42 protein-coding genes, 4 pseudogenes and 1 riboswitch (1 of these 47 cut by a window edge) are annotated in these 42084 nt (G+C 37.8%); of the genes and pseudogenes, 18 read left to right on the forward strand and 28 right to left on the reverse strand.

The features are described 5' to 3' along the window. Nucleotides 1-436: the 5' portion of a Cys-tRNA(Pro) deacylase gene (gene ybaK, locus F908_RS08160; protein WP_005160285.1), read on the reverse strand. Its footprint begins 32 nt before the window's first position; the window shows 436 of its 468 coding nt (coding positions 1-436); it begins with the start codon at nucleotides 434-436; its stop codon lies beyond the left edge, outside the window. 164 nt (nucleotides 437-600) lie between these two features. Here ybaK and F908_RS08165 point away from each other — a divergent pair, with 164 nt between their 5' ends. The 4 genes from F908_RS08165 to F908_RS08180 all read left to right on the forward strand — a co-directional run bounded on the left by F908_RS08165 (nucleotide 601) and on the right by F908_RS08180 (nucleotide 5206). Then, nucleotides 601-906, forward strand: coding sequence for a hypothetical protein (locus tag F908_RS08165; protein WP_005160288.1), 306 nt, complete (start codon nucleotides 601-603; stop codon nucleotides 904-906). 193 nt (nucleotides 907-1099) lie between these two features. Further along, nucleotides 1100-2473, forward strand: a complete 1374-nt coding sequence (locus tag F908_RS08170) for an ABC1 kinase family protein (protein ID WP_005160290.1) — start codon at nucleotides 1100-1102, stop codon at nucleotides 2471-2473. A 237-nt stretch (nucleotides 2474-2710) separates the two neighbouring features. Continuing rightward, a complete protein-coding gene (locus F908_RS08175; RefSeq protein WP_171063577.1) occupies nucleotides 2711-3997 on the forward strand; it encodes an acyl-CoA dehydrogenase family protein in 1287 nt (428 codons plus the stop codon). Between the two features lie 15 nt (nucleotides 3998-4012). After that, a complete protein-coding gene (locus F908_RS08180) occupies nucleotides 4013-5206 on the forward strand; it encodes an acyl-CoA dehydrogenase family protein (RefSeq protein ID WP_005160292.1) in 1194 nt (397 codons plus the stop codon). A 66-nt stretch (nucleotides 5207-5272) separates the two neighbouring features. On the opposite strand, the gene gorA is transcribed toward F908_RS08180, so the two are convergent. Together gorA and F908_RS08190 are read right to left on the reverse strand one after the other, a co-directional pair. Next, nucleotides 5273-6625: a glutathione-disulfide reductase gene (gene gorA / locus F908_RS08185; RefSeq protein WP_005160293.1), complete on the reverse strand. Its 1353-nt coding sequence runs from the start codon at nucleotides 6623-6625 to the stop codon at nucleotides 5273-5275. A 155-nt stretch (nucleotides 6626-6780) separates the two neighbouring features. Then, nucleotides 6781-8025 (reverse strand): alkane 1-monooxygenase, encoded by a 1245-nt coding sequence (locus tag F908_RS08190; protein WP_005160294.1) that lies wholly within the window; start codon nucleotides 8023-8025, stop codon nucleotides 6781-6783. A gap of 188 nt (nucleotides 8026-8213) precedes the next feature. On the opposite strand from F908_RS08190, the gene F908_RS08195 reads away from it, so the two are divergent. Then, nucleotides 8214-9149 (forward strand): AraC family transcriptional regulator, encoded by a 936-nt coding sequence (locus F908_RS08195; RefSeq protein WP_005160295.1) that lies wholly within the window; start codon nucleotides 8214-8216, stop codon nucleotides 9147-9149. A gap of 21 nt (nucleotides 9150-9170) precedes the next feature. Here F908_RS08195 and F908_RS08200 read toward each other — a convergent pair. Then, nucleotides 9171-9907, reverse strand: a pseudogene (locus F908_RS08200) (IS4-like element ISAba33 family transposase); the annotation flags it as partial. Between the two features lie 36 nt (nucleotides 9908-9943). On the opposite strand from F908_RS08200, the gene F908_RS08210 reads away from it, so the two are divergent. Both F908_RS08210 and F908_RS16095 read left to right on the forward strand, forming a co-directional pair. Next, on the forward strand, nucleotides 9944-10291 hold the full coding sequence (locus F908_RS08210; RefSeq protein ID WP_005156618.1) for an IS630 transposase-related protein: 348 nt from the start codon (nucleotides 9944-9946) through the stop codon (nucleotides 10289-10291). A gap of 17 nt (nucleotides 10292-10308) precedes the next feature. Further along, nucleotides 10309-10782 (forward strand): annotated as a pseudogene (locus F908_RS16095) (IS630 family transposase); the annotation flags it as partial. A 7-nt stretch (nucleotides 10783-10789) separates the two neighbouring features. Here F908_RS16095 and F908_RS15565 read toward each other — a convergent pair. The 13 genes and pseudogenes from F908_RS15565 to rimO all read right to left on the reverse strand — a co-directional run. After that, a pseudogene (locus F908_RS15565) lies at nucleotides 10790-11149 on the reverse strand (IS4 family transposase); the annotation flags it as partial. Nucleotides 11150-11271: 122 nt separating this feature from the next. Next, complete coding sequence (lpxA, locus tag F908_RS08220) at nucleotides 11272-12060, reverse strand: acyl-ACP--UDP-N-acetylglucosamine O-acyltransferase (RefSeq protein WP_005160296.1); 789 nt, start codon at nucleotides 12058-12060, stop codon at nucleotides 11272-11274. After that, nucleotides 12057-12542: a 3-hydroxyacyl-ACP dehydratase FabZ gene (fabZ, locus tag F908_RS08225; RefSeq protein ID WP_005160297.1), complete on the reverse strand. Its 486-nt coding sequence runs from the start codon at nucleotides 12540-12542 to the stop codon at nucleotides 12057-12059. Before fabZ ends, lpxA begins: the two co-directional genes overlap by 4 nt. 6 nt (nucleotides 12543-12548) lie before the next feature. Next, entirely contained in the window at nucleotides 12549-13619 is a 1071-nt protein-coding gene (lpxD, locus tag F908_RS08230) for a UDP-3-O-(3-hydroxymyristoyl)glucosamine N-acyltransferase (protein WP_005160298.1), read from the reverse strand. Between the two features lie 3 nt (nucleotides 13620-13622). Continuing rightward, a complete protein-coding gene (locus F908_RS08235; RefSeq protein WP_005160299.1) occupies nucleotides 13623-14123 on the reverse strand; it encodes an OmpH family outer membrane protein in 501 nt (166 codons plus the stop codon). Between the two features lie 40 nt (nucleotides 14124-14163). Then, on the reverse strand, nucleotides 14164-16677 hold the full coding sequence (gene bamA, locus F908_RS08240; protein WP_005160300.1) for an outer membrane protein assembly factor BamA: 2514 nt from the start codon (nucleotides 16675-16677) through the stop codon (nucleotides 14164-14166). Between the two features lie 35 nt (nucleotides 16678-16712). After that, entirely contained in the window at nucleotides 16713-18068 is a 1356-nt protein-coding gene (gene rseP, locus F908_RS08245) for an RIP metalloprotease RseP (RefSeq protein ID WP_034602691.1), read from the reverse strand. Nucleotides 18069-18073: 5 nt separating this feature from the next. Then, on the reverse strand, nucleotides 18074-19270 hold the full coding sequence (gene ispC, locus F908_RS08250; RefSeq protein ID WP_005160305.1) for a 1-deoxy-D-xylulose-5-phosphate reductoisomerase: 1197 nt from the start codon (nucleotides 19268-19270) through the stop codon (nucleotides 18074-18076). Continuing rightward, nucleotides 19271-20098 carry a phosphatidate cytidylyltransferase gene (locus F908_RS08255; protein WP_005160307.1) on the reverse strand — a complete coding sequence of 276 codons (828 nt, stop codon included), beginning with the start codon at nucleotides 20096-20098 and terminating at the stop codon, nucleotides 19271-19273. A gap of 2 nt (nucleotides 20099-20100) precedes the next feature. Then, on the reverse strand, nucleotides 20101-20850 hold the full coding sequence (gene uppS / locus F908_RS08260; protein ID WP_004915632.1) for a polyprenyl diphosphate synthase: 750 nt from the start codon (nucleotides 20848-20850) through the stop codon (nucleotides 20101-20103). A gap of 5 nt (nucleotides 20851-20855) precedes the next feature. Further along, complete coding sequence (frr, locus tag F908_RS08265) at nucleotides 20856-21410, reverse strand: ribosome recycling factor (RefSeq protein ID WP_004915629.1); 555 nt, start codon at nucleotides 21408-21410, stop codon at nucleotides 20856-20858. A gap of 77 nt (nucleotides 21411-21487) precedes the next feature. Continuing rightward, nucleotides 21488-22216 (reverse strand): UMP kinase, encoded by a 729-nt coding sequence (gene pyrH, locus F908_RS08270; protein WP_004662027.1) that lies wholly within the window; start codon nucleotides 22214-22216, stop codon nucleotides 21488-21490. Nucleotides 22217-22267: 51 nt separating this feature from the next. Next, entirely contained in the window at nucleotides 22268-23611 is a 1344-nt protein-coding gene (gene rimO, locus F908_RS08275; protein ID WP_005160310.1) for a 30S ribosomal protein S12 methylthiotransferase RimO, read from the reverse strand. A 328-nt stretch (nucleotides 23612-23939) separates the two neighbouring features. On the opposite strand from rimO, the gene glnL reads away from it, so the two are divergent. The 5 genes from glnL to F908_RS08300 all read left to right on the forward strand — a co-directional run bounded on the left by glnL (nucleotide 23940) and on the right by F908_RS08300 (nucleotide 29290). Next, entirely contained in the window at nucleotides 23940-25049 is a 1110-nt protein-coding gene (gene glnL, locus F908_RS08280) for a nitrogen regulation protein NR(II) (protein ID WP_005160313.1), read from the forward strand. Next, nucleotides 25036-26523, forward strand: a complete 1488-nt coding sequence (gene glnG, locus F908_RS08285; protein ID WP_005160315.1) for a nitrogen regulation protein NR(I) — start codon at nucleotides 25036-25038, stop codon at nucleotides 26521-26523. The genes glnL and glnG overlap by 14 nt, the downstream gene beginning before the upstream one ends. Nucleotides 26524-26671: 148 nt before the next feature. Beyond that, nucleotides 26672-27331: a TetR/AcrR family transcriptional regulator gene (locus F908_RS08290; RefSeq protein WP_034602692.1), complete on the forward strand. Its 660-nt coding sequence runs from the start codon at nucleotides 26672-26674 to the stop codon at nucleotides 27329-27331. Between the two features lie 362 nt (nucleotides 27332-27693). Further along, nucleotides 27694-28614, forward strand: a complete 921-nt coding sequence (argF, locus tag F908_RS08295) for an ornithine carbamoyltransferase (RefSeq protein WP_004662017.1) — start codon at nucleotides 27694-27696, stop codon at nucleotides 28612-28614. A gap of 151 nt (nucleotides 28615-28765) precedes the next feature. Further along, nucleotides 28766-29290: a protein tyrosine phosphatase family protein gene (locus F908_RS08300; protein ID WP_005160321.1), complete on the forward strand. Its 525-nt coding sequence runs from the start codon at nucleotides 28766-28768 to the stop codon at nucleotides 29288-29290. On the opposite strand, the gene ispF is transcribed toward F908_RS08300, so the two are convergent. Then, nucleotides 29278-29769 (reverse strand): 2-C-methyl-D-erythritol 2,4-cyclodiphosphate synthase, encoded by a 492-nt coding sequence (ispF, locus tag F908_RS08305; protein WP_005160324.1) that lies wholly within the window; start codon nucleotides 29767-29769, stop codon nucleotides 29278-29280. The genes F908_RS08300 and ispF overlap by 13 nt on opposite strands. A gap of 98 nt (nucleotides 29770-29867) precedes the next feature. On the opposite strand from ispF, the gene F908_RS08310 reads away from it, so the two are divergent. Beyond that, complete coding sequence (locus tag F908_RS08310; protein WP_005160326.1) at nucleotides 29868-30515, forward strand: A1S_1983 family putative colistin resistance protein; 648 nt, start codon at nucleotides 29868-29870, stop codon at nucleotides 30513-30515. 47 nt (nucleotides 30516-30562) lie between these two features. On the opposite strand, the gene F908_RS08315 is transcribed toward F908_RS08310, so the two are convergent. The 4 genes from F908_RS08315 to galE all read right to left on the reverse strand — a co-directional run bounded on the left by F908_RS08315 (nucleotide 30563) and on the right by galE (nucleotide 35376). Further along, a complete protein-coding gene (locus F908_RS08315; protein WP_005160327.1) occupies nucleotides 30563-31807 on the reverse strand; it encodes a D-amino acid dehydrogenase in 1245 nt (414 codons plus the stop codon). Nucleotides 31808-31987: 180 nt separating this feature from the next. Further along, a riboswitch (glycine riboswitch) is annotated at nucleotides 31988-32077 on the reverse strand. Nucleotides 32078-32213: 136 nt separating this feature from the next. Continuing rightward, nucleotides 32214-32705 (reverse strand): hypothetical protein, encoded by a 492-nt coding sequence (locus tag F908_RS08320; RefSeq protein WP_034602831.1) that lies wholly within the window; start codon nucleotides 32703-32705, stop codon nucleotides 32214-32216. A 116-nt stretch (nucleotides 32706-32821) separates the two neighbouring features. After that, the gene (gene fumC, locus F908_RS08325; RefSeq protein ID WP_005160331.1) at nucleotides 32822-34216 is read right to left on the reverse strand and encodes a class II fumarate hydratase; all 1395 of its coding nucleotides are present in this window, start codon (nucleotides 34214-34216) and stop codon (nucleotides 32822-32824) included. A gap of 152 nt (nucleotides 34217-34368) precedes the next feature. Continuing rightward, the gene (gene galE / locus F908_RS08330) at nucleotides 34369-35376 is read right to left on the reverse strand and encodes a UDP-glucose 4-epimerase GalE (protein ID WP_005160333.1); all 1008 of its coding nucleotides are present in this window, start codon (nucleotides 35374-35376) and stop codon (nucleotides 34369-34371) included. 63 nt (nucleotides 35377-35439) lie between these two features. Here galE and tusD point away from each other — a divergent pair, with 63 nt between their 5' ends. From tusD to F908_RS08350, 4 genes are read left to right on the forward strand one after another with little or no spacing between them, the layout of a single operon-like run. Beyond that, on the forward strand, nucleotides 35440-35808 hold the full coding sequence (tusD, locus tag F908_RS08335; protein ID WP_005160335.1) for a sulfurtransferase complex subunit TusD: 369 nt from the start codon (nucleotides 35440-35442) through the stop codon (nucleotides 35806-35808). A 43-nt stretch (nucleotides 35809-35851) separates the two neighbouring features. Then, on the forward strand, nucleotides 35852-36202 hold the full coding sequence (locus F908_RS08340) for a hypothetical protein (RefSeq protein ID WP_005160339.1): 351 nt from the start codon (nucleotides 35852-35854) through the stop codon (nucleotides 36200-36202). An 11-nt stretch (nucleotides 36203-36213) separates the two neighbouring features. Then, complete coding sequence (locus F908_RS08345; protein WP_005160343.1) at nucleotides 36214-36498, forward strand: hypothetical protein; 285 nt, start codon at nucleotides 36214-36216, stop codon at nucleotides 36496-36498. 27 nt (nucleotides 36499-36525) lie between these two features. Beyond that, nucleotides 36526-36837 carry a TusE/DsrC/DsvC family sulfur relay protein gene (locus F908_RS08350; RefSeq protein WP_005160348.1) on the forward strand — a complete coding sequence of 104 codons (312 nt, stop codon included), beginning with the start codon at nucleotides 36526-36528 and terminating at the stop codon, nucleotides 36835-36837. A gap of 18 nt (nucleotides 36838-36855) precedes the next feature. On the opposite strand, the gene F908_RS08355 is transcribed toward F908_RS08350, so the two are convergent. From F908_RS08355 to moaA, 6 genes are all read right to left on the reverse strand, one after another. Further along, nucleotides 36856-37338 carry a winged helix-turn-helix transcriptional regulator gene (locus F908_RS08355; protein WP_005160353.1) on the reverse strand — a complete coding sequence of 161 codons (483 nt, stop codon included), beginning with the start codon at nucleotides 37336-37338 and terminating at the stop codon, nucleotides 36856-36858. A 179-nt stretch (nucleotides 37339-37517) separates the two neighbouring features. Next, on the reverse strand, nucleotides 37518-38744 hold the full coding sequence (locus F908_RS08360) for a molybdopterin molybdotransferase MoeA (RefSeq protein ID WP_005160363.1): 1227 nt from the start codon (nucleotides 38742-38744) through the stop codon (nucleotides 37518-37520). Next, nucleotides 38744-39667, reverse strand: a complete 924-nt coding sequence (gene moaCB, locus F908_RS08365) for a bifunctional molybdenum cofactor biosynthesis protein MoaC/MoaB (RefSeq protein ID WP_005160377.1) — start codon at nucleotides 39665-39667, stop codon at nucleotides 38744-38746. Before moaCB ends, F908_RS08360 begins: the two co-directional genes overlap by 1 nt. Before the next feature lie 17 nt (nucleotides 39668-39684). Further along, nucleotides 39685-40206 (reverse strand): molybdenum cofactor biosynthesis protein MoaE, encoded by a 522-nt coding sequence (locus F908_RS08370; RefSeq protein ID WP_005160380.1) that lies wholly within the window; start codon nucleotides 40204-40206, stop codon nucleotides 39685-39687. A 1-nt stretch (nucleotide 40207) separates the two neighbouring features. Continuing rightward, on the reverse strand, nucleotides 40208-40459 hold the full coding sequence (locus tag F908_RS08375) for a MoaD/ThiS family protein (protein ID WP_004661989.1): 252 nt from the start codon (nucleotides 40457-40459) through the stop codon (nucleotides 40208-40210). A 27-nt stretch (nucleotides 40460-40486) separates the two neighbouring features. Continuing rightward, a complete protein-coding gene (gene moaA / locus F908_RS08380; protein ID WP_005160387.1) occupies nucleotides 40487-41515 on the reverse strand; it encodes a GTP 3',8-cyclase MoaA in 1029 nt (342 codons plus the stop codon). A gap of 264 nt (nucleotides 41516-41779) precedes the next feature. Here moaA and F908_RS16280 point away from each other — a divergent pair. Next, nucleotides 41780-42084 (forward strand): annotated as a pseudogene (locus tag F908_RS16280) (IS4 family transposase); the annotation flags it as partial.

Below are 42084 nucleotides of genomic sequence, written 5' to 3' on the forward strand. Positions count from 1 at the left end.
CCAGTAACCTAGCTAGATCAATTGGGTTAAGACCAATGTCCAACCCCCTTTTTCCACCACTTACATAGATCTTATTTAATGATTTCGCTGTTTCATCTATTACAGTTTTGAGTCGTTTTTTCTGCCCTAGAGGACTAATTCCACCTACTAAATAACCAGTTAAACGTTCAGCATCTTTTGGATTGGCCATTTGTAACTTCTTACACCCTATTGCTGATGCAACTTTTTTTAAATTTAATTGATAATTCACTGGCAAAACTGCGATGAAATAATTTTTTTCATCGGTGACCATTAGCGTTTTGAATACTTCATCTACATTTAGATTGAGTTTTTCTGCGGCTTCTAAGCCAAAACTTTTTGCATTTACATCATGTTCATATTCATGAATTGTGAATGCTATTTTATTTTTTTCTAATAACTTACAAGCTGGAGTCATTTTTTTTCAGTTCTTTGCTTTAGTGATTAAAGTAGTATAAGTGTAGCATTTAAAAATTAAGGATTAAATTTACTTAGGCTATTTTTGAGATAAATCTATTCTTGATAAACACTCAATTAACCACATATATTTGCTAATAGTAAACAGAATGAGCTCAAGCAACGATGAGTTATAAACATAATAATTTGATGGCAATGCGTCAGAATTATTGGGATGATGAGTCATCTACTACTGTGCAAGAAGAGAAAATTTTTCTTCGGAATACTTTGATTGAAGAAGGTATTTTTAAAAATGCGACTTTAGACGACACCAAGTATTTTTTCTTTACATTACCCAGTATCATTATTGTGAAAGCTCATGCTTTAGGCTTTCATCATAGTCATGTAAAGCGTATGTTGATTGCTCATATTCATACTAATCGTGCTGCTTTAATGAGAAAATCTAATCTAAAAATTCAGTTTAGGATTTAGGACATCTGTATACGAAAGCCAAATTTGAAAGTTAAATTTTACTTAGGCTATTCTGATTTATTGACCTAATTCACAAATTTAGACTGACAATTCAAGAGATTGAACTATTTTAATACGTTCAAAAGCTGTAATATCCGCTACAATTTAAGTCTCGGCTTTCAACCCTCCGATTTCAGCATAGGATTTTTCTTTCATGTCAGATCAGAACGATAAGCTTAAGAATCTAAAAACCTCCTCTGTAGATCGTCGCTTATCTATTGCAAAAGCCTCTTTACTCGCTGGAACACGTTGGGCGACTGCTAGCGCTACTTCAATTTTTTCTAGTGAAGAAGAAAAAGAGAAAAAGCGTAAAAAAGCCATGGCTGAACAAGCTCATTATTTAGTTTCTGAAATAGGAAAACTAAAAGGATCAATCGTAAAGATTGGTCAAATGATGGCTTTATACGGCGAACATTTCTTACCTGAAGAAATTACACAAGCATTAAATACACTGAACAATCAAACTGTCGCACTAGCTTGGCCTGCAATCAAAGCGCATTTGCAAGAACAGTTAGGTTCAAAATTAGATGAACTCACGATTGATCATGAACCAATCGGTACAGCCTCACTTGCTCAAGTTCATCGTGCGACACGTAAATCAGATGGTTTGGAGCTAGTCTTAAAGATTCAATATCCAGGTGTCGCTGAAGCAATTGATTCAGACATGAACCTTTTCAGGAACATGTTAAAACTCACGCGTATGGTGCCGCAAACACGTGAATTTGATCAGTGGTTTGATGAAGTTCGTGAAATGATGCATCGAGAAGTCGACTATGACATCGAAGCCGCGACAACTCGCCGCTTTGCTGCACGCCTCAAAGATGATCCTCGTTATATCGTTCCTGAAATTGTCGATGAATTTTGCGCTAAAAAAGTGTTGTGCATGACCTTTGAACGTGGTGTGCCTGTAAATAGCCCTGTCATGCTCTCCCTCCCCCAAGAACGTCGTAACCAATTAGGCGAAGCTTCTTTGGAAATTGCAGTACGTGAGCTGTTTGAATGGGGCGAAATGCAAACCGATCCGAACTTCGGTAATTATCTTGTTCGTTTGGGTAACGGCGATGATGTAAAGGACAAAATCGTTCTCCTCGACTTTGGTGCAATTCGTCAGTTCGATGAGAATTTGCTCACTGTTGCACGTAACCTGATCCATGCTGGTTATAACCATAACAAAGATGAAATGGTTAAAGCGATGACAGGCTACGAGTTCTTTGATGCAATGCCTGAAAGTATCAAACCAGGTATGGCAGATGTGTTCCTTATCGCCACAGAAGCATTTAGCTGTCCAGCTAACAATCCTGACATGCCAGCAGGTGTAATGGATGAGCAAGATCGCTACGATTGGAAGAAAAGCCAATTGCATAGCCGTGTCATGCAACAGGCAGCACAGTCTATGGCATCGCGCTATTTCTCGGTTCCACCAAAAGAATTTATGTTTATTAGCCGTAAGTTTATTGGTGCATATACGTTTATGACCGTGATCGAAGCAAAGACCAATGTACGAAAAATGATTCGTCAGTTTGCATAAGCACTATATCTAAAGTCATTTTGACCAATCTGATTTGTCAGTTTGGTCAATTTTTTTAAAAATTTATTTTTCTGATATTTTTTTTATTCATTTAAAAACAATAAGATAAAATCTATATACGAATCATTTTACCCTTTATCTTTCTTAATTTAGCACGTCAAACAAGACATAGTTTTTTTGACTAGAGCATGTCAGCATAATTTTACAACCATCCTCTAGGATAAAATCATGTCGAATATGATGAATAAAGCTCAAGGCTTTGGGCTATCTTTGATCACTAAAATCGCAGGAAGCGAAGTATTAGATCAACTCAAATTAAGAAAATTTGTAGAGAAATCATTATATCAAGGATCAAAAACAGGTTTTAAAGTACTGAATAAAACACAAAAAGCTTTTAAACCACAAGCAATTGATAAGCAACGCCTCCCGAATCAAGTTAATAAAAATTTGTTTGATCTCAGTCTGACTGAAGAACAGCAAATGACGGTTGATGCAATGTCTCAATTCGCTGAAGAAGTTTTATATGCTTTAGCGCATGACGCTGATCATCAAGCACAATTCCCAGAACAACTTTGGCAACATTTGGTCGACTTAGGTTTGAACTACTATGCGTTACCTGAAGCATCAGGTGGTGTTGCCGCTGAACAAAATATTGTCAGTAATATACTAATCGCTGAAAGTTTGGCAAAAGGTGATTTCAGTTTAACAGCAGGTCTGCTCAGCACATTTAGCGTTATTAATGCAATTACCCGTTGGGGTTCAACACAAGTTCAATCGATGTATTTGCCTGTGTTTGCTGAGGATAATGACGTTACCGCAACATTTGCATTTCAAGAAGCGACTCCTGCATTTAATCCATATCAGTTAAAAACAACTGCAACTGAAGCAAACGGTCAATTCTACATTACAGGTGAAAAAACCTTAGTTATTCTAGGCGGTACTGCCGATGTATTCCTTGTCAGTGCTGAGTTCAACGGTCAACCTGATATTTTTGTTGTGCAGTCAAATGAAACGATTGCAATCAAAGCTAATCCAGCAATGGGATTAAAAGCAACTGAAACAGCAACACTTCAATTCAATCAAACACCAGCTTTACGCTTAGGCGATGCTGATTTTGATTACACTGCATTTGTCGACCTTGGAAACTTAATGTGGTGCGCCATGGCGATTGGTACAGGAGAAGCAATCAAAGCTTACTGTATTAAATATGCAAATGAACGTACTGCTTTTGGCGAACCCATCTCGCATCGTCAAAGTGTTGCTTTCATGATTGCCGATATGGCCATTGAAATTGATGCTATGCGTATGTTGGTTTTAAATGCGGCAAGCTTGGCTGAAGCGGGTAAACCGTTCCATCGTGAAGCCTATCTGGCACGATTACTTTGTGCCGAAAAATCAATGAAAATCGGTACAGATGGTGTTCAAATCTTAGGTGGTCATGGTTTTACTAAGGAACATCCTGTTGAACGTTGGTATCGTGATCTACGCGCAACCGCTATCTTACATTCTGGCTTACATGCGTAATTTTGGAGAATAATAATGAACTTACAAAATCCGAAAAAATTTAAAATGTTGGTTGATCAGGCGCATGAAACTGCAATCAATGTTTTGCGTCCAATCTCACGCAAATATGATAAAGCTGAACATGCCTATCCAAAAGAATTGGACATGCTCGCTGCGCTATTAGATGGTATGAATGAAAGTGGCGAAGGTGTGGGTGCTGCCAATGCGAGTAAACGAGGGACAGCGAACCCATATGCCATTGTGAATGGCGGCAACATGTCTGCGGCACTTGGTATTATTGAAATGTGTTATGGTGATACAGGCTTACTGCTCAGTATGCCACGTCAAGGCTTGGGCAACTCTGCGATTGCAGCAGTTGCCAATGATGAACAACTTGAACGTTTCAAAGGAACTTGGGCTGCTATGGCGATTACTGAACCTGGTTGTGGTTCAGACTCCGCGGCTATTCGTACAACAGCAACCAAAGATGGTGATGATTACATCTTAAATGGAGAAAAAATCTTTGTCACTTCTGGTGAACGTGCTGACTCCGTTGTAGTTTGGGCAACCCTAGATAAAAAGCTCGGTCGTGCTGCGATTAAATCTTTCGTTGTACCTAAAGGTACAGTAGGTATGAAAGTTGAACGTCTGGAACACAAGCTCGGGATTAAAGCCTCAGATACGGCGGTGATTAGCTTTACGGACTGCCGTGTACCTGCTGCAAATTTATTGGGTAATCCAGAAATTGATGTTGCTAAAGGTTTTGCTGGTGTTATGGAAACTTTTGATAACACTCGTCCACTTGTTGCAGCAATGGCAATCGGTTGTGCAAAGGCATCATTAGAACGTATTAAAGAAATTTTTAAAGATCAGCTTGATCCTGACTACAAAACGCCTTATTTGCAAACCTCAAATTTGGCTGCTCAAATCTATCGTATGGAAGCTGAGTGGGAGGCTGCTCGCCTACTTATGATTAAAGCCACATGGATGGCTGACAATAAGAAGCCAAACTCAAAAGAAGCTTCGATTGCTAAAGCAAAAGCTGGGCGTGTTGGTAATGAAATTACTCTCAAATGCGTCGAATTAGCTGCAAGCTATGGTGAAGATGAGTTATTAGAAAAATGGGCACGTGACTCAAAAATCCTTGATATTTTTGAAGGTACACAACAGATTCAACAGCTCATTATTGCTCGTCGTGAATTGGGGAAATCTTCGAGTGAATTGAAATAAATACCCATTTAAACAAAAAATTTAAAAAGGACGTTATTTACGTCCTTTTTATTTGCATATAGCGCGCTATCGCATCGTCACAAACTCTTCCGCAGATGTTGGATGAATCGCAACGGTATTATCAAAATCTTTTTTAGTCGCTCCCATTTTTAAAGCAACCGCAAAACCTTGCAGAATCTCATCCATGCCAAAACCGATACCGTGAATACCGACAATTTTCTCATCGTCACCCACACAAACCAGTTTCATTTTAGTAGGCTGTCTATGTTGTGTCACCGCACTAAACATAGATGTAAATGATGAGTGATAAACTTTTACTGATTGCTGACCATATTGTTCAATGGCTTCTTTTTCGGTAATCCCAACCGTCCCTATAGGTGGATGGCTAAACACCACTGTCGGAATATTGTCATAATCTAAATATTCATCAGGCTTATGATTAAAAAGCCGTTCGGATAATCTTCGACCTGCTGCGACTGCTACAGGTGTCAGCTCCATTTTCCCTGTGATATCTCCCACCGCATAAATGCCTGTTTGGGATGTATTCTGGAATTGATCCACTTGAATATAACCTCGTTCATTAAGCTGAACATTGGCTTGGTCCAGATTTAGGCTTGCTGTATTCGGCTCTCGTCCAGTTGCCCAAATCAAGCAATCGACAGTATGACTTTCGCCACTTTCTAAATGTAATACGACAGAGCCATCGGCATTCTTAGTGATTTTTTTAGGAACAGCTTGTGTATGTATAGTAATTCCATCTGTTTGCATCACTTCAACCAAAGTTTCACTTAAGAAAGAGTCAAAACGTCGAACAGGTAGATCTTTACGGATAAATAATCCAACTTGTGAACCTAAAGAATTAAGTACCCCAGCCAATTCAACTGCAATATAACCCGAACCAATCACTGCAACTGTTTTAGGTAAAGCCGTTAGTTCAAAGAAACCATTCGAATCAATGCCATATTCAACACCATCAATATCAGGCAATGATGGCTGTGTCCCTGTTGCAATCAGGATATGATCTGCTGTGAATTTCTCACCGTTGACTTCGATAGTATTTTTATCAATAAAATGAGCGGCACCACGAATAAGATCAATCTTATTATTACTTAGGCTATTTTGATAAGATAAATGAATTCGTTCTATATAAGCTTGACGATTTTTGACCAGTGTCTGCCAATCGAAAGATTCAACTTTACTGTTAAAGCCATAATCAGGACCATATTTTTCAATTGATTCAGCAATATGTGCTGCATACCACATGACTTTTTTAGGCACACAGCCGACATTAACACAGGTTCCACCAATTTCAGCCTTTTCAATCAAGGCGCATTTCTTCCCATACATCGCAGCACGATTGACCGATGCAATCCCACCACTTCCACCACCAATCGCAATATAATCATAATGTTTTGTCATCATCGCCTCATGCTGTCATTACACAATTATTTTTAAGTACTCTTTATAGATATACAGCAACATGATGCAAAAACTTTTGTTTTTTAAATTTTTAATACAAGAAAAAAGCACTGACCATGAATGATCAATGCTTCTGCTTTGGGAAAGCTTTTGGATTATTCAGTTGTTACAGCTTCAACTGGTGCTTGTTGTAAAGATTGATCCACTACACCAAATTTCTTAAATAGTTTTGCACGACGTTTTGGATAGATATTGGCTTTATTCAAATCACCTTTGTAGTGATCAAATACACGCTTATCCATCATCTTTGACCATAGTGGTGGAATTAATGCTGGTAATAACATTGTTGCATAACCACTAGGTAATTCTGGTGCTTCATCAAAATGGCGCAGTGCTTGGAATGGACGTGTTGGATAAGCATGATGATCTGAATGACGCTGTAATTGATACAAGAATAAGTTGGTCACAATATTGTTATTGTTCCAGCTATGCTCTGGCATCGTACGTTCATATTTACCATTCTTATCTTTTTGACGTTTTAAACCATAATGTTCAATATAATTAATGATTTCAAACAAGCTAATACCGTAAAAAGCTTGAGTCGCTAAGTAAGGAATGACACCTTTACCGAATAATCCGATCATTGAACCATGAAAGGCAGCACTCATTCCCCAGCCTTGCAATAATTCATTTTCAGTTGACCAAAATTTTTTACCTTTACGTTTCAAACGATTAGTTTCAATCTCAACAGCAGATTTAAAAGAACCAATGACTGTACGGGGCCAAAACTCATAGAATGTTTCACCCATTTGTGAAGATGCTGGATCTTCAGGTGTCGCAGCGCGTTTATGGTGTCCATACGGATGTTCTACACGGAAGTGATTATATCCTGTTGGTAAAAGAGCAAGATGAGAAAGAATATGATCTATGCGATCATGTTTATGGCTAAGCTCATGTGCAGTATTGATTGCGATACCATTGATCGCACCCATTGAAATACCCAATAGGATTTTATCGATAAATGAAGTTTCTTTACGGCTAGATAAATAACACGCATAAAAATTAGCTGTATATTGTAATGGAAGAAAGCTTTTCACTAAGCGTGAATAATACGGATCTTTTTCAAGTAGTTTAATATCTTCATCAGTTGGGTTATTTGCATCTTTTCCAATCAATGCGTCAATTGCTGGAATAACGATGTGCAAAACAATTGGCCCGCCTAATGCAAAGATTTTTTTCAGTGGACGAGGTGCAAATTGATAACCTGCTAAAATGCCAATTCCAATTGCAGGTAAAGCTGGGCTAATTGCCCATAAATAACGTTTACGATCCAATTCAGTTTTCGATTTTGAAATGCTTACTGGCGTAAGTTCTTGCTCAACATTTACTGGTGCATTCATCATCTTATCCATGTCTTTGTATATATGTATATTTTGATGAATTATGAATTTCATGACAGTTGCAAGCGTCCAAAAAACCTATGTCAAAGTCTTTGGCATCATCACCCCTGTTTTTGTCCTATAAACACATATTGAGTTATTACAGTAGCTCTCTATAATTTAAAATGAATACATAATTTAAAAATCATATGGATGCTGCTTTAAGTAAAATATTTGCTGATATACATTTAAATCACACCGAATATATCTACTTGAAAACTCAGGGAGAATGGAGTTTTATCTGTCAGGATCAAACCGCCCTGATTGTTTATATTGTTTTAGTTGGTTCAGTTTTCATTCAAATTGATTCACAAAATAGTTTAACTGCTCATGCTGGTGAAATTATCCTAATTCCTTCTGGAACAGCACATACGGGTGCCGATAACTCCATCACAAAGCTTGTGAATGCAGTCGATATTTCAAAATTGTTTGATGGACATAAGAATGATGCTGTTGAATTTGGCACTGAATCAGCAGAAAAAAACCTGATTTTAGCGGTACGCTGCCAAATTGACACCATCATGGCACGTCCATTTATTCAAGCGTTACCTTCAATCATTCATATTCAACACGGAGAAAATACAGCACCTGAATGGTTACAAATAGGTTTACACTTTTTAGCATTAGAGACACAAAATATTCAGGCTGGACGGGACATCATCATTGACCATCTGGTGAATATCTTACTCATCAAGTGTATTCGGGATCATATCCAGCAAATCTCAACTCAACATGGCTGGCTGAGTGCCTTAAACCACCCCGAACTCAGCAACAGCCTTGCTGCAATTCATAACCATCCTGAAGATGCATGGACAGTTGAAACCCTTGCAGAACAATGCTGCATGTCGCGTTCAAAATTTGCAAGTTTATTTCATGAGGTGATCGGAGAATCTCCCTTGGCTTATCTACAACAACATCGTATGCGCTTAGCAAGCCAATATTTACGTAAAAGTAATTACTCCATTCATCTGATTGCAAACAAAGTGGGCTATTCTTCTGAAACAGCATTTAGCCAAGCATTCAAACGAACTTTTGAAGTATCACCCAAGCAATATCGACAACAATTCATCGAAGCAGAAAATTAGAATCTCTGTACACGACAAATTTCATAGAGCCCTTGTCCTATCAGGCTTTTTCTTTCTTAAAATTGCGAGCACTTTCTTAAATTCTTCTTTTTTTCCAAAACCAATCAAACGTAGAATAGCCATCTGAACATAGTCTAAACCGTATCGAAATAAACTGACTGAAAGTCGTCCATGCTTCTTTATTTTTATCGCTTTTTTTCGATCATGTTGCCATTCACCTGTTAAATAGCACCAACAGAAACCGATGGCTAGCACTGCTATCAATTTCTTGACTCGTCTAGGGTCTGTTAAACGAGTATTTTCAAGATTGAATCCACGTCCTTTGAGACAACTAAATAAGGTTTCGATTTCCCAGCGTAATGCATAATCACGAATAGCAGAAGCATTAAACCTAGGAGAAACAACAAGTAAAAGTTCTCCATCTTCTAATCGTAACGCACTAATATACAGTTTCACTCGACCAACCCAAATACGTCGTTTACGACATTCTGTTTGACCAACTTGAAGATGACGAAATAAATCACTAATTTTATGATTCTTAGCTAAGTGATTGGTCACAATAAAGTTTTTTTAACACGTATACAGAAGTTAATGTCATTTTCAATTAACCATGTAAACCATTTCTCACCGATAAATTCTCTATCTGCAAACACATTCACAATACGGTCTTTACCAAAAATGGAGATAAAGCGTTGAATCAAAGCAATACGCTCTTTTGTATCTGAATTTCCACGTTTATTGAGCAATGTCCAAACAATATAGTCAACACGTCAAAAAACCAATACAATACCAATATGAGTTATCCAATACATTTTAGAAAGAAAATATTAGCCAAGCTTGAAGAAGGTCAATCTATCCGAGCGGTTGCTCAGCACTTCGAAATTAATAAAAATACAATTGTCGAATGGAAAAAGCGAATCGAAATAAAAAGAACTCGACCAAGAAAACCATCTAAAGTTGATGATGATGCCTTACGTGCAGATGTTGAGCAATATCCTGATGATTATCAATATGAACGCGCTGCTCGTTTTGGTTGTGGTACTTCTACAATTGGAGATGCGCTCAAGCGTCTAAATATCACAGTTAAAAAAAGACCTTACGGCACCCGAAAGCAAAAACAGAACTCAGAGAACAGTATTTAAAAGATTTAAACCGATTAAGGTATCAACACCAGATTATCTATCTTGATGAAAGTGGATTTAAATCTCATGAACATAGACCTCATGGTTATTCAAAACAGGGAACTCCTTGTTATGGAACATATAATTGGCAATTAAAAAATCAAACTAATGCAATAGGAGCAATCCATGAGGGTAAGTTATTTGCAGTGGGTTTATTTGATAGCAAAGTAAATTCGGATGTATTTCATTTTTGGGTAGATAAGTTTTTATTACCAGAATTACCCTCGAATAGTGTAATTGTCATGGACAATGCAGCCTTCCATAAACGACAAGATATACAAGATCTATTAGCCCAACATGGGCATCAAATACTTTGGTTACCACCTTATAGTCCTGACCTTAATCCTATTGAAAAAATGTGGGCATGGGTTAAAGCAAAAAGGAAAAAATGGTTGGTTAACTCAATAGATAAGCTTTTTAGTCGTTTCTTTAACGAGTGTATGGGTAATTAAGCGGTTTTACTATAGGTATCGCTATTCCACGATAGACGATGGCTAACATCAAGATATTGATATCTCGTTTTCCCCATTTCCAGTTGGTTCTATCCAAAGTTAATTGGACTTTATCGAATGAAAATATATTGAAAATTAACTGAGAAATTTGACGATAATCGAAGTACTGATCTGCAAAGAAGCGTTGTATACGTCGATAAAATGATTGTGGTAAGCACTTGATGGGTAAGGCTTTAGATGCAGAAGAAAGATTACATGTCTGTTTTACAATTAATGCAAGCATAATCAGTGTAAAACATTTTACACGTGACTTGTTCCACTTTAGATATTTGTTTAAGATGAGATGTAACTCATTGAAATGTGTCATCATATTCGTCGTCAGAAAACAAGTATTATGCCATTATTTCAATGAGTTGTCTTTTTTTGTCGTGTACAAAGAATTAGAATATAAAAAAGACACCTCGGTGTCTTTTTTTATTTCTGTAAATTTTAACGGACAATCCCACGTGTCGATTTTTCTAAGGAATCAATCAACAGTTGGGCTTCTGGCACATTATGTAAAATTTCATTACGAATCTGTGCAATAGCCTGTTCAGTGGTCAAACCTGATTTATAAATCAGTTTATAAGCTGTTCTTAAGCCCTGAATCGTATCCCGTGACCAGCCCTTACGTCGCATTCCTTCAATATTCAGACCATGTGCATGTGCTGGATTACCAGAAGCCAGTACATAGGCTGGTACATCTTTAAGGATAAGCGCTGCACCACCAATCATGCTATATGAATCAATACGGCAAAATTGATGCACACCTGCATTTCCGCCAACAATGACATGGTTACCAACATGGACATGACCTGCAACGCCTACATTATTGGCAAAAATATTGTGATCACCAATTACACAGTCATGCGCAATATGGGTATTCACCATGAATAAGTTATGACTGCCAATTTTTGTTATTGCGTTATCCTGAACCGTACCTCTATGCAAAGTACAATGTTCACGAATAAAGTTATTATCCCCAATCTCTAGCCATGTCTCTTCACCTTGATACTTTAAATCTTGGCAAATTTCACCGACACTCGAAAACTGAAAAATATCATTATTTTTCCCAATTTTCGTAAAACCGCCAATTACCACATGTGAACGTAATTTAGTCCCAGTATCAATCGTTACATTTGGACCAACAATACAATACGGTCCAATTTGTACATCAGATGCAATTTCTGCAGATGGGTCAATAATTGCGGTTGGGTGAATTAGGTTTTGACTACTCATGTCTGCTCAATTTTTTGGTGGGAAATCATGATCTCGGCTGTTGCAGCGACAATACCGTCGACACTAGCCTTGCAATTGTACTTGTAAATGCCACGTTTTTGCATCACTAGTTCTGATTTTAAGACAAGCTGGTCACCAGCAACAACTTGTTTCTTAAATCTTACTTTTTCTGCGCCAGCAAATAAGAACAATGATCCTTCTTTTGGCTTTTGATTTGTCAAAACAAAACCCAATATACCTGAGACCTGGGCAAGCGCTTCAATAATCAACACACCCGGCATAATCGGGTATGTCGGGAAATGACCTTGCAAAAACTCTTCATTAATAGAGACATTTTTATAGCCGACAATACTATTCTCAGTTATTTCTGTAACTCTATCAACAAGCAAAAAAGGATAACGATGCGGTAAATATTCACGAATCGTAAGAATATCCATGGGTAATTCAGGCATTGTAAATGCTGGAGATGTAGACTCAGTCATAATAAATTATTTACGTAACTTAAAGGTTGATTCAAGGGACTCTAATTGAGCTTGCATATGATCAAGCCTTTTAGTGATTTGGGTCAATGGCACATCTGCTAATTGTCTAAGGCGTACAACAGTTCTTTTCCAGTGACTATTTTCAAATAGTCCAATTCCAGAAGAAAAGGTTCCCGACTCAGAAATACTTTTTGTGACCATTGACATTCCAGTAAGCGTCACATTATTCGCAATATTTAAATGCCCTGCAACTGCGCTGCCACCACCGATAATACAGTTTTTGCCAATTCGGACACTTCCAGCGATTGCCGTGTTTGCAGCGATGGCTGTATGTTGATCAATTTGAACATTGTGAGCAATTTGCACAAGGTTATCAATAATGACGCCATCTGCTAAAATTGTGTCATCTAATGCGCCACGATCAATACTACAATTTGAACCAATACGGACATCATTACCGATTCTTACCGAACCGAGTTGAGCAATACGGTGCCATTTTCCTTGATAAGGCGCAAAGCCAAAACCTTCTGATCCAATCACCGTATTCGCATGAATACGAACCCGATGTTTTAACTTTGCACCGCCAGTAATCGTGACATGTGCATCAATGAAACAGTCGTTACCAATTTCAACATCATCATCAATAAAAGCATGTGCTTGGATAATTGTATTATCTCCAATAACACAATGCTCACCAATGACAGCATAGTGTCCTATATAAGCATTATCAGCCACAATCGCAGAAGGATGAATTTGAGCAGTACTTTCGATACCTCTTTGAGAAGCTTTCTTCTCAAATAAATGTGTAAGAATTGCAAAAGCGAGATAAGGATTTTCTACAACGATAAAATTTTGCTTCGATGATAATTGTTGTTTTAATGCAGTTGTCACAATATAAACACCTGCTTCGCTTGCCTCAGCTTGTGCTAAATATTTTTCACCATTTACAAAACAAATGTGATGATTTTGTGCCTGTTCCAAACTAGACAAATTAGAAATTTTAAAATCTTTATCACCAAAAAGCTCACCTTTTACAAGATGAGCTATTTCTTCTAAACGATAAATACGTCTATTCATTGATTATTTCAGTGCGTTAACCTTTTGGATCATTTTATCAGTTAAATCATACTGAGCGTCAGAGGCAATTGTTGAATTTTTATTCAAAATAAGATCTAAATTATTTTCTTTTCTTAATTGCTCAGCGACTTGCTTCACTTTTCCTTCAAATGCAGTGTTCATTGACTGTAATGTAGACTGTACTTTAGTCTGTAAACCCTGTTGAGTTGTATTGAACTCATTTAACTTAGCTTGATACAGCGCAGTCATTTTTTGAATATCTGCTTGATTCATCTTAGGACCATCAGTTTGCGCTTTTTGCTGCATAGTTTCCAATTCTTTGCCTAATTGTTCTAATCGTGTCGATGTTGGTTTAACTGATTGGCCAAGAGCAGCATTTTGTTGTTTAAGATACGTGCTACTTTCAACTACGCGAGCTAGATCAACAACACCTATACCAGCAGCATTCGTCATAGCAGAAACCGTTAAACCTAAGCCTAACATCAACATCGTTAATTTTTTCATTATTTCGTCCTTTTATATTTTAAGAGCTTAAAGGCCGTACTTAGAAAGTACGACCAATTTCGAATTGAATAGATTTGGTATTATCACCACTCTTATCATTAAGTGGATAAGCATAACTTAATGATAATGGGCCTATCATCGTAATCCATGTGAAACCAGCACCAACACTATAACGCATATTACTAAAATCAAATTTATAGTTGTCATTACAGTATTGTTTGATATCAACAGCACTACTACCTACCAGAATATTGCCCTTTGGTACACTACATTGTGTATCGAATACTTGTGCACCTTCGGCAAACAATACTGGTCGAACCTGACGTGCCCAGTCACCTTTAAATGGTAATGGCAATGCTAATTCTGTTCCGAATTGAATCAAAGCATTACCGCCGACCTTTTCACGAGCTGGGTCATTTTTACCAGTTTCCTGGAAAATTACACTTGGGTACTTTGGACCCAATGAACTATTGTCATAACCACGTACCGAACCATAACCACCTGCATAGAAGTTTTTATAGAATGGCAGATCATTACCATAACCTAACTTGCCATAACCTCTAAGCACAAAACCCATAGGTAATGATTTGAATGCCTGAGCATCATAAGTCATTTTTTGATAGTCAACATCACTACCTGGAAGGCCTACTTCTAGACCAACACGGTGCGACATACCTGACGTCGGAAAAAGTGGTCTGTTCAAGGTGTTATAAGACCAACCTAAATTCAAAGTATAAGTTAGGAAACTACCCTCGAAAGCACTATTATAAGTAATCTCACCACCTGGTTTACATTTACCTGTATAGTTACCATCTAAATCTTTATCTAATTGGTCTTCAGGACAATAAGTGTTCTGTGCAGTTGCTTTACCACCATTTGCCAACAAATAATCACGAATGTATGTAGATACTCTTGGACCTGTTCTTACTTTAGTTTCATCGATACCTAAAGACGCACTAATACTCTGATTTTCATCAATTGGGTATCCGAAACTTAAACTACCACCGACACTATCAGTAACATAGTTATTAACGTTATAGTTCTCACTTAACTTCGTTTTTCGATAATAAACGTTATAACCACGACTCACGCCATCAATAGTAAAATATGGATCCGTTACACTTAAGTTATAATAGTCTTGTGTTACAGAACGAGATAAATCAATCGCAACACGGTTTCCAGTACCCATAAAGTTGGTTTGGCTTAAACCTGCTTGGAAAGTAATACCACCATTTTGAGAATAACCAACCGCAAGTGTCGTTGTACCAGAGTGTTGCTCTTCGACATTAATATTTAAATCAACTTGGTCTGGTGAATTAGGTACACGAACAGGTTTTACATCAACAGTTTTAAAGAAACCTGTACGTTCCAGACGCACTTTGGACAAGTCAATTTTTTCATTGCTTGCTAAAGCACCTTCCATTTGGCGCATTTCACGACGTAATACTTCATCAGCTGTTTTACTATTTCCAGTAAAGTTAATACGACGAACAGTGACTTGCTGACCAGGGTTAATATAATAATTTAGATTCACAATCCCTGTTTGATTATTAATTTCAGGTACAACATTCACTTCTGCATAGTAATAACCTGCATTACCATATTTGCGAAGTAGCAACTGCTTAACGGCATTTACTTTTTCTTGTGAATAAGTTTCACCATCTTTATATAATTTTAGTGCTTTTAATTCTTCAGGTTTATAGAGTGCATCGCCTAAGAATTTGGTTTCACCAAACTTAAATTGACTACCTTCATCAACTGAAACCTCAATAAAGATGTGCTTTTTATCTTCGCTAATGTTGAGTTGTGAATTGATAATATTAAAGTTGATATAACCTTTATTCAGATATAGAGCTCGTAACGCTTCTAAGCTTGCTGCCATTTTTTCACGTGCATAGCGATCATTACGTGTAACAATAGAAGCCCAACCGCTTTCTTTAACTGCAAAAGCTTGCTTAATATCACTATCACTAAATACAGTATTACCAATGATATTAATATCAAATACTTTTGCAGCAGTACCTTCATTAAAATTAAGCTTAAGCTCAACACGGTTATTTGGTCTAGCAACAGTATCAATTGTTACATCTGCATCATAACGACCTTGCTGAGTATATTGTTGTTCAAGCTCAGTCTCAATAATCTGTAATGCAGATTTCTTGAACACTTCGCCTTCAGCAATACCCATCTTTTTTAAGCCCTGTTCTAAGGCTTCTTTAGGGATAAGTTTATTGCCTTTGAATTCCAATTTTGAAATGATTGGACGCTCTACAACTTTAAACACTAATACGTCTTTTTCTTTATAAGCTTTAATGTCATCAAATAAACCTGAAGCATATAAACTACGGATCGCCTCAGCAATTATTGGATCACTTACTCTATCGCCACTATTTATTGGTAACATAGAATAGATACTTGCAGGTGTTAAACGCACGAGGCCATCAATTCGTATATCTTGTGCAAGAAACTCATCTGCTGCGTATGCTTGTTGTACCACTGCCATCGCACTAACCAGTGCCAAAGGCATTAATAAATGTGTGTGACGCATGCCCATATATTTTCCAGTAAGTTAAATTCCGTTTGCGTTTTTTATAAACGCATGAAGTCGTTAAATAAAGCCAAAAGCATCATGCTACCGAGCAGTACCATACCAACTTTTAGACCAAACATCTGTATTTGTTCAGAAACAGGTTTACCACGAATTGCTTCAATAAAGTAATAAACTAAATGACCGCCATCAAGCATCGGTATTGGTAATAAATTTAAAATTCCTAAACTAACACTCATCAATGCCATAAAAGAAATAAAGGTTTGCCACCCCATTTCAGCACTCTGTCCTGCAACTTTAGCAATCGTAATAGGACCTGATAAGTTATCCAATCCAATTAGTCCACGTACCATTTTCGTAATCGAACTAAAAATCATACCTGACAATTGTGTTGTTTTTTCAACAGCAACCCCGAAAGCTTCTACAGGTGAATATTGAATAGTTTGTTTATAGTCATTCGGAATTGTGATTTTACCTGCATCACTTTTCACTCCGAGAACACCACTCATATTACCCATATTGTCACGTTGACCTTGAGGCATCACTTGTAAATGAACCAGTTTGCCTTGACGTAGCACATCAATATTTAAGAGTTTTTCAGGTGAATTTTGTACAACATCAACGACATCAAACCAATCTTTCATTGCAACGTTATTAATCGCAACAATTTTGTCTCCGACTTTCATACCTTGACGTATTGCAGCACCATCAGCACTCAGTTCTTTTACGATCGCTGGAATCACAGGACGATAAGGTAAAAACCCTAACTCATCCAAAGGCGATTGGCTCTGATCTTTTAGAAAATCTTTAATCGGTAAACTAAACTGTTTTTCAGTTCCAGTACGCTCAACGACAATTGAAACCTGACCTGTCTCTCCAACACGATTAACTAAAGCGTAGTTTAGTTTTTCCCATGTCGGTGTCGTTTGACCATCAACCATTACTACTTTATCGCCAACATGTAAATTAACTTGAGCAGCAGGTGTATTTGGTACAATCTTACCAATACGTGTATTTAATTGTTCCTGAGCTGGTAAAAACAAAATCCAAAACAATAAAACAGCAAAAATAAGATTAATCAGCGGTCCAGCAGCAACAATTGCAATACGTTTCCAAGGTGACTGACGATTAAACGCATAAGGTAAATCTTGCTCAGCAACATTACCTTCACGCTCATCTAACATTTTGACATAACCACCTAGCGGCAATGCAGAAAGCTGGTATTGTATACCTGATTTTTTCGATTGCCATTTAAGCAAAGTAGGTCCAAAGCCAATAGAATAGACTAAAACTTTAACACCTAATTTACGTGCGACCCAATAATGACCAAACTCATGAATCGCGATCAGTGGGCCTAATAATAAAATCGCCGCAACAATCATAAATAGTGCGCTCATACGATTTAACCCCCTATACCCACGATGTACTTCTCTGCATTACCTCTTGCGATCATATCAGTCTGCAAAATGATGTCTATGCTTTCTGCTTTAGCATTTTGTACAGCTTGTAAAGTATGCTCGACCACTTGCGTAATTTCAGTGAATCGAATTTGCCGATTTAAAAATGCAGCGACCGCGATTTCATTGGCAGCATTCAAAATTGTAGGAGCCAACCCACCCTCACGCATTGCTTGACGAGCTAAATTTAAAGCTGGAAACTTAATATTATCAGGTGCCTGAAAATTTAATTGAGCTGTTTCAAACAGATTTAAAGCAGGAACATCCGTCTTTAATCGTTGCGGCCATGCCAATGCGTGCGCAATTGGCGTACACATGTCTGGATTACCCATTTGTGCCAAAGTTGATCCATCCACATATTGCACCATGGAATGAATAATACTCTGTGGATGAACAACAACTGTAACAAAATGTTCTGATATTGAAAACAAATGACACGCTTCGATCAATTCCAAACCTTTATTCATTAAAGTCGCTGAATCTACCGAAATTTTTTGCCCCATCGACCAATTTGGATGCTTACAAGCCTGTTGAGGCGTTACATCATGTAATTGTTCTAAAGAATGATTAAGAAATGGACCACCAGAAGCTGTTAATAAAACCTGAGACACTCCAAGTTGTGGCTCACCTGTTCTCTCAATCTGTAAATAATTGTGTGGTAATGACTGAAAGATCGCATTATGCTCTGAATCGACAGGAAGCAATAAAGCATTATGATCACGTGCTGCCTGCATCATGATGTCACCTGACATCACTAAGGCTTCCTTGTTTGCAAGTAACACTCGTTTTCCCGCTTTGACTGCGGCAAGTGTTGGTAATAAACCAGCAGCACCGACAATTGCAGCCATAACAATATCAACTTCATCGTGTTCAGCAATCGCTATCAAACCCGCTTCATCTGTTAAAATTTCAATATTTTTTAGGTTTTCTTGATTTAAACGTTGCTCTAGTTCTAAAGCTTTTATTTTCGGAACAACCACTATTTTAGGACTGTATTTTTTACATATTTCTACCAGTTCATCTAAACGACTATATGCAGAAACCGCATAAACAGAGTATTGGTCTGGGTGTCGTGCCAATACTTTTAAGGTACTTTGCCCAATAGAGCCCGTAACACCCAATATACAAACAGCCTGTGTCATTTATAGATCTACACCAATAAGTTTTACCAATACATACATACCAGTTGCAAAAATAGGCGATGCAGCAAGAAGTGAATCAATTCGATCTAATACTCCACCATGCCCAGGAAGTACACGACCTGAGTCTTTAATGCCTGCACGACGTTTGATCATTGACTCAAACAAGTCACCTAATACTGATGCAAAAACGGTAATAATAGAAAGAATCAGGAATAAGATAAGCTGTATTACAGTTAAGTCTAAATAGAAATGTTGTACAACCAACATAATCACAACTGTTGTTGCAATACCACCATACAATCCCTCAACCGATTTATTTGGGCTTACTGTAGGAGCAAGTTTTCTTTTACCCAATTTACGACCAACAAAATATGCACCACTATCTGCCCCCCAAACCAACAAGAACAAATACATCAGCCACCAAGGTGAGCTATGCCAAACCGCATAAAGCGCAGTCACTGCTGCAGAAATTAGAATAAAACCAATTGCATATAATGATACATTGTACCAATTATCTGATTCTGGAAAGTTTTTAACCCAGTAAATACTACCTAGCCACGTAAGAATAGATGCTGCCCATAGCAACAATGCAACATCATCAAAAAACAACGCAAGAGTTGAAACTGCTGCTACGCATCCACCATAAATCCAAGCTTTAGGCTTTGAAACCAGTGCTTCGCCATGAGGCATAAGTTTAAACCACTCATATCCAGCCACCCCCGCAGCTAAGATCATAAGAATAAACATTGGATAATGTGATTGCGTTGCAAACATGCAACTTAAAACAACAGCAACTAATACCAATGCGGTTATAATCCGCTCTAACATTATTAATTCTCTATTTTCGCTTGTTGAATCTGTTCAGATGTTTTACCAAAACGTCTTTCTCGCCCTGAAAATACATCAAAAGCGTGGTCTAATTCTTTTACTGTAAACTCAGGCCATAATGTATCTGTAAAATACAATTCTGCATATGCCGCTTGCCAAAGTAAGAAGTTAGATAAACGATAATCTCCACCTGTACGTATTAATAAATCTACGGCAGGTAAGTCATTTAGACTGACATATTTATCGAATAAATCAACATTTATCTGATCTACTTGAACTTTTCCATCTACAACATCTTGAGCGATACACTTGGCTGCATGCGCCATATCCCACATTCCGCCATAACTGATTGCAATCGTTAAAGTCATAGAATTGAAAGATGCCGTTTTTTGTTCTGCATATAACATTAAATCTTTTAATTCATTTGATAATTTAGAACGATCACCAATGAAACGTAATGCTATATTGAATTTTTCCATTCGAGGTAGTTGTTCATGAATTGTGTCTTCTAACAATTTCATTAACAAATCAACTTCGAACTGAGGTCTATTCCAATTTTCACTTGAAAATGCAAAAACAGTTAAAGCTTGAACACCAACTCTTTTACAATGTTCAACGATCGGATCAAGGACATTCTTACCTTCTCGATGCCCATCACCTTTTTGCAATTTATTTTTTTTTGCAAAACGATTGTTGCCATCCATAATGATGGCAACATGTTTTGGAAGAAGCGGTTCTTCTTGTAAGGTCATAAAAATTAGACCTTCATTAATTCTGCTTCTTTTGCAGCTAGACGTTTATCTACTTCTGCAACATATTTATCTGTGATCTTTTGAATATCTTCACCAGCACGGCGTTCATCATCTTCAGAAATTTCTTTTTCTTTCAATAATGCTTTGATATCACCTAAAACATCACGACGAATGTTTCGAATAGCAACTTTTGCATTTTCAGCTTCATTACGAGCAACTTTTTGCATGTCACGACGAGTTTCTTCAGTCAACGCAGGTAAAGGTACACGAATTGAATCAGCTGTAATTGGATTTAAACCCAAATCGCTTTCACGAATTGCTTTATCAATTGCAGAAACCATTGTACGCTCAAATGGCTGAACAATAAGCGTACGAGAATCTTCAACACCTACGTTAGCAACTTGATTCAAAGGAACGTCAGAACCATAGTAAGGAACCATCACACCATTTAAAATTGATGGGTGAGCACGTCCAGTACGAACTTTAGCAAAACCTTGTTCTAAAGAATCAAGTGTTTTCTGCATGCGCTGTTCGCTATCTTTTTTGAGATCGTTAATCATATGATCTTCCTTACTTATTCATTAGGTATTACAAAATATTTAGACATTAGTATAAAGCGCTTTACGGCTCACGTACATTAATTCGTAACGTGAGTACCCTCTTTTTCACCCATAACAACAGAAAGTAAAGCACCCGATTTATTCATATCGAATACTTGTAATGGGACATTATGATCACGGCATAAGCAAATTGCTGTAAGATCCATTACACCCAACTTTTCATCAAGTACTTGATCGAAAGTTAAATTATCATACTTAACCGCATCATCATATTTACTTGGATCTTTATTATAAACACCATCAACTTTAGTTGCTTTTAAGATGAGGTTTGCTTCAATTTCAATACCACGTAAGCAAGCAGCTGTATCTGTGGTAAAGAATGGATTACCTGTACCCGCAACAAACACACAAACTTCACCTTGGCTTAAATGACGAATCGCATCACGACTTGAATAAGATTCAACAACTGTTCCGATCGGAAGAGCAGACATTAAACGTGTTTTAATGTTGCGACGCACTAATGCATCACGCATTGCCAAACCATTCATAACTGTAGCCAGCATCCCCATTTGGTCACCAGTTACACGCCCAACCAAACCGTCTTTTTGTAACTGACTCCCACGATATAAGTTACCGCCACCAACTACAATTCCGACTTGTACTCCCAAACCAACCAAGTGTGCAATTGAAAGTGACATCTGATCTAATACTTGGGCATCAATACCCATATCTTTATTGCCTGCTAAAGCTTCACCAGAAAGCTTTAGCAAGATTCGTGCATAACGTGGATTTTTAGAAGCTGACATACCTTTACTCCAAACCGACCAATCTCAAAATTTCTTCAATTTAATTCAATATCAAGCAGATTTAATCTGAATCAACTTAGCAAATAAATCATATTCATCTGCATCCGTGATTTCGACTTCGAGCAAATCACCCGCTTTAATCACACTCTTATCAATATCTTCAACAAATACGTTGCCATCGATTTCAGGTGCATCTGCATATGAACGCGCAACAGCAACTGGAAATTCTTCTTCCAAGCTATCAACCAATACCGTCATCGTCTGACCAATACGTTTTTGTAGTTTTGCAGCAGAAATTGCTTGCTGAACTTCCATGAAACGCTCATAACGATCTTGCTTGATCTCTTCTAGCACATGATCAGGAAGATCATTCGCTGTTGCACCCTCTACTGGCGAATAAGTAAAACAGCCCACGCGATCTAATTGAGCTTCTTTTAACCATTCTAATAGAATTTGGAAATCTTCTTCAGTTTCACCAGGGAAACCCACAACAAAAGTTGAGCGAATCACCAATTCAGGGCATTTTTCACGCCACAATTTCAGACGCTCTAATGTATTTTCGCTATGGGCTGGTCGCTTCATCAATTTTAAAATGCGCGGACTGGCATGCTGAAAAGGAATATCTAAATATGGCAGGATTTTCCCTTGTGCCATTAGGTCAATAACTGCATCGACATGTGGGTACGGATAAACATAATGTAAACGCACCCAAATACCAAGCTGACCAAGTGCTTCACACATATCATAGAACTTAGTTTTTACAGGTTGACCATTCCAAAAGTCCAACTTGTATTTGGTATCGACACCATAAGCAGAAGTATCTTGAGAAATAACCAATACTTCTTTTACACCAGCACGTTTTAATGCTGCTGCTTCATCTAACACACTACCCACAGGACGAGAAACTAAATCACCACGCATACTTGGGATAATGCAGAAAGTACAACGATGGTTACAGCCTTCTGATATTTTTAAATAAGCATAATGTTTTGGTGTTAGACGCACACCTTGTTCTGGGACTAGATCAATAAATGGGTTATGTTTTGGAGGAGCTGGTACATATTCATGTACAGCTTCCATTACATCTTGATAAGCTGCCGCCCCTGTAACTTTAAGCACATTTGGGTGCATTTGACGAATTTTATCTTCATCTTTACCTAAGCAACCAGTAACGATCACACGACCGTTTTCGCTCATGGCTTCGCCAATGGCATCTAAAGACTCTTGCACTGCAGATTCAATAAAACCACAGGTGTTAACAACAACCAAATCTGCACCGTCGTAATCTGATGCAACTTGATAACCTTCAGTCTTTAACTGAGTTAAAATTCGTTCAGAATCTACCAATGCCTTAGGACAACCTAAAGATACAAAACCGACTTTGGGGGTCTTCATGAATCTGCGCTCCACTTGAATCGGCGTATTGTATGACTTTTCTTTGCTGCCGCATAGCTACAAAGCCATCTCTTTGTGTAATGCACCAAAATACAACCAAAATTTTAAACAAACCCTAACAACGCACCATTTTAAAGCATGATAAAATATTGAAATAACTCAATCTATGTGAAAAATACAGCATAAACTCATTATTTATGAATTAAGTTATTGAAAATTAGCTAATACAAAGTTGGCTTGCATTTTGCATTAAATACATTTCAGAAGTTAATGGCTATTCATCTATATTGATATTTATTGCGCCATTTTAAAACAGGACGATTCACAAATGGATCAACATAACACTATCGACTATCGACTGCTCGTAGATAATCTGACCACTGCCATATTATTGGTCGATAGTAAACTTAATATTTTTTATTTAAATTCGGCTTGTGAAGCATTATTCGATGTTAGTTTACTTCGCGCATCAGGTCAGCCTGTGCTCAATCTACTTCATGCACATGACGATTCATTTAATACACATGAAGCTTTATTAAATACATTAAAAAGCGGACAACATTACACACGCCGCGAAGCTGTAATTAATGTGAATTTTAAACCAATCCATGTGGATTATACGGTCTCACAACTAAATGCAGGTAAAAGTTATCACCCACTTTTATTAATCGAACTCAATCCAATTGATCGAATGTTGAAAATTTCTAAAGAAGAAAATTTAGTACAACAACATCAAGTCGCACGCCAACTAGTCCGTGGTGTGGCACATGAAATTAAAAATCCTTTAGCGGGTATTCGTGGTGCAACACAATTACTTGCTCGTAGCTTAAATGATGAAAGCTATCGTGAGTTTACCGACATTATTATTAGTGAAGTCGATCGCCTAACCAATCTAGCAGATACCATGCTTGGTTCACGTCAATTACCAAGCTACGAACTGGTTAATGTACATGAACCTTTAGAGCGCGTTCGTTCACTTATTGTGAACCAAACGAAGAAAAAAATTAAGATTACTCGTGATTACGACCTGTCTTTACCTGATGTGATGGCTGACCGTGATCAACTGATTCAAGTCATGCTCAATATCAGCGTAAATGCTGTGCAAGCAATGACTGAAAATAAAGATTTTTTTGTCGATTCAGAACCAGAGCTAATTTTAAGAACGCGCATTCAACGCTTAGTCACAATTAACGGTGTTCTGAATCGCTCATCGATAAGAATTGATATTGAAGACAATGGACCAGGTGTTCCAGAAAGCATATTAGAGTCTGTATTTTACCCTCTTGTGACTGGGCGGGCAAAGGGAACAGGGCTTGGCCTCAGTATCGCGCAAAACATCATGCATCAACACAACGGAATGATCGAGTGTCAATCCGTTCCAGGAAAAACCATATTTAGCTTATATTTACCTTGGGAGTCAGACCGTGTCACGAAATAAAATTTGGGTAATTGATGATGATCGTGCCATGCGTTGGGTACTCGAAAAAACTTTTAAAGAAGAAGGTTTTGACGTCACCAACTTTGAAGAAGCACAAACAGCACTCGAACGCTTACATGATGCTGCACCCGATGTCATTTTGACAGATATTCGTATGCCTGGAATTGATGGTTTAACTTTCTTATCTAAAGTTAAAAACACACATCCAGATCTACCTGTCATTATCATGACAGCACATTCTGATTTAGAATCTGCTGTCTCAAGTTACCAAACTGGTGCATTTGAGTATTTACCAAAACCATTTGATATCGATGAAGCTTTAGCATTAGTAAATCGTGCTATTTTACATATCAATAAATTGCAACAACAAGAAGCAACCAAAGCAACGACACCTTTACAATCAACCGAAATTATTGGTGAATCACCTGCAATGCAGGAGGTGTTTCGTGCCATTGGACGTTTATCACAATCCCATATCACGGTTCTGATAAATGGTGAATCAGGTACAGGTAAAGAACTTGTCGCACATGCATTGCATAAGCATTCACCACGCCGTGCCAAACCATTTATTGCGCTGAATATGGCTGCCATTCCAAAAGACTTGATCGAAACTGAGTTATTTGGGCATGAAAAAGGTGCATTTACAGGTGCAAATACTCAGCATCAAGGTCGCTTTGAGCAAGCCAACGGCGGTACATTATTTCTTGATGAAATTGGTGATATGCCTTTTGAAACACAAACACGCTTACTCCGTGTGCTTGCAGATGGTGAGTTCTACCGTGTTGGTGGACATATTCCAGTAAAAGTCGATGTGCGTATTGTTGCGGCAACCCATCAGGATCTGGAAAAACTGGTCAATGAAGGTCGTTTCCGTGAGGACTTGTACCATCGCCTTAATGTGATTCGCATTCATATTCCGAAACTTGCTCATCGTAGTGAAGATATTCCTATGCTTGCACAACATTTCTTGGCGCGTGCAGGTAAAGAATTAGGTGTTAGTCCTAAAATCTTACGTACAGAAACAACTGACTATATGCAGCAACTCCCTTGGCCAGGTAACGTTCGTCAATTAGAAAATACTTGTCGTTGGTTAACAGTCATGATTACTGGACGTGAAGTCTATCCAGAAGATCTACCTGCTGAGCTCAAACAAGTTGCTATACAGAAGTCGACGAATGATGCATCAGTTACAAGCCCAGCTTTAGTTGAAAGAATTGCTGTACATCATTGGGATGAGCTACTAGCTCAATGGGCGATTCAAAAGTTAAAAAATGGTGAAATGAAAATTTTAGATATCGCAACACCAATGTTTGAGCGCACTTTGATTAATGCCGCCCTACAACAAACACGTGGTCGCAAACGCCATGCAGCAGAGCTTTTAGGTTGGGGCCGTAACACGCTGACTCGCAAACTTAAAGAGCTTGGCATGGATTCAACAGACGATGATGAAGACGATGAAATGCGTTCAGCATAAATCATAAACAGTCCATAAAAGCGAGTAATGATCACATTACTCGCTTTTTTATATTGAGATGTTTAGATACATGATCTAATGTCATAGCCATACAAGACATATGGTTTTTGCTATAATACAAACATTCCCTCAACGCTCATTGAATATAATGACTGATATTTGTTACCCAAGTTGCGAACAACCTCAAACTCGTCGTGGTCAAGAACGTCGCCTTGCATTATTACTATGTGCAACCGATTTATTTCTTGAAAAAGGTTATGATGCGGTTTCCTTGGATGATATTGTCAATCATGCAGGTGGCTCAAAAGCTTCTATTTATAAATATTTTGGCAACAAAGAAGGTCTTTTTACTGCGATTTGTGATTATCGTCGTGAAGTGTTTTTTAAAGGTGTTTGTTTTCCATACACTTCAGAACAAAATAATTTAAGAACATACCTTGTACAAACATTACAACGCTTTTATCAACATATTATTCAACCTGAAAATATTGCCTTTATGCGCATGTTCACAGAGCAAACTCAAAAAGATATACAATTAGCTCACTATTTTTATGACCAATGTGCTTTAAATATACAGAATACGATTGCATTTGCTTTAGGTCAGGCACACGACCTCAATGAAATATACTGCTCTAACCCTCATTTCTCTGCCATGATGTATTTCGGAATTTTACGTGATGTTGAGTGGCGACTTTTAATGGGTTTAGAAGTATCAGCAAATGACGCTGAAATAACTGATTATATTAATTATTCCGTTGATTTATTCTTAAAGGCTCATCAAAATCTAGGGCCTGTTGCCACTTTATAAATGAGTTGCGTTGTAGGCTAAAAATTCATCAGACAAGGCATGAAATGCAGGCAATGGCTATTCCCTTGCCAAGTTTCATAACGAAGTATGAGGGATTTTTAGCCACAACCCTTTGGGACAGGGACATTCTTTGCCGCTACTGCGTTATGTTTCTCTCATTTCGATCACTAAATTTCGCAAAACATGCCTTGTATCGTCTAAAAAACGTCCTCTGTCGCAATCATAGATAAAATGGCAACAGGCCCTTAATTCTTTTGCATTTTTTAGGTGGTGTAGTATAGTAGTCAATTCCTTTTTTTATCACCACCCATTAAATAACAATTAATTATTGTTTTTATTCAATAATTATTGTGGGAGTAACTATGGCGCTTCGGCATTTCCTGACTTTACGAGACCTTTCAACTTTAGAGTTGCAACGCATTTTAGACCGTGCACAAGAATTGAAACGCATGCAACATGCAAATACGGTTTTTCAACCATTTGTAGGTAAAGTCTTAGGAATGATTTTTGAGAAATCGAGTACACGTACACGTATTTCTTTTGAAGCAGGTATTTGCCAATTTGGTGGTAATGCAATTTTCCTTTCTCCACGAGATACTCAATTAGGTCGTGGTGAGCCAATTGAGGATTCAGCACGTGTCATTTCAAGCATGCTTGATATCGTGATGATTCGTACTTTTGGCCATGATATTGTTGAACGTTTTGCTTCTTATTCGAAAGTTCCTGTCATTAATGGATTAACGGATGACCACCATCCATGTCAATTACTTGCTGACTTGCAAACCTTTCAAGAACACCGTGGAAGCATTAAAGGTAAAACGGTTGCTTGGATTGGCGATGGCAATAACATGTGTAATTCATACATTGAAGCAGCACATATGATGGGTTTTAAACTCAAAATTGCTGCACCTGAAGGTTATGAACCAAAACCTGAGTTTTTGACTGAATTTGCCGATTGTGTGGAAGTATTCAATAAAGCTGAGGATGCTGCGGTTAATGCTGACCTGATCGTAACTGATGTATGGGCAAGCATGGGGCAAGAAGAAGAACAAAAGCTTCGTGAAAAAGCATTTGCTGATTTCCAAGTGAATGAAAAATTAATGGATCTGGCTCATCCAGATTGTTTATTTATGCATTGCTTACCCGCACACCGTGGCGAAGAAATTTCTGAGCACATGCTGGATCATAAAAATGCTGTTGTTTGGGATGAAGCAGAAAACCGTTTACATGCCCAAAAGGCATTGATGGAATTCTTATTAAATGAGAATTTGAAGAAAGACTAAATAACTAAAGAAAACAGCATCATCATGATGCTGTTTTTATTTTTGCGATCTAAATTGAACACTTAAATAAAAACACTTATAGTAGAAAAATCTTTTATTAGAAGAAGTTTCTCCTCTTGGTTGAAACTTTGATAACTACAAAGCGAACATTATGACTTCACTCGAACGAGCACTTTCTGAAATTCCTAGTTTTTCTTTGGTGCACGAGCATTTATTTAGTTCTGCTCAGCCAAGCGCTGAACAATTACAGCAAATTAAAGAATATGGCTGTAGTACAGTAATCAATCTTGCGACGAGCAAATCAGAAAACCATTTAGCTAAACAAGACCAAATCTGCTTGGATTTAGGCTTAAACTACATTCATATCCCTATTGATTGGGATCTTCCTTGTGCAGAACAATGCTTGTTCGTTTTAGATTTAATTGCTCATCTTGTTCAAAATGAAATTGTTTGGTTGCATTGTGCCAAAAACATGCGTGTAAGTAGCTTGATGTATTTATATCGTCAATTTTATATGGATATGGATATGCCCACAGCCCAAGCATTACTTCACGAAATTTGGGAACCGAATGAGACTTGGACAGGTTTAATTCATAGTATTACTTTACAACTGCAAGGTCGTAAAGCAACACTTGAACTTGAACAATCATTAATGGATGTAGATCATCTTGCCTGATGTGAAATTAAGACAGTTGCTGTTGCTAAAATACCTTCTTGGCGACCTGTAAATCCTAGTTGTTCCGTTGTCGTTGCTTTGATACTAATTTGAGCGATATCGACTTCAAGTACATCAGCAATACTTTGGCGCATTTCTAAATTATGTTTGGCAAGTTTTGGCCGTTCGCAGGCCACGGTAATGTCAGCATTGTTGAGATGATAACCACGATCCAGAATCAACTGATACACATGCTTAAGCAATACACGACTATCTGCACCCTTATATTCTGGGTCAGTGTCAGGAAAATGTTGTCCAATATCGCCTAAAGCCAATGCACCCAACAATGCATCACACAGCGCATGCAGCACCACATCACCATCAGAATGGGCTTTTAAACCATGCGTATGCGGAATTTTAATCCCAGCTAAAGTAACGAAATTGCCTTCTTCAAAAGCATGTACATCAATTCCTTGTCCAATACGAATTTGAGCAACCATATGATTTTCCTTTTACAATATACTGAACAAATCTTGTATTCAGGCTTTCTATTTCGCTATAGTACAGTGAGCAAATTAGGCTGAACATATAAGTGATTATGCTGTTGAACACCTTAATAAATCAATTAAAGAAATCTGGTTATATCATCACATTGAGTTGTTTTTGCTCATCATTTGTATTTGCCGCATCGATTAATTGTACAACACAGAATGCTGAGCAAAAAAAAATTTGTTCTAAGCAATATCAAGACCAACGAACTAAGCTGAATAATAAGTTTTTAACCGCTTATCTTGTGACTGATGCTCCAATTCAACTACTACATGACACACAAAAACTTTGGCTTAATCAAATCCAACAATGCAAATCTAAAAATTGTTATCAGCAACAATTTGATGTTCGTTTAGATGATTTAAACTTTTATACTTCAATGAATCAGACGCTTACACAACACTATTTAAAATTTGAACATGGTGATTTAGCCAAACAACCTGTTCACATTCAGATTCATCAACTGGATAAAGATAAGTTAAAAATCGAAGGAATTGCTTATCGTAATCCCAATAATCGTGTGGAGACTCAAACTTTATCTTTACTTGCCTACACCACTCCCGAACAAAAGAATCTCATTATTGATAATGAAAAAAAGTGCCAGTACCAATTTGATTTTCAAAAAGCCTTATTAATTATAAAAAGTGAGCAAAAAGGTTGTGAACGCTTTACAGGAATTTATCGTTTGTATGATTAATCAACAAATGCAATATAAGCCGATGTTTTCACATCGGCTTTTTATATTTAGCTTGGGAATTTTTGTGCAATTTCTTCGCTAATCAATACCGCTGTTGCGGCAGATAAAGTCCAGCCTAAATGCCCATGCCCAGTATTGTAAAATACTCGCGCATGTTTCCCCTGTTTCACTACAGGCAACATATTTGGCATCATCGGACGTAAGCCCGCCCATGGTACAGCGTGCTCAGTTGAAATATCAAAATTTTGGTTAACCCAATTAATTAAAGGTTGGATTCGATCTGTTCGAATATCCCGATTGTAACCATTAAACTCCGCTGTACCAGCTACACGGAAACGATCCACGCCTAATCTTGAGGTTACAATCTTTGCACTTTCATCTAGCAAGCTGACCCAAGGCGCATTTTTTACACTTCGCTCATCTTTAAGCTGAACTGTAATTGAATATCCTTTTACGGGATAGACATTGACAGTATCACCAAGCATATCGGCTAATTGGTAACTTCCAACGCCACCGCACACAACGATTAAGTCTGCTTCCATTATGGTCTGCTCATCTGCTTTTGAGTTCATATTCTCAGAACTCTTTTTACAGCTAACAATCACTTTATCTTGCAAACATTTAACATCAACAACATCCAAACCAAAGCGATATTTCACGCCATACGCTTGCGTTCTTTCCGCCAAACCAACAGAGTACTTATGAATATCACCTGTTGCATCGCCTGCTGTGTAATATCCACCATAATAATCACCAGTTAAATTTGGCTCAATTGCCTTCATTTCTTCAGGTGTAATTGCATGACGTTCAAGTTTACCTTCCACTAAAACATCATTCACTTTTTTTGCGACATCAAAGTCTTCTTTGCTGTGGTACATATGCAAAATACCACGCTTTTCTAAATCAAAAGCAATATTCTCTTTTTCTGCAATTTCAAATAATCGTTGTCTTGCTAACAACGCCAAACGAACTGTTTCAATTGTATTTACTTTATAGTCCTTGATGTGAGTCAAAAACTCGACTAGCCAGCGATACTTATGCACACTAAAAGACGGATTGAGCAATAAAGGTGCATCTTTCTTACTCATCCATTTAATGCCTTTCAACACCGTTGCCTTCTGATTCCAGACCTCAGCGTTACAAGCAGACAACTGCCCACCATTGGCAAATGAAGTTTCCATGGCTGGAAATAAATGACGATCAATCACTGTGACTTCATAACCCAATTTAATTAATTCATAAGCAGACGTTACACCCGTAATCCCCGCACCAATAACAACAACATGTGGCATAGCAAACTCCTTGAAATGCATAACATTTCATAATGCTTAGCCCCATCTGTCATGGTACCTGAGAGTTTTGGCAGATGATTACCAATTAATCATGAAGCCTTCCCCTTCGGTGAGTGTTAATCGTAGAAGAAAAATTATCGTATATTTCTACAAGTTGAGCACTGCTCTCCAGATTGTATTTCTATTATTACAGTCCTTCTGCCTGAGAGTTTCCGGGGTCGTTGCTCCTTCGGCGAGTTCATTGAAGAACTTCTCTCCCGCAATAATATTTATATCCATATAAGCAATATATATGCCGTTTAAAAATACAGACACTAAATTCTTGTAATTGTTTGTAGATTAAGATTTAAGCAATTTAAAATAAATCGAAGTATAAAAAAGCAGACTCGAAGTCTGCTTTTGAAAATTAAAATTTACATTGCAAAACTTGATCTGAAAACTGCCCTTTCCAGAGTTCTCGTAATGTTGGTAAATAGAATTTTTCACCAATCATCACTAATTCAGCATCAATCAGTGCATGAATCTCATGCATCAACACATAATCCAATGCAATCAAGGAAAGCTGTGCGTGTTTCTGAGAAATCTGCTTACGTTTAACCTGCGCTTTTTTGACTAACGCGTTGGCAAAATTTTTATCTTTATAAGCGGTAATAGCACTTAAACGCAATTCAATAATGCCCCAACCTTCCAATAATTTCTTAAATACTTCGAAATCTTTAGACGTTGCTTCCCATGTGACATTTTCCAAATTATTGTCTTCTGGTAATACTGGTAACAATAAATCAGCAGTGCTCGGAAAAATTTTCTTTAAATTCAACAGAAACTTAACAGGATTTTCATTTGGAAGATCAGAAAACTGGATATTGGTTTTGGTATCTGTCAAATAAATATTGAGCATAATGAAGCAACAATCAGGTAAATCAAAAGCATATTGTACGCAGATCGATTTATAAAAACTACTCATAAAAAAATCCCCCTAGGTTAAAGAAGGATTTTTTAAACTACCAATACGATTTACCTACTATTCGGAGAAACCATATTTTCAGGTCTAACCACTTCATCAAATTGCTCAGCAGTCACTAAACCGAGTTCAACTGCAACTTGCTTTAAAGTTTTGTTTTCCTTATAAGCTGTTTTGGCAACTTTGGCAGAATTTTCGTAGCCAATCACTGGATTGAGTGCTGTGACTAACATTAAAGAGTTATGCAAGAAATAATCAATTTTCTCACGATTTGGTTCAATACCTACCGCACAATGATCATTAAAACTATTACAAGCATCGCCTAATAACTGAATTGATTGCAACAAGTTATAAGCAATCACAGGCATAAATACATTCAACTCAAAGTTACTAGACGCACCAGCAACGTTAATAGTAGTGTCATTGCCCAACACTTGAGCCACCACCATGGTCATGGCTTCACTTTGGGTCGGATTCACCTTGCCTGGCATAATACTTGAACCTGGTTCGTTCTCAGGAATACGGATTTCACCGAAACCACAACGTGGGCCACTTGCCAACCAGCGAATGTCATTGGCAATTTTATTTAAGCTCACCGCCAAAGTTTTTAACGCACCAGAAGCAAATACTGCCGCATCACGTCCTGCTAAAGCCTCGAACTTATTCGGTGCAGTGACGAACGGTAAACCTGTTAACTCGGCTAACTGCTCTGCAGCTTTCACCGCATAATCTGGATGTGCGTTTAAGCCAGTACCTACCGCCGTTCCCCCTAAAGGCAACTCATAAAGACCTGCAAGTGCTTGCTGCAAACGTTTTAGACCATGCTCTAGTTGCGAAACATAACCACTGAACTCTTGTCCCAAGGTTAAAGGAGTCGCATCTTGCAAATGGGTACGACCAATTTTGACAATATCGCCAAATTCTTTGGATTTAAGCTCTAAAGTCGCTTTTAACTTTTCCACTGCAGGAATGAGTAATTCATTGATTTGAATACTTGCAGCCACATGGATTGCAGTTGGGAAAGAATCATTGGTTGATTGTGCACGATTGACATGATCATTTGGATGCACTGGTTTTTGTGCACCTAGTACTTGTCCTAATTTCTGATTGGCAATGTTTGCAATCACTTCATTACAATTCATATTACTTTGCGTACCAGAACCTGTTTGCCAAACGACAAGCGGAAATTGTGCGTCCCATTGACCCGCAATCACTTCTTCAGCAGCATCAACGATATATTGACTTAAATCTTCAGGTAATTGTTTTAACTCAGCGTTGGTGATTGCAGCTGCTTTTTTCACCAAACCCATGGCACGAATCATGGCACGCGGTAAACGTTCTTGACCGATTTTAAAGTTCTGTAAACTTCGTTGCGTTTGTGCACCCCATAAGGCGTCATTTGGAACTTCAACTTCGCCCATAGTGTCATGTTCAATTCGCATTTGCATAAACAACCTCTGCTTTATTTGGTTAAAATGTTCACGGGCTGAAGCAAACTGATGCTTTTGGCTAGCGAAGACTCAGTTCATATTGATGTATATTTGATAAGTCTTAATTATCCTAAACAAAGCCACTAAAATTGTAAATAAGAATCATTATCCTAATTACCTGTTAAGGTATTGCGATAAAAACGCCACTCATCTTCAATCATTTGTGATAGAGAACGTTTAGGAACCCAATTTAATATTTTTTTTGCTTTATCAATATTTGCACCCAATTGCGCTAACTCTTGGTTTTGATATACAGCAGGTTGCACTTGAATTTCGGTCTGAGTGACTCTCGCAACTTCATCAATCAAATTTTGTATAGATGTGAGTTGATGATGTGCAATGTTGAATGCTTCCAAACAACTAGTTTGTGTTTTTAACCAATTTAATGCGATCAAAACTGCATCACAAGCATCCAAAACATGTAAAAAGCTTCTTTCAACCGTTCCATCTTCTGTCTGTGCTTGATTCTGCAATTCGATACAATCTCGCTGCATCGCTGCAACTTGTAAAGCTAAAGGCACAATATTTTTAGGGAGTTGAGTTACGTATTCTCCTAAAACTCCATGTTCAAAAGCACCAACAATATTGGATAATCTGAGATTGATAATTTTCCATTCATGATCGACTTTATAAGTATCTGCAATAATATCTTCAACCATTTGCTGAGATCGAATGTATGGATTTGGGTAGCGATAATTAAACTCAGTCTCTTCAACTACACTTGGATTAGATTGCCCATATACGGCCAAACTAGAAATATTGATTAATTCTCTAACTCCCATCCGCTGCATTGCTCTCAATAAGCTCATAATACTGCTGACATTATCATTGTAATATTCAAGTGGCTTTAGAACAGATTCTTCAAGCGATTTAAAACTGGCTGTATGGATAACAGTATGAATTGAATATTGTTCAAATACTTTATTTAAGGCAGGTGTATTTCTCACATCTACTTTAACAAATGGAATATACATTCCTGAGATGTATTCTAAGCGCTCCAAGGTTTGTAAAGTCGAATTGGCTAAATTATCAACAATAACAACTTCTTGCCCACGTGCTAATAAACTCAAAGCAATATGTGAACCGATAAAGCCTAAACCACCTGTCACCAAAATCATTGTATACTTACCTTCTTTTTAATCTGTCCATCATTTTGCTTACGTGACCATAGTGAATGTTCAATGAGTACACTACTGTTAATAACTTCTGCACCTACTTCAATTATGGCTTGGCATGCTTTTGGTTTAGCTCAAGCATTAGGAAATAAGTCCGAAGATTTTCGTGTCTTCTTTTACCAAGATGGTGTTCAGGTTGCGAATGATTTACAGTGGTTTCCTGATGATCAACGCAATCTAAAACAAGAATGGCAAAAGCTTGGCATTCGACTCCCTGTCTGTGTCAGTGCTGCCCTTGCTCGGGGAATCACTGATGCAAGCAATGCCCAACGTCATTCACTTCAACAACACAACTTAGCGCAAGGTTTTGAGCTAGTTGGGCTTGGAGAGCTAGCTGATGCTGTGCAAAGCTGTTCTCGTTTAATTCAATTTTAGTTTAAGTTCATTAATAGAGTGTTGCTTTTAAAAGGTAAATTGTGTGAAATCTGTACTCGTCATCCTAACGCAATCCAATTTAACTAGTTTGCAGATCAACGAAAGCGTGTCTGCAACAATGGTTTTAGCAACCTTTGGTATTTCTGTCAAAGTTTTATTAAAAGATGCTGCACTGAGCTTATTGAACAATAAATTAGAGTTCGATCAATTCAAACAAGCTTTCAAAGTTGCTGCCAATATGGTGGACAGTTTTGAGTTCTATGATCTAACCCCGATTTTAGTTGAAACTAAAAATCAACATTTGGCGATTGCGCAAGATAGTGATCAAGAAATCGAGTTTGTTGAGATTCAGCCTGAATTTATTCAATCCTTCGATCATATTTTGTATTGGTAGAGCTCAGAAAGATGGAAAATTCAACTTTATTTTTGATTCAATCCCCTTACTACAACACAGATAAAATCTGGATTGAGTTAGCTCAAATGGCACATGTGCATGATACGATTGTAGTCATGGGGGATGGGCTTTTACTGCTAACTAAAAAGATTGTAGATCTTTATCCAAATCTTTACTGCTTAAGTAATGAGCAAAACTTACTTGGAGATGAAATCAAATCTGAGGTCAAAATTATAGAATACGCTGAATTCGCTGATTTAGTTTTGCAATTCAAACGCTGTATTTCTTTAAAATAAATTATTTTTAGTTAATTAGGCTATTTCATGCAATTAGAGTTAGATCAAGACGGTCATTTGGTCGATTATACAATTTGGAATACTGAAGTTGCCCAGCAACTTGCTCAATCACTTGATCTAGAACTGACCGCTTGGCATTTGGAAATTCTCCACGCCGTACGTCAATTCTATCAACAATTTGGGCATTCCCCAGCAACTCGTCCACTGATTAAATTTTTGATGAAGACGGTTAGTCCTGAAATCAATAATGCTGAATTACAACAAAGATTTAATACAGGGTTGGTTGCACGACATTTAAGCCGTTTGGCTGGCGTGCCTAAACCTGCCAATTGTTTATAGATCATTGAAAATGATCTATCAGGCGCTATTTTGTTTTTGTTCAATAAAGGCAAAATATCCTGGACCAGCTGATACACGGACATCTTTTACATTCAGCGGTTCATCACATTCCGAGCAAACCACTCTTGGATTTATTTTCTTACCACAACCTTTGTGTGTAAACTCAATCGGTTTTCCAAGTCCCATATCCATCCACTTATCAGCCCACTGCACCATCGCTAAAATAAGAGGATAAAGATCCAAACCTTTATCAGTAAGTTGGTATTCAAATCGTTCTTGACGTTCTACATAAGGCACTTTGGTTAAAATACCATGCTCGACTAAACGCTTAAGACGCTCTGAAAGTACGTGGCGGGTCAGTCCCAAACTACGTTGGAAGTCATCAAAACGACGTATTCCCATGAAAGCGTTACGTAAAATTAGCATTGTCCAACGATCACCGAGTACAGAAAGCGTTCTCGCAACTGAACATGGCTGATCGCCAATTTCTTCCCATTTCATTATTATCACCTGATCATTTTTTAGAACTTTAAAGACATCTCATCGATGCCTTGAACCGTCATGTTTAGAAACTAAACACTATAAAATATACACTAAACCACCTGATCAATCAGATGCAATATTGGCACTCAGTTAAATGTCAAAAAAACAGATCATTTCATCTAAATTCATTCGATAACTTAGCGATTAATAAAAACACCTGAAAGTTCTTGTCCAGCATCCAACTGAATATTTGCAGGAATACGCACTAAACAATTGGCCTGCATTAAATTACTCAACATATGTGATTGTTGTTTCGCAAGGCTTTGTAACTTGAGCTGCCCCTGATCAAAATAAGCATGCATTCTTAAAAATCGCTCACGTGCATCAGATTTCAGTCCATGGGTGAGTACTCCACTAAACCATTGCATAGGCTCACGTTGATTTTGCAAAGTATCTAATAAAGCGTTGCCATAAATCTGCATACACACATAAACAGCCGCTGGATTACCCGGTAAACCTAATAAATAGCAATGATGGTCAGGATTTTCATATTTTGCAAAAAATAATGGCTTACCCGGTTTTTGTTTAACTTTCCAAAAGATCTGTTCAAATCCAGTCTCAAAAGCACATGGACGAACAAAGTCATAATCACCCACAGAGACACCACCCGTGGTAATAATGACGTCATATAAAGATTTTAATCGCTCGAAACATGCTGTGACTTGTTGCGCCGCATCTGCAATATGTAGAATCTCGACATCGATACCATAAGCTTTGAACCAAGCCTTCAGTAACGGCCCATTGGCATCAAAAACTTTACCAACATGTAAATCTTCAGGGTGCTCAGCAACCTCATCACCAGTAATAACCACAGCAACCTTAGGCTGTTGAAATACCTCGACAGTTTGCACACCTGCCATACTTAAAGCAGCAAGTGCACCGATATTGATATTCTGACCAACGTCCGCAAACAGTTGACCTTGTTGTACTTCTTCGCCTGTAAATCGAATATCAGCCTGTGGTTTTAGCTGTTCAATCAGTCGAATTGTCTCCGACTCAACTTTAACAATTTCTTGTCGAGCAACATGTGTGGTGCCTTCAGGAATTTTGCCGCCTGTAAAAATACGAATAGCTTGCCCATCAAGCAATTGATATTCGAGTTCACTACCCGCTTTAATCTCACCGATTACATCAAAACAAACATTTTGAAGCTGTGTAAGTGAGCTATTAATCGCATAACCATCTACCGCACTTTGAGAAAAGCTAGGTAGATTGACCTCAGAATAGATTGCTTTAGCGAGATAACGATTCAAACCTTGGGCTAAAGCCAAGACCTCAGTCGTCAATGTTTTGGGCTGAGTTCGAATGAGTTCAAGTGCCTCATCAATACTGATTAAACCCTTTTCAGCACCACATCCTGACATTATTCATATCCTCCCGGATGTGGTAAATCTCGGCAAACATCAAAAATATGAACCAGAGCTGGCAGAATAGCTGCCATTGATTCACTCGCACCACCACGGCTACCTGGCAGCGTTACCACTAAGGAACGATCAATAAAACCTGCTACGCCACGAGACATAGCTGCATATGGTGTACGTTTTTGGCCAAAAGAACGTGCCGCTTCCATCAGACCATCTAATTTACGTTCTAAAAGTGGTTCAAGTGTATCAACCGTAATATCTCGTTTACCAATACCTGTACCACCAACGGTCATGATACATGCATAAGACTTTGTCAATTCTAGTACCAATTCTTTCAATTGATCCGATTCATCTGGCAAAATTTGATAATGAATTGGATCAAAACCTGCGTCGGTTAAGGTCTCAACCACTGATTTCCCTGCGGTATCAGGTTTACGTCCTGCTGCAACAGTATCAGAAAGCACAATCACTGCCGCTGAAACAGGTTGACGTAAAGTGCGCTTAAAGTGCGACTTACCGCCTTTTTTCTTAAGCAATTTACATTGGTCTAAACACAATTCATCAGGTTCACAATGTGGCTTCAACATGTCATAAATGGTTAACCCTGCCAAACTCGCAGCAGTCAAGGCTTCCATCTCAACCCCTGTAGGCCCAATGGTTTCTACAGTCGTCAGAATTACAACATGATCATGTTGTAAATCATATTCAACATCAGCACGATAAATCGGTAAAGGATGGCAAAGAGGAATCAGTTCATCAGTCCGTTTTGCCGCCAAGATTCCTGCGATACGAGCTGTTTTTAAAGCATCGCCTTTTTCAGTATTTCCATCACGCAATAGCTGAATACAATGCGGTGGAGCGTATAAAATCGCTTGTGCTTCTGCAACACGATAACTTTCGGGTTTCATCCCAACATTTTTCATTTTTACTTCCTAACGCTTTATTCGTGTGTATGCTCATGCGCACAATTTTCATGTTCTTGACGGTGGTGATGCTCATGTTTATGGACATGAGCATCAGTTTCGACCGTATCTTTACGAATACAGCAACCTTCTACATATTGACTTGTACCATCCATAAAGAACTCTTCTTTCCAAATTGGTACTTCGTGTTTTACACGTTCAACGGCTTCTTCACAGGCTTGAAATGCTTCACGGCGGTGAGCAGCATATGCAATTGCAATGATTGCTGTTTCACTGACATCTAAATAACCAATTCGATGAATCACACGCACATAAGAAACCTGATGCTTCTCTTTGATTTGTTGTTCGATTTCACGAATCATTTTTTCAGCAACAGGTGTATACGAGGTATATTTTAAAGCTTTAACTGCTTTACCTTCATGATGATTACGTACAGTTCCAATAAAAATATCAATACCACCACATTCAGAAAATGATTGTATAGGATCAAAACTGTCTAAGCTTAGAGCCTGATCTTGAACTCTTGAAAATTCGCGCATTTCATCCTCCTGCAACAGGTGATAACAATACCAAAGTACATGAAGTATTTAATGCTGTTTGACGTAGCACAATATCTTCACCTATCGCACACGCACATTTATCCATCGCTTTTGTTGATTCCGGGTAAAGCATTACAATATGACTTAGCACTTCTTCAACCGTTTGATTTTCTGCAAACTCAAATGTAAGCTCTTTTGGCAATAACCGTTCAATAGCACCAAAAGCTTCTATTTTTATGTCAATGGTTTGCATATTCTCTCCAGACCACTTTTTTCCAAACTAACCACCCAACATATGCATACTAATTTTGCGTACTTGTTGGTGTTTTATCGCATGATAACCTTTCGCTTTATGCCAAATATAAGGTTTAATTTGCTGATCAAGCTCTTGATCATTGATATCTTGAGCTAGTTGTTTCTGTTTAATCACAGCTTGTAAATACGGCTTTATATTCAGACCCTGTTGTGCAAATAAACAATTATATAATTCACCTTGTGCTGTTAATCGAATTCGATCACAATCACCGCAAAATGAATGAGTTATCGTTGAAATAATACCAATACAATATTGCCCATCTAACTGATACTGACGTGCAGGTTCATGCTGCTGTTGCAAAACTTGAATCTGATAAAAAGGCTGAAGTTGCGCTAAAATTTCTGCTTCACTGACCACTGCCTGATCAGTCCAATGCTGATCACCATCCAGAGGCATAAACTCAATAAAGCGTAAGGGAATGTTATGCTGCTTTGCCCATTTCACCATCGGAATAATTTGGTCATCGTTTTGGCCTTTCATCAACACACAATTGATTTTGAAAGCAAGCCCCGCTTTTTTTGCCGCCTCTATGCCATTTAATACGGGCGTGAGTTCTTTTTTAGTCAGTTGCTTGAATTGATCTGGGTCTAAACTATCTAGGCTGATATTAAGATCATCTAACCCAGCTTGTTTTAGTGGTTCCGCATATTTAGCTAAATAATGTGCATTGGTAGTGATCGAGATTCGTTTTAAACCCAATACTCGTAAACTCTGTAAATCACGAATAAAATGAACAACACCCTGACGCATTAAAGGTTCTCCCCCAGTAATGCGAATATTTTCAATCCCTTGCTTCACCATATATTGGCAAAATAGCAGCAATGCTTCAAAACTGAGTAAATCTTGTTTTTTCATCCATTCTGGATGTTCAGGCATACAATAAATGCATTTAAAATTGCACCGATCTGTCACGGAAATCCGTAACTTACGCTTAATACGACCGTACTGATCTTGCAAGATCGGTAAAGTCGTTTCAGGGCTATCATGCTTCATCTTTTGCACTCATATTGTGAATTCGCTGAACACTTAAGCACAAGTTATGTGCGACGCGGCTTGTATATGTGCAGCATACTGCTCTACTTAAGCAATATTTATTCCAATATTTTACTCTAATCCACCTTGAGAGCATTTATTTATCTAACAAAACAATTTATCGCTTCACAACACACAACTGTTATAAATTTCAACTTTGTACACGACAAAAAAGACAACTCATTGAAATAATGGCATAATACTTGTTTTCTGACGACGAATATGATGACACATTTCAATGAGTTACATCTCATCTTAAACAAATATCTAAAGTGGAACAAGTCACGTGTAAAATGTTTTACACTGATTATGCTTGCATTAATTGTAAAACAGACATGTAATCTTTCTTCTGCATCTAAAGCCTTACCCATCAAGTGCTTACCACAATCATTTTATCGACGTATACAACGCTTCTTTGCAGATCAGTACTTCGATTATCGTCAAATTTCTCAGTTAATTTTCAATATATTTTCATTCGATAAAGTCCAATTAACTTTGGATAGAACCAACTGGAAATGGGGAAAACGAGA

Source organism: Acinetobacter sp. NIPH 284, assembly GCF_000369425.1.
GTDB lineage: Bacteria > Pseudomonadota > Gammaproteobacteria > Pseudomonadales > Moraxellaceae > Acinetobacter.

Coding starts and splice junctions, on each gene's coding strand:
- F908_RS08170 (WP_005160290.1), top strand. CDS start 1,100: ATGTCAGATCAGAACGATAAGCTTAAGAATCTAAAAACCTCCTCTGTA.
- F908_RS08165 (WP_005160288.1), top strand. CDS start 601: ATGAGTTATAAACATAATAATTTGATGGCAATGCGTCAGAATTATTGG.
- F908_RS08210 (WP_005156618.1), top strand. CDS start 9,944: ATGAGTTATCCAATACATTTTAGAAAGAAAATATTAGCCAAGCTTGAA.
- bamA (WP_005160300.1), bottom strand. CDS start 16,677: ATGGGCATGCGTCACACACATTTATTAATGCCTTTGGCACTGGTTAGT.
- F908_RS08350 (WP_005160348.1), top strand. CDS start 36,526: ATGCAATTAGAGTTAGATCAAGACGGTCATTTGGTCGATTATACAATT.
- F908_RS08375 (WP_004661989.1), bottom strand. CDS start 40,459: ATGCAAACCATTGACATAAAAATAGAAGCTTTTGGTGCTATTGAACGG.
- F908_RS08290 (WP_034602692.1), top strand. CDS start 26,672: ATGACTGATATTTGTTACCCAAGTTGCGAACAACCTCAAACTCGTCGT.
- F908_RS08255 (WP_005160307.1), bottom strand. CDS start 20,098: ATGTTAGAGCGGATTATAACCGCATTGGTATTAGTTGCTGTTGTTTTA.
- lpxD (WP_005160298.1), bottom strand. CDS start 13,619: ATGAATAGACGTATTTATCGTTTAGAAGAAATAGCTCATCTTGTAAAA.
- F908_RS08315 (WP_005160327.1), bottom strand. CDS start 31,807: ATGCCACATGTTGTTGTTATTGGTGCGGGGATTACGGGTGTAACGTCT.
- F908_RS08360 (WP_005160363.1), bottom strand. CDS start 38,744: ATGTCAGGATGTGGTGCTGAAAAGGGTTTAATCAGTATTGATGAGGCA.
- fumC (WP_005160331.1), bottom strand. CDS start 34,216: ATGCAAATGCGAATTGAACATGACACTATGGGCGAAGTTGAAGTTCCA.
- tusD (WP_005160335.1), top strand. CDS start 35,440: ATGAGTACACTACTGTTAATAACTTCTGCACCTACTTCAATTATGGCT.
- galE (WP_005160333.1), bottom strand. CDS start 35,376: ATGATTTTGGTGACAGGTGGTTTAGGCTTTATCGGTTCACATATTGCT.
- F908_RS08310 (WP_005160326.1), top strand. CDS start 29,868: ATGCTGTTGAACACCTTAATAAATCAATTAAAGAAATCTGGTTATATC.
- F908_RS08300 (WP_005160321.1), top strand. CDS start 28,766: ATGACTTCACTCGAACGAGCACTTTCTGAAATTCCTAGTTTTTCTTTG.
- uppS (WP_004915632.1), bottom strand. CDS start 20,850: ATGACCTTACAAGAAGAACCGCTTCTTCCAAAACATGTTGCCATCATT.
- glnL (WP_005160313.1), top strand. CDS start 23,940: ATGGATCAACATAACACTATCGACTATCGACTGCTCGTAGATAATCTG.
- F908_RS08370 (WP_005160380.1), bottom strand. CDS start 40,206: ATGCGCGAATTTTCAAGAGTTCAAGATCAGGCTCTAAGCTTAGACAGT.
- F908_RS08190 (WP_005160294.1), bottom strand. CDS start 8,025: ATGAATGCACCAGTAAATGTTGAGCAAGAACTTACGCCAGTAAGCATT.
- moaA (WP_005160387.1), bottom strand. CDS start 41,515: ATGAAGCATGATAGCCCTGAAACGACTTTACCGATCTTGCAAGATCAG.
- F908_RS08175 (WP_171063577.1), top strand. CDS start 2,711: ATGATGAATAAAGCTCAAGGCTTTGGGCTATCTTTGATCACTAAAATC.
- argF (WP_004662017.1), top strand. CDS start 27,694: ATGGCGCTTCGGCATTTCCTGACTTTACGAGACCTTTCAACTTTAGAG.
- ispF (WP_005160324.1), bottom strand. CDS start 29,769: ATGGTTGCTCAAATTCGTATTGGACAAGGAATTGATGTACATGCTTTT.
- rimO (WP_005160310.1), bottom strand. CDS start 23,611: ATGAAGACCCCCAAAGTCGGTTTTGTATCTTTAGGTTGTCCTAAGGCA.
- ispC (WP_005160305.1), bottom strand. CDS start 19,270: ATGACACAGGCTGTTTGTATATTGGGTGTTACGGGCTCTATTGGGCAA.
- frr (WP_004915629.1), bottom strand. CDS start 21,410: ATGATTAACGATCTCAAAAAAGATAGCGAACAGCGCATGCAGAAAACA.
- F908_RS08235 (WP_005160299.1), bottom strand. CDS start 14,123: ATGAAAAAATTAACGATGTTGATGTTAGGCTTAGGTTTAACGGTTTCT.
- fabZ (WP_005160297.1), bottom strand. CDS start 12,542: ATGACTGAGTCTACATCTCCAGCATTTACAATGCCTGAATTACCCATG.
- lpxA (WP_005160296.1), bottom strand. CDS start 12,060: ATGAGTAGTCAAAACCTAATTCACCCAACCGCAATTATTGACCCATCT.
- F908_RS08180 (WP_005160292.1), top strand. CDS start 4,013: ATGAACTTACAAAATCCGAAAAAATTTAAAATGTTGGTTGATCAGGCG.
- F908_RS08195 (WP_005160295.1), top strand. CDS start 8,214: ATGGATGCTGCTTTAAGTAAAATATTTGCTGATATACATTTAAATCAC.
- F908_RS08320 (WP_034602831.1), bottom strand. CDS start 32,705: ATGCTCAATATTTATTTGACAGATACCAAAACCAATATCCAGTTTTCT.
- moaCB (WP_005160377.1), bottom strand. CDS start 39,667: ATGAAAAATGTTGGGATGAAACCCGAAAGTTATCGTGTTGCAGAAGCA.
- pyrH (WP_004662027.1), bottom strand. CDS start 22,216: ATGTCAGCTTCTAAAAATCCACGTTATGCACGAATCTTGCTAAAGCTT.
- rseP (WP_034602691.1), bottom strand. CDS start 18,068: ATGAGCGCACTATTTATGATTGTTGCGGCGATTTTATTATTAGGCCCA.
- F908_RS08355 (WP_005160353.1), bottom strand. CDS start 37,338: ATGAAATGGGAAGAAATTGGCGATCAGCCATGTTCAGTTGCGAGAACG.
- gorA (WP_005160293.1), bottom strand. CDS start 6,625: ATGACAAAACATTATGATTATATTGCGATTGGTGGTGGAAGTGGTGGG.
- F908_RS08345 (WP_005160343.1), top strand. CDS start 36,214: ATGGAAAATTCAACTTTATTTTTGATTCAATCCCCTTACTACAACACA.